Origin of the sequence: Actinoplanes sp. NPDC049118, from assembly GCF_040648555.1 — a bacterium.
Taxonomy (GTDB): Bacteria; Actinomycetota; Actinomycetes; order Mycobacteriales; family Micromonosporaceae; genus Actinoplanes.
Genome location: NZ_JBEZDY010000006.1, coordinates 1 through 57671 on the forward strand (window position 1 = coordinate 1; position 57671 = coordinate 57671).

The window sequence follows — 57671 nt, forward strand, 5'->3', positions numbered from 1 at the left end:
GGATATCTCATCCCTCCGGCGTACAAATCCCATCGATCATTGTCACGCCGACACGCCGGGGAGGCATCGATCAACCCGACCATTCAAGATCTGTAATCGCGATCCCGCGGAATCGCGCGCGTCCGACGCCGCTCCCGATAGAGAAGATATCTGTTCCAGAACACCACCTTGTCGTGCGATTCCTGCGGAATGACGATGTGCACGACACCCACGAGGGTCGTGCAGAGAATGCCCATCATCGTGGCGGTCACCAGAGCCCACCACGGGGCGCCGATCGCATTGGCCAGAATGTTCACCAGACCGGTCAGGCCGAGCCCGCCGGCAACGGTTGCGCCTCGCACCCCCCGACCTCCGTCCCCTTCTCCAGGCTCGGCCGACGTCAGGAACCGTCGTACTCGCCGTCTTCGCCCGAGCTAAGGAACGAACCCTCCGCGTCGTCGAGATATGAGTTCCACATGGCGTTGTCCCAGATCTCCACTCGCGAGCTGGCGCCGATGACGACGAGATCGCGGGTCAGCCCTGCATACCGGCGCAGGTGGTGCGGGACGGTGATGCGGCCTTGCCGGTCGGGAAGCTCATCGTGGGCGCTGGCGAAGAAGACCCGGCCGTACGCCCGGGCCGCCTTGCTGGTCACCGGCGCCGACCTCAGTTCCTCCGCGATTTTCTCAAACTCGGTCATCGGAAACACATAAAGGCAGCGCTCCTGCCCTTTGGTGATGACCACTCCACCTGCCAAACCACCACGAAACTTGGCCGGAAGGATCAGGCGCCCCTTGTCATCGAGCCGCAGAATGTGCGTCCCGAGGAACATGCCTTCCCCCAACCGCCTCTTGTGAGAATTCTTCAGATCAAGCCCGCGTTTCCAACCCTTATGACAAGGCTCGACGCATCGCGCACGTTTCGCAAGGTCCCGCGCGTGGTGACAAGTGGGGGGAAGTGGGGGCGGCGAATTCGATCTTTCTTTCGATCTTCCGAACCGCCATTGCTCGAAGACCATCGGGGCGCGGGCGCCGCTGTTCGTCGGGTGTGGGCACGCCGGTCGAGGGCCTGACGGGTGATCGGACGGTGCCGTTGGCCATATCGAGACGCCATCGACCTGGTCGTCCGGGATCCGCAGCTCACCGGCGATCCCGGCGACGTGGAGGCGGAGTCCACACCGCCCGCGGTGGAGATCACGGTGCACAACCGGGGTTCCCGGCGTTCGGTGATCACCCGGATCGCCGCCACGGTCGAGGACTCGGCGGTGATCGAGCGGTGCGACGCGCAGGGTGGCGCGGTCCCGGTGTCCGCCACGTACGACTTCACGCTGCCGCCGCGGCCCGCCAACGGCAGCGTGCTGCAGGTGCCGGTCAGCCAGCAGCAGGGCCCGGACGAGGCGGACCGCGTCGCGTTGCGTCTCGGCACCGACAAGCGGGAGTCCCGCACCTCCGTACACCTGTACCGGCTCCGGTTCGAGTTGGTGGCCGACGGCCAGGAGGTCCGGCCGGTACGGCCGTGGTGACGATTCCGTCGACCCCGGTCGAGGGCGACGGCTACTTCTGGAGCGAGGTCTACGACAGCGGTCGAGTCGACCTCAGTGACTTCCCGAACGCGGCCAGTGCCACCGCGTGCATGAAGAAGAACAGCGCTGTCCTGAAAGGACTCCTGTCCGACGACGCCGAGCTGTTACCCGAACTGGCCCGGTCCAAGACCGTGCTGCGGCTCTGAACTCCGGCCGTATCCGATCTCGACAGCGGTGGTCTACATATGTAGATTATTGCTTCATGCCACGTGATCCGAACACGTCACCCCAGACTCTCGCCGTCCTGAGGTCGCTCCTCGCGGACGTGCGGCAGTTCAGGTACGGCTACGACCTCGCCAAGGAGCTCGGCCTGAAATCCGGGACGCTCTATCCGATCCTTGCCCGGCTCGCCGAGCAGGGCCACCTCGAACGGCATTGGGAGACCGACGCGCCGTCGGGCAGACCGCCTCGGCAGATGTACCGGCTCACCCCCGCGGGACAGGAGTTCGCCGCACGCGTGGAGGCCGCACGCCGCAAGAGTCCGACGGCTCGCCGAGCCGTCTCACCACGCTGGGAGGGTGCCGCATGAGACGGGACGACGACGGCCGGCTCGTTCGCATCACCATCGAACTGCTGGGTCATGCCGCGGAGGGTTCCGCGGACGCCGACTGGGCGAGGGCGATCAGCTCGGAGCTGCCCGGCATTCCGGCCGGACGCCGCGCCAGGTGGGCACTCGGCGGACTCTGGTTCCTCCTACTGCGCCGGCCCGCCACGTGGCCGATACGGCTCTTCGCGACGTTGGGCATCCTGTGGCAAGGGCTCTGGCTCGGAACCTCGATCAGCACGCTCGCCGATGACGCACCCGATCTCGCGTCGCCGTACAGCGCCTGGATGGTGGCGACCCAGTCGGCGGTCGTGCTGCTGTTCCTGCTGGCGTACGCGCGGCCGTGGCTCAGCGTGCTGCTCGCCGTTCCCGTGATTCCGGCGTACGCAGCGGTGTTGTGGCAGAGCGCCGGCATCGAAGGCATTCCCGTCCTCGCGGTACCGCTCTTCGCCGGGCCGCCGGCGTTGCTCCTGGTGGCGATCGCCGCGACCACCGTCTTCTGGCCGCTGGCGGTCTCGGCGATGAGACGCCGGTGATCTCCTCGGTCGACGCGATCGACGCGACCGCACGGCTGGCTGCCGGATCTCGACCCGGCATGTGATCATGGCGGCGTGCCCGACTGGACCTATCATCCGCTGCGTGGGTTCGCGGCGCGCATGTTCGGTCGGCGCCGCTCTCAGCGGGCGGCGCTGCGCGCATTCGCGACGCTGACGTCGCTGCCCGGCGGTGCGCAGGTGGTGGCGGCCGTTTCCGGCCTTCCCCGTACGCCACCCGAGTCGGCGCGCCGGCTGGGCGCCGTGGTGCCCGTTCGCCACGCGGGCGACGCGGTGCGTGCGTTGCCCCTGCTCGGCGCCGGGGTGATGGAGATCGGCCCGGTGACCGCGGGCGACGTCCCCGCCGTACGGGATGCCGTGGCGAGGCGGCGGTGCCCGGTCCTCGTCCGGACCACGGACCCGGTGGTCGCGGCTGCCCTGGAGCCACACGTCGACCGAGTGATCGTCGGGGTGTCGCCGGGGATCGTGCACCTCACCGAGCCCGGGATCGAGGCGGCCCGGCGGGCGCTGGCGGAGCCGGACGCGATCGTGCTGGCCACCACCGGCGTGCTCGTCGCCGCGGGCCCGGGCTGGTTCCAGCGCGTCATCGAGGCCGCAACGCCGACCGAGGCCGCGCCCGGACTGCGGCAGGTCGGCCGCGATCCGCGCCGTTGGCCGGGATGGCTCTGGGGGCTGCTCGTCGCCGCCGGGATGATCGGCGGCGGCCTCGGCGCGGCGGTCATCACGTTGGCACCGGTCCTGCTCTGGTACGACAACGACTACCTCGGCATGCACCGCGAGCACCTGGCGGCGCTCAACGGTCACCTGGTGTCGTTCCTGCAGCACGACCGCATCACCATGGCCGGCACCATGGTGGCCATCGGGATCCTGTACGCGGGGCTGGCCTGGGGCGGCATCCGCCGCGGGTGGCCCTGGTCCCGCACGTCGTACCTGCTGTCGGGGGCGTTCGGCTTCCCCACCGTGTTGTACTTCCTGTTCTCGGGCTTCCTGGAGCCCCTGCACGCGGCCGTGACGGTCCTGCTGTTCCCGATGTTCGTCCTGGCCGTGGCCCGCCGCCCGGACGTGCCGAGGTGGTCGCCGGTCACCGACGGTCCGGAGCGGCTTCGCGTACGGGCCCTCACCGGGCAGCTGCTCATGATCATCACCGGTGCCGGCCTGTTCGCGGGTGGCCTTGTGGTGTCGGTGGTAGGCCTGACCGATGTGTTCGTCCCCACGGACCTGAGCTTTCTGGGCGCGCACGCCGCGGAGCTGCGGCAGGCGAATCCCCGCCTCCTGCCGTTCATCGCACACGACCGCGCCGGATTCGGCGGCGCCCTCGCCTCGGCCGCGCTGGCGATCGTCACGCTCAGCGCGTGGGGATGGCGGCGCGGCAGCGGTTGGGTGTGGTGGACCCTGGCCGGGGCCGCCACGGCGGGATTCCTGCCCGCGATCGTGGTCCACATGGTGATCGGGTACACCGACGGTGAGCATCTGGCGCCCGTGTACTTCGGCGTGGTGTCCACTGCCGTGGCCCTCGCGCTGTCCCACTCGTACCTCTGCGCACCCGCGCCGGCCGAGGCCGAGCTCGGCCGGCGCACGACAGCGGGTGCTGTCGCCGCGGACGACCCGCCCGCGGGCGGCCACCGACGGGGAGGCGTGGACCCCAACGGGTGACCCGCCGAAACCAACCGGCCGCTGCCGCTCTCGAATCAGGTGAGAACAAGCCCGATTTCGGCGGCAAGAAGAGCGGCAGAGGAGATCAGTCATGAGTCACGCGATCCAGGCGTCCCGGGCAGCCAAACGACTCAACAAGGTCATGAGTGAGGCACAGTCGCCGGCCGAGGGATTCGGCGGCTTGGTCGGCGCCACGCTCGGCTTCATCGGCGGCGGAATGGGAACCGCGACCGCCGCGGCCGCCGCCACCGCGGCGTGCCCGCCGGCCGCGATCCTCGGAGTTCACGCGACCATCGCCGGCGCCGGAGGGGGAGCGGCGGCAGGGGCGGCGCTCGGCATCCGCATCGCACGGCGCCTCAGCGGCAGGTAGCGTCCGCAGGAGCGCCCAGGCGGCCGGGCCGGTCGGCGGTCTCCGGCCACGCCGGCACCGGCCGCCGCTCCGGCCGCACGTTGTCCTCGCGGGTTCGGCGGGACCCGTTCGGGCTCGTCAGCCGGGCCTTCAGGACGCCCGAAGGATCACCCCTCGCGGATGATGCCGACGTGGCGGGGAGGGACGAAGCTGGCCACATGATCGGAGCTTTGTTACTCGGCTTCGTCGCCGGCGTCATCGCAAGGGTGCTCATGCCGGGCGACGTCTTCCGCAAGATGAGTGGACCGGTGTCGTGGCTGGTCTCGGTGGGGCTCGGCCTGCTCGGCGCCATGGTCGGGTACGTCATCTTCACCCTCGGGATGGGCATCGGCGACGACGACATCTTCGACTGGGGCGGGATCCTGAGCGCGATCATCGGTACGTTGATCGTGATTCCGATCGCCGGCTGGCTGCTGCGCCGGTCGGGTCGCGCCTCATAGGGCGGCGGCACGAGCGCCTGGCGCAGACGTCACCTGTCGACCCGCCGGAACCATCGCGTCCACTCTGGACTCATTGTCCGATGCTCGGCAAGGGAAGAGCCGACCTGCCGCTCGTACCGGATGACCAGCCAGGCGTTCAGCCGCGGATTGTCGGCCCAGTCGCTCATGCCCGGCCGGCGATCGCCCCTCATGGGCTGACGTGACGGGCGGCAGCGGACGGCCGAGCTGCGGCGAGTCGCCGTTCCACGCGGTTGACGGCTGCGCGGAGCAGCGGTTCCCGCCGGGGGTGTACAGCGGCGTTGGGTGAGTCGGGTCCGTGCCGGTGCAGCATGTCGGTCAGGCGGTGCTGGAAGGTCATGGGTTGTCCACCGGGGCTGATCGTCTGATCGGCGTAGGTCAGGGCGTCGGTTACGGCGGACTGTTCGCGCGGGTAGGTGGCGAGTTCTTCCGCGAGGCCGCGGACCTCGGCGATGAGGAACGCCTCGCAGTGGTGGGCCACGAGCGCGGCAAGCCGTAGCGGGCATCCGTGTGCGGTCAGATAGCGGGCGCCGTCGAGCGGATGGAAGCCGGACGTCCGCAACATTTTCGCGTAGCCGATGTCGTGCAACCAGGCCACCGCGACGAGCAGGTCCGCGTCGGCTGCCGGGACGGTCGGGATCACCTGTTCTGCCTGGCCGGCAACGCCGATGGTGTGCTGCCACCGCTCGGGCATCTGAGCCAGAAGAATTCGGGCGAGGTGCCGCGCCTCGTGGACAAGTCCGGCCGAAGTATAGACGGCTCTCATATCGTCACGATAGCCACGATGCCGCGTTTCACGGGTGAACGCGATGTAACACCCTAATTTCCGCGGCGACCATGCCGAGCGGGCGATCAGCGCGGAGCGTTCAGGCACCCGCGGGCGGTACGTCGTGTTCGGCGTGGACCTACCGCGGGCCCTGGCCGGGCGCCGGGATGGAGTCGGTGGCGAGGACGGTCAGTGCGCGCTGCGCTTCGCGCTCGACGAGCAGGGGCACGAAGTCGCGTACCGGTGCGGCGTTGAATCGGCGGTGGATGTCGGTGACGTAGCCGGTCACCGTGGAGTCCGCCAGGCCGGGGAAGCGTTGCCGCATCGTGGTGACGACCTGGCGAACTGCCTCGTGCTCCGCGTCCGGCGTCTGGCCTTCGACTTCATCCTCTTCGGTCACGCCTTCGATCCAACCCGCGCCGAGGACGGTAGACAACACGTACCCACCCGTTCGAGGTCATCCGAACAGGGACGCTCGCCGGGATCGTCGGATGGGTTGTCAGATGGAGCCGATGATCCCATCGACTCGGGCGTTGGGGCGGCCGTACCGTTGTCTCGGAGCTGAACAAAGGGTGGCGAAGGGTGAACCGAATGGATGCGCCCGCGATCGAAGTGCGCACGGAACCCGACGGCACGGTCGTCATTCGACCGCGTGGCGTCATCGATGCCGTCGACGCGGTGCAACTCCAGCGGGTCCTGGTCCACGCGGTACGCAAGGTCCGGCCGTCCCGGCTCATCCTCGACCTGTCGGCCGTGTCCCACCTCGACCCGATCAGCGCCGGCACCGTGTCCGCGGCGTGCGAACTCGGCGACGACCACCGGGTCGCCATGTGCGTTCACAACTCCTCCAGCGGCATCTCCGATCAGCTCACCAAGGCCGGCGTGCCCCCTCACCGCCTGCACCGGACCGACGTCGTGGCCTGACCGCCACCCGTCTCGCGCAGTCGAGCGACCAGGGGGAGAGCGCGTTGTTCAGTCGCTCTTGCCGGTGACCAGGGCGACGACGTGGTGGCCGACGTTGACGGCGTTGTCGGCGTAGCGCTCGTAGTATCGGCCCAGCAGTGCGCCGTCGATCGCCGCCTCGACGCCCATCGGCCAGTCCGGGCTGAGCAGGACAGCGAACAGTCGCTGGTGCAGGCGGTCCATGGCGTCGTCGTCGCGGTCGAGCTGAGCGGCCAGGACCGCATCGTGGTCGGACAACGCCGATACGATCTTGGCGGCGAGGCCGTCGGCGACCGTGCTCATCTCCCGGAAGAGCTCGGCCAGCTCGGGAACGACCGCGAGAGCCGGGTGACGGCGCAGCACAGAGCGGGCCACGTGGACAGCGAGGCCGCTCATGCGCTTGAGGTCGGCGGCCACCTGTATCGAGGTCACGGCCTTGCGCAGGTCGCCGGCGACCGGCTGCTGGCTGGCGACCAGGTCGTAGGCCCGGTCTTCGGCGACGCGGTAGAGCACGTCGATCTCGGCGTCGCGGGCGGTCACCTGCCGGGCCAGGGTGTGATCGGGGATGAGCAGGGCGTTGCTGGCCTGCCGCATAGTTTCCCGCACCGCCAGCGCCATCGTCACCAGGGTGCTGCTGACCCGGTCGAGCTCGGCCTGGAAGTCCTCGCGCATTGCACTCTCCCTTGCTTGCCGTGTGCCGGTGGCCACGACCGGATCGCTGGGGGCGGGTCTCATGTCGAATCCTGTCAGACGACATCGGCAGGCTCGCGGAAGAATCACACACGTTTCGCCGGCCTCGGCGCGGACCGCCGGCGAGAGCAGCGGTGCGGGCGGCCCGCGCCATGGACGGAACTGCGGCTATCGACGGAACGGGCCGGTGACGCAATAGGTGATGCCGCCGGAGGACGAGCCCGACGTGCCGCGTTGCGAAGAGAAGTACAGCCGGTCGCCGGCGGGTGTGAAGGCCGGTCCGGTGATCTCGGAACCGCTCTGACCGGTGATCCGCAGGAACGCCGACACCTTGTCGTCGCGGGTGATCATGCAGATCTCCATGCTTCCGCCGTCCTCGGCGACGTACAGGTCCCCGGCCGTGGAGCCGGTGATGTTGTCGACGCCGGTCAGCGGTGCGGTACCCGGGTTGACCAGGTTGTCGTCGTAGGCGAGCTCGTAGGTGCCGCTGAGAAGGTTTACCTGCCAGACCCGGTTGTCGCCCTTGGTGGTGAACCAGACGGTGTCGTCGGCGTAGTGGCAGCCCTCGCCGCCGTTGAACGCCTTCGCCCCGGACACCTGCCGGCGGGTGGCGGTCGGCGAACCGTCCGGGTCGGGGACGTCGGCCCAGGTGAACGATCCGGAGGTCGCGCTGCCCGCGCGCAGCACCTGCAGGGTTCCCGAGGACAGGTCGCCCCAGGTGGTGGGCAGGAAACGGTAGAACCTCCCGTCCGTCTCGTCCTCGGTCAGGTAGATGACCTGCCGTACCGGATCAGCGGCGGCCGCCTCGTGTTTGAACCGGCCCATCGCCGGACGCGCAACCGCCGTACCTCCCAGGGGGTAGGTCTCGAACACCCGGCCCAGCGTGACCTCCTCACACGACAGCCAGGTGTTCCACGGGGTCTTGCCGCCGGCACAGTTGGTGTTGGTACCGGACAGGATCCGGGAGGCACCGACCACGGCCCCGGTGGAGGAGAAGAGGATGCGTGATGCGCCGCCGCCGGCGGCGGCGCTCACCTCGGAGTTCGACACGTAGATCCAACCGGTGCCGTTCGGGATCACCGCACCACCGTCGGGGGCGTCGTGCCACACGTACGACGTCCCGGGCACCGCCTGCCGGGAACGGGCGACGATCGAACTGGTGAAGCCGGCGGGCAGCTGAATGCCGTTGGCGTCGGCCGGCTGCAGCGGACCATAGGGCCCTGCCGCGTTCTGCGCCGGCGCCCCGTACGCCGCGGACCAGGCGGTGAACGGCAAGGCCAGCGTTCCCGCGCCGACGACAGTGGCACGCAACATCATTCGCCGATCCATAAAACCTCCTCGGTGGGTTCCCCGGATCTGAACTCGTGCAGCTTGACGGCGGCCGTGCATGAGATGAACGCCGATGGATCGTTCCAAGGGCATCCGGCGTCGCCCGCGGCGCCGGCCGGGGCGGGGTGCGGATCATGTTCCGCGGGGGAACGGTCGCTGAACGTCGGATGAAACTCGAGGCTCGCCCACCGGGCCAAACGTGCCCCACGGCTACCGTTTGTGCCATGAGGCTCGGTGTGCTGGATGTCGGCTCGAACACCGTGCATCTTCTCGTCGTCGACGCGCACCGCGGCGGCCACCCCAATCCCATGCACTCGGAGAAGACCCAGCTGCGGCTCGCCGAGCACGTCGAGGCGGGACGGCTGACCGAAGCCGGAGCCGACGGACTGGTACGTGCCGTGGCGCGGGCGAAGACGGCAGCGATGAACGCGGGTTGCGAGGAACTGCTCGCCTTCGCGACGTCGGCGCTGCGCGACGCGGAAAACTCGGCCGCGGTTCTGTCCCGGGTCCGGGCCGAGACCGGCATCGCCCTGCAGGTGCTGTCCGGCGAGGACGAGGCCCGCTACACCTTCCTCGCCGTCCGCCGCTGGTACGGCTGGTCGGCGGGGCGGCTACTCGTGCTCGACATCGGCGGCGGATCTCTCGAGCTCGCCGCAGGCCTCGACGAAGACCCCGAGGTGGCACTGTCCCTGCCGCTCGGTGCCGGACGGCTCACCCGGCAGCGGCTGACCGATGACCCACCCACCCGCGCCGACCTCGACCAGCTCGCGGCGGACCTGGACGCCGTGCTCGCCCCGATCGCGCGACAGCTACGGCGGGGCGGGCCACACGATCTCGCCGTCGGTACCTCGAAGACGTTCCGCTCGTTGGCCCAACTCGCCGGGGCGGCCCCGCCCAGCGCCGGACTGCGAGCGCCGCGCATGCTGACCGACGTCGGACTGCACCAGCTGTTCGGATTCATCAGCAGGATGGCCTCGGCCGACCTGGCGGGCCTGGACGGAGTCAGCCCCGGCCGCGCCCACCAACTCGTCGCGGGCGCGCTGGTGGCCGGCGGCGCGATGCGGGCGCTGAGAGTCAGCGAGCTGCACATCTGTCCCTGGGCGCTGCGCGAGGGGGCGATTCTGCACCGGCTGGACACCCTCGGCGTACCCACCCCGTCCCAGCGGCCGTGGCCACTCAACGACCGGCATCCCGCGACACGCAATCGCGGCACCGGCGTGACGGAACCGACCGTGAACGTTCGCTGAACCCCTCGGGACTCTCGGCCGCGCGGAGGCGATCATCGAACCGCTGGACTGCGCGGCCGGCCGGCTCACGGTGACCGGCTCCACCGTCTTCGAGCCGGCGAACCCCAGCTCTGCCGCCCCGCCTGACGGGAGCTGCCATATCGTGGGTGCAGACTGTACGCACACGGCACGCGCGCTGCCGACGATCAGCTGAGGCGGTACCGGTGCCGGCAACCACGGTCGTCAACCTGAAAGGCCACCGCGACGATCCCGCGTACGCCGACGTGGTCTATGTCGGGCGTGCCATGCATCGCGGCGGCTGGCACCTGCCCGCCTCCCCGCTGGCCAGCCCGTATCGACCCGGCCCCGACGGCACCCGCGAGGAGGTCCTGGAGACGTACCGTGCGTACCTGCTCGCCCGGCCGGACCTGTTCGCCCTCCTGCCGGATCTGCGCGGACGTCGGCTGGGCTGCTGGTGCCTACCCGAGCCCTGCCACGCCCAGGTGATCGCCGAGCTCACCGACCGCTGAGCTCGGTCGGACCCCGGCGTCTGTCACCAGCCGCCTTCGAAGAAGACCAGCAGGGCCGGGGCGGGGTCGACGGCGGTTGTCGTGTTGGCCACCGCGATCAGGCCGACGAGCAGCGGCAACAGGGCGGTGACCACGCCGAAGGACGCCAGCACCCGGCGGGTCCGCAGCTCGGTGTGTGCCGTGCCGGCGAACCGCCTCCACAGCAGCACGCTGAGGGCGGCGAGTCCGGCCGCCACGATCCCGGCGATGACCGCCATCGCCAGGTGGTAGCGGGCGAAGTCGTCGATCATCGCCTGCAGGGCGGGTGAGGCCGGGCCGCCCGAGGCTAGCTGCTGCCGGACCTGCTCGAGCGTCGCGGAGGCCTCGCCGCTGCCGGGGCCGTCCACCAGCATCGGCAGGAGTGAGGCGAACGGCGTCACCGAACCCTGGACGTTCGCCATCACCATGGCGAGCGAGAACAGCGCGAGCATCGTCACCACGACACCGGCCGACGCGAGAGCGGCCCGCCTGCCGGGTCCCGGCCGGGCGTCCCGCGCGTACGCCTTCCAGAGGCGGACCCCGAGCGCGGCGAGCACGGCGCACAGCAGCGCGGCGGTCACCGCCTTGACGAGGTGGTAGCGGAGCCAGTAGTCGACGACGCTCTCCATGCCCGTGGCGAACGCCCGGTCGCCGGACCGCCAGTACTCGGCGAACGCCGCCCGGAGCGACCCGGCGAGGTGCCCCTGATCGGCGAAGCCGCCGCCCGGCCGGATCGCCGCCAGCGGCGCGGGTGCGAGGACGAAGGCGGCGACGAGCACCGCAGCGAGGCCGGCGAGCACGCCCCCGGACACGCCCGCGATCCGGCTCCGGACCACAGCACCACGTTCGCTGATCCTCATCCGACGCACCCTAGCCGGACCGGTCCAGGGGTCACCGCGCCGAAGAGGTCATGCTCACCGGCGACCGGCCTGCTCAGAACGGCAGGAGGTCGTCTGCAAGGGGTAATGACAGGGTCCCCCTCCGGCCCCGGCGGGTCCCTAACCTGGGCTGTGTGAACAACCGCGGCTCGCGAGCTTCGATGGACGCGATGAACGGGCACCCGCGCCGTGCGGTCCTGCGGGGCGCACTGGCCGGTGTCGCCGGGACGCTGCTCGGCGCCTGCTCCGATTCCCCTGCTGCGGCCCCGTCCTCGTCCGGGGAGGGCCCGGTGCTGCTCGCCTACTTCTCCCGCGCCGGGGAGAACTACTTCAATGGGGGCCGCCGGCGCCTGAAGGTCGGCAACACTGAGGTCGTGGCGGGAATGATCGGTAGGTTGATCGGCTGCGACGTGCACCGGATAGAGGCCGCAGATCCCTATCCAGACGATTACCAGCCGACGGTCGAGCGCAACGTGCGGGAGCAGGAGGCGAACGCTCGGCCTGGTATCGCCAACCCGCTGACCTCGATCGAGAGCTACGACACCATCGTTCTGGGCAGCCCGATCTGGAACGTCCGGGCCCCGATGATCATGACGACGCTGGTCGACGGGCTTGACTTCACCGGCAGGACGATCCACCCGCTCACCACGCACGCCATGAGCGGTCTCGGCACGACAGAGCGCGACTACGCCGCATCCTGCCCCGGCGCGACCCTCGGTGAGGGCCTCGCCGTACGCGGCGAGAAGGTCGCTGGCGCCGAACCCACCGTCGAGGCCTGGCTACGCCGCATCGGCTTGCTCACCCGCTGACCCACCGGCGAACCGCGCTCGATCCGCGTGCTTCCCCGACTGAAAGGACTACTCCATGCCCAGCATCCCGCGTCTGACGCTCAACAACGGCGTCGAGCTTCCCGCTGTCGGTTTCGGTGTCTTCCAGACCCCGCCGGACGAGACCCGCGCCGCGGTCGCGGCGGCGCTGTCGGCCGGCTACCGGCATATCGACACCGCCGCCGCCTACGGCAACGAGAAGCAGGTCGGCGAGGCCATTGCCGAGTCCGGCATCGGCCGCGCCGAGGTCTTCATCGAGACCAAGATCTGGATCAGTGACTTCGGGTACGACCAGACCCTGCACGGGTTCGAGAAGAGTGCCGCCAAACTCGGCGTCGACCAGATCGACCTGCTGATCCTGCACCAGGCCCTGCCCTCGGAGTTCGACAGGACCCGCGAGGCCTACCGGGCGCTGGAGACGCTGCTGGCCGACGGAAGGGTCCGGGCCATCGGGGTCAGCAACTTCATGGTCGACCACCTGACCGCGCTACTCGACAAGGCGACGGTGGTGCCGGCGGTCAATCAGATCGAGGTACACCCGTACTTCGCCCAGCGCGACGTGCAGGCGTTCGGCGCGCAGCACGGCATCCTCGCCCAGGCGTGGTCGCCGATCGGCGGCATCACCTTCTATCGCGACAGCGGGCACGCCAGCGCACTGGAGGACGCGGTGATCGGTGGGATCGCGAAGGCGCACGGCAAGACCCCGGCGCAGGCGATGCTGCGCTGGCACGTGCAGCAGGGACGCTCGGCGATCCCGAAGAGCACGAAGCCGGCGCGTATCGCGGAGAACCTCGACGTGTTCGACTTCGATCTCACCGTCGACCAGCTCGCGGCGATCGACGCCCTGGACACCGGCAGGCGTGGCGGCCCGGAGCCGGACGCCGTCACCCTCGCCGACTTCGGCATGCCGATCCCCGAGGCCTGATCCGCCTGCCGTCCCGAACCGACCGGACGCCGAGCCGGCCGGACCGGTGCCGCGGCTCCTAGCATGGCGGCATGGGCCGAGACTGATTTGCCGACGCCGTCCTGTATGAGATCTACCCGCAGTCGTTCGCCGACTCCGACTCCGACGGCGTCGGGGATCTCCAGGGTGTCATCTCGCGCCTGGACCACATCGCGTCGCTCGGCGCGAACGTGATCTGGTTCAATCCGTGTTTCGCGTCGCCGTTCGTGGACGCGGGTTACGACGTTTCCGACTATCTCACGATCGCTCCCCGCCCCTGACCTTCCTGTTCACCTGGGGAAACGTGCCCTGCCTCTACTACGGCGACGAGATCGGCATGCGATACGTGCCGGGCATGCCGAATGTGGAGGGTGCGGTGTGCAACCCGGCGTACAACCGGGCCGGATGCCGCACCCCGATGCAGTGGGACGCCGGGCCCAACGCCGGCTTCTCGTACGCCCGCGGCGAGTCCCACCTGGTCGTGGTCAATCCCCGGCGGGAACCGGCGACGCTGGCCGCCCCCGAGGCGGTCGGCGCCACCGCGCTGCTGACGTCCGGAGTATCTGGGACCGCCGACGGCCTTGTCGTGGCCGGTTTCGGCTACGGCATCCTCGGCTACCGGGCCCCCGCGGAAGTCGCGACGTGATCGGGATGCCTGAGGGAACAAATAGTCCAGATAGGAGGATAGAGACAGAACGGCGGGCGACGGTACGGAAATTCGGATCCGGCGATCGGCGGGTCCGTTATCCTCCGACGGAGGATCATTGACGTTATCGAGGTGATTTGGGATCAGCCATGCGTGGTCGGCGGAGGCGTACACCCCGGGGCAGGCCGGTTCCACGGATGGCGGACTCGCGCGGCCTGCTGGCGGCCAAGTTCGCCCGACCGCAGGTTCCGCACGGCCTGGTCGTCCGCCAACGCCTGTTGGACCGGCTGGATGAGGCAGCTCGCGGTGAGGTCACGCTGATCGTCGCCGGGCCGGGCTACGGCAAGACTCTCCTGGTCGCGGCCTGGGCCGAAACCGGCCGTCCGCCGGGGCCCGTCGCGTGGCTGTCGTTGGACCACTACGACGACAGCCCTGCCGCCTTCTGGTCGTACTTCCTCGGTGCGTTGCGCAGCACCGGCGCCGTCCCCGACGACAACCCGCTCGCGTCGATCATTCCCGGGGTGCGCATCGACGAGGCGTTCGTCCGCCGGATCGCGCTCGGGATCGCCGAACTCCCCGACCAGGTCGTGCTCGTACTGGAGGACCTGCACGAGATCGTCAACCCGCAGGTGCTCCGGTCGCTGGCGTTCCTGCTGCGTCATCCCGTGCGGCAGCTGCTGCTGGTGGTCACCACCCGGGAGGAACATCCGACGCCGCTGCACCGGCCGCGGATCCGGCAGCGACTGGCGGAGATCCAGGCCGCGGAGCTGAGCTTCACCCTCGAAGAGGCCGCCGAGTTGCTGGCGGGCCACCGCGTGCAGCTCACCGCGGCCGAGATCAGCACGCTTCTCGGCCGGACCGAGGGCTGGGCGGCCGGCCTGGGACTGGCGGCGATGTTCCTGCGCCGGCGCGACAACCAGGCCGCGCCCGACGAGTTCACCGGCACCGAGCGAACGGTCGCCGAGTACATGGCCCATGAGGTTCTGGCCGGTCAACCCGCGCAGGTGCGACGGTTCCTGCTGCTGACCTGCGTGGTCGACCGGGTGTGCGGTGACCTGGCCGACGTGCTCACCGAGGGATCGCACGGTCAGCAGACCCTCGAACGGCTGGCCGGCGAGAATGCGCTGGTGATCCGGCTGGGCTCGCAGCGCCCCTGGTTCCGCTACCATCCGCTGCTCACCGAGATGTTGCGCCAGCAGCTGCTGGTGGAGGAGCCTGACCTGGTCCCGCGACTGCACGTGAAGGCGGCGCACTGGTTCGCCCACGAGCAGGCGAGGCTGTATGCGGTCAGCCACGCGGTGGCCGCCCGGGACTGGCCGCTGGTCGGACACCTGGTGACGGTCATGGCCGGCGCCCGGGTCGTCTCCACCGACCGCCGGCCGCTGATGAGTCTTGTGGCCCAGATCCCCGCCTCCGCGCTGTCCACCACCGCCGACCTCGCCCTGTGCGCCGCGTGGCTCGCCTTCGACCGCATGGAGTACGACGCGATCCCGGGCCACCTGGCACACGTGCGGACGCTGCTCGCCGGCGAGGATCCGTCGGCACGCCGGCCGACCGAGATCGTGGCGCGCACGTTCGACGCTGCGGCGGCGCGGGCGCAGAGCGACATGGCCGCGCTTGTCGACGCGACCTCCGACGTACTCGAACTCCTGCCGCAGGTCTCGCTCACGCAACTGCCGAGCGCCCCGGAATACCGCGCGATCGCCGTCAACAACGCCGGCGTCGGGCTGTTCTGGGTCGGGCGGCTCGGCCCGGCGGCGGCGCGGCTGCGATCGGCGATCGCGCTGGCGGAGTCGGTCGACGTGGAGCTCACCCAGCTCAACGCGATCACCTACCTGGCTCTGCTGCACGCCGAGCAGGGGTGCCTGCGCGACGCCGACGAACTCGCGCACCGCGGGCTCGACCTGGCGCGGAGGCGGGGCTGGCCGTCGGCGCTACAGCTCGTCCCTGCCTACGTCGCCCTGGCCCTGACCCACCTCGAGCGCAACGCCCTCGGAGAGGCGCATGCGGCGTTCAACAGTGGTATCGCCGCCAACCGGGCGGAGCCCGAGGCGACCCAGTATTTCGCCCTGCGGATAGTCGAGGCGCGAATCCTGCTCGCCCGTGGACAGACCGACGCGGCCCGACTGATCACCAATCAGATGGAGCAGGAGATCGGCGCCCTCAGGACGCCGCCGCCCTTACTCGTCCAATGGCTGGCGATCGCGCAGGCACAGGTGGAACTCGCGGCGAACGATCCCGGCGAGGTGATCCGCCGCTTCGGTGGAACCGAGAGTGAGAACCCGCACGCCCGGCTGCGGATCTGCGTGTCCCGGGCGCACCTCGCTCTCGGCGACCCGAAGACCGCCGAAACCCTGCTGGCGCCGCTTCATACGGCAGCGCCCGACGTCGGCTCCGCCGTCGAGGCCTGGGTCGCCACGGCACTGGTGCAGGACGCCCTGCGGCAGAACAACCGTTCGGCCGACGCCTTCGCGCGGGCGGTCGCACTGGCCGAGCCGCAAGGCATCCGCCGGCTCTTCCTCGGGGGCGAGCGCACCCGCATGCCCGATCTCATGGAACGCCACCAATGGCTCGCGCAGGAGAAGTCCGCCTTCGTCGCCGAATTGCTCGCCGACTCGACTGCGGATCCGGCCGGACCGGCCGCCAACCCGCCGGCAGAGGTCCTCACCGACCGGGAGCTGGACGTCCTGCGCTATCTCCCGACCATGCTCAAGAATCAGGACATCGCCGGCCAGCTGTACGTCTCGGTCAACACGGTGAAGGCACACCTGAGGTCTCTATATCAGAAACTCGGGGCCACCCAGCGCCGCGAAGCCGTGGAACGAGCCCGGGAACGGGGACTCCTGTGACCTGGATCCAACGCCGGGGCGCCGAACGCCCGTGAGTCCCTATTTCTGCCGCACCTGGCCGGGGTTCGCCGGCGCCTGGGCGACCAGGGCCGTCGCGACGTCGCGCAGCTTGCGATTGGTGTCCTGGGAGATCTTGCTGAGGATGCCGAACGCCTCCTCGGCCGTGCAGCGCCGGTCGGCCATGATGATGCCCTTGGCCTGCTCGATGACGGCGCGGCTGTCCATCGCGGTCCGCATGTGCTGCGCGAGGGTCGCGTTGGTGTCGCACAGGTTCGCGTTGGCCAGGGCCACCGCGGCGTATTCGGCGAACGTCCTGGCGACCGAGATCGCGTCGTCGTCGAAGGCGTTCGGCGTGGTGGCGTAGAGGTTCAGCGCGCCGGTGACGGCCTCCAGGATCGGCAGGCCGATCGCCAGGGAGCTGCGGGCGCCGCGTGCCAGCGCTCGCGGGGTCCACCGCGGCCAGCGGCACTCCGCGGCGATCTCCGGCACGGACAGCATGACCGAGTCGGCGGCCGCGTCGAGGCAGGGCCCGTGACCCGATGCGTACTGCGACTCGTCGAGGCACAGCGCCAGCTCGCCGGTGAACGCGGCGGTGTGTGCCCGGTTTTCGCGTACCAGGGTGACCGAGACCTCGGTGGCGCCCGGGACGGTCCGCTTGGCCAGGGTGGCTATCGTGGCGAGGACCCCGTCGAGGTCGGTGTCGCTCAGCTTGATCCTGCCGAGCCGCGCGAACGCCTCGGCACGGTCTATCGGGCTGTTGATACTCAAGAAGACCATGCCCTCACCGCGGGCACATCGCCGACACCGTGACGTTGCCGGGCCATGCGCAGATCACGGCGGGCACCACCGGAGGGGGAGTTCCGGGTCCACGCCGCTTCATGACGCTGGCTCGCCGACACCACAGGCACCCGCCACCGGCCTTTCACTGTATTCGCCGAAGACAGCCACGAACAGACGGCCGGGTGAAGAAGCGCACAATGGGGACAATCCACTGTCTCTTCGGGCATAGAACTACGGTGCGGGCGTCATCCGGCCGCGGAGGCGGTCTGGTAGGGCAGGCCTACGAGGGTGAGGACGTGCTGGGCCGGTGAACCGTTCGGTGCGATGAGGTCGACCTGCAGGCCGAGGACGCGTGCCTGCTCGGTGGCGCGGAAAAGCAGGTCCACTCCGGCGCTGGCCAGCAGCGTCACGCGGGAGAGGTCGACGGTGACGACGGCGGCGGCCTCGGTCAGGGCCAGGTCGAGGTGGGCCGCCGCGTCCGCGACATTCGCCGCGTCGAGGGGACCGATGAGGGTGAGTGCGGGTTGCGGGCCGTCCTGCGCCCACACGTCGAAGAGCTCGGGGTCGGGTTCGGCGTGCGGCGCGGGTCGCTCCAGCAGCCCGGCGCGCCGGCGGACGGCGTGGCGGATGCTCGCCGTCGTGCCGTGCGGGAGACGCGCGATCTCGACCTGGTCGACCAGCGCACGCACCAGCGCCAGGCCGCGCCCGCGCTGCGCGGTCACCACGGGCAGCTTCCAGCTGCCTCCGTCGATCACGTCGAGAACGACCGTGCCGTCGCGCTCCAGCCGCGCCCTGATCCGGAACGGCTGGGGTTGCGCGCCCAGGTAGGCGTGATCGACCACGTTGGCGACCAACTCCGTCGTCGCGTGCACCAGCGCGTCGACGTCGTGCGCACCGGGCTCGAGCTCGAGCAGCCAGTCCCGCAGCGCGGCGCGGGCGCGCGGGACCGCGTCGGGTGTCACGTCCAGCCGTACGTCGAGGCCCGCCGCGGCGGGCCGGCGCTGCAGCGCGAGGATCGTGATGTCGTCGCTGTACCCGCTGATCCGCGTCAGCAGCTCGATCGTCAGGGTGCAGATGCGTTCGGCGGCGCTGCGGGGCGCCCCGGCAGGCATGATCAGATTGTGCTGGGCGTTGCTCGCGGTGGTGCGCAGCTCCAGCGTCGCCGCGGCCGGGGTAGTCCCGGGACGTTCCAGAATTCCGTCGCTGTAGAGGACGATCGCCTCACCGACCTTGAGCCGGGCCCGGCCGGTGTGGAACTCGGCTCCCGTGGCCAATGGCCCAGCGCCGGTCGGCGCCAGGTATCTGGTGTCGGCCTCGTCGACGCCGAGCACGAGCGGTGGTGGGTGCCCGGCAGTGCAGTACCGGACCTCGCCGCTCTCCTCGACGCAGACGATGCAGACGGTGGTGCGGCGAGCCGCGGGAACGGTGACGGCGAAGCCGTCGAGGAACCGCATGGCCTCGCCGACACCGCTGCCGGCGCGTAGCTGGGAGAGCAGCACGCTGCGCAGTTGCCCCATCGCGACGGCGGCGGTCTGCCCGTGGCCGACGACGTCACCGACGACGAGTACGACCGAGCCGTCCGCGCGCGTCACCGCATCGAACCAGTCGCCACCGGCGGCCTGTTCGTCGGAGGCGAGCACGTAGCGGGCCGCGACGTCGAAGGAGGGCAGCACGGGCACCGAGTCCGCCAGCAGGGCACGCTGCATCGCCCGCACGCTGCCGCGGGCCGCCGCGTACCGCTCGCGCAGCTCGTCCAGCTCACGCTCGAGCGCCGCGCGCTTCAGCACGCGGTCGGTGACGTCGCGGGTCACCACGATTGTCCCGCGGGGGTGCCCGTCCGGGCCGAGACGGGGGGTGAAGTAGGTGTCCACGTACGCCTCCACCACGGACCCGTCCGGCTGGTGTAGCTGAATGCGGTGCTCGTCTCTGGTGACGGTCTCGCCCGTCAGCGTGGGGATCAGGTGCGCCTCCGGCCACCCCTGCCCCATCAACTCCCGGGGGAAGGCCTCGAGGATCGGCACATCGTGTACCAGGCGGTTACCGGTGATCGCCCGCGCCGCGGCGTTGAAGGCCACCGTCCTCAGCTCCGGACCGTCCGTTACCAGCGAGATGAACGGCGAATGCTCGAACGCCTCGGCCGCCGCGTCCACCTCACCGAAGATGTGAAGCTCACCATCGTCAGGCACTTCCGTCCTCCAGGTGCCACCCCATATCACCACTCACCCCTGCCGCTGTCTACCTCGCCACGGGCGGGTGCCGGTGGTGAGGACCATCGCAGCAAATGCTCGACCGGAAGGCTCAGGTGCCGATCAGCCACGACGCAGACGCGTCGGAAGCGCGCGTCCGGTGGTCGAGGAGGCAGACGTGAACGGCGGGGGCGGACAAAAAGCGGCGAAAGGTTCACATGGGCGATTGTCGCCGCTGAGGTGGCTTGCCGACCAGCCGGTCAGCAGGAAGTTGCTCCTGCTGGTCGGTGTGTGCTGCTCGGTCAGCGCCGCGGTGCTCGCGGTCGGCGCGGCGGGCCTCGCGCAGGTCAACGGCAGGGCCGACGAACTCTACGTCCGCAACCTTCAGCCGTCGGCGCACCTCGCCGCGATCAGCTCGGCAGCGCTCAAGAGCCAGAACGACCTCGCCAACCTGGCGCTGTCGAACGGTCCGGTCGCCGCCAAGTCGTTCTCCGACGGCATCGCCGCCGCCGATACCCGCCTCGACGAGGAGGTGAAGGCGTACCGGAGCACCGCGACGACCGCGGCTCAGCGTGCCCTGCTGGACAGGTTCGAGATCTGGTGGGGCGCCTACCGCAACGTGCGCGACCACCGGCTGATGCCGCTGATCAAGGACAAGAAGATCGCCGATTTCCAGCAGGCGTACCTCGGTGACGGGCAGATCGTCAGCGACAACGCCATGGGGGCGCTCGCCGAGCTCCAGGCCTACGAGCAGAGCAGCGGTCAGAAGGCCGCCGCGTCGGCCGCCGGCACCTACCGCAGCGCCCGCCTGCTCATGATCGCCGCGTTGGTCGCCGGCCTGGTGGTCGCATTCGTGCTCAGCCGTTTCCTGGCCGCGTCGATCGCCAAGCCGATCCAGCGCATCCGCGCCGTGCTCGCCGCCGTCGCCACCGGGGACCTCACCGCGAAGGTGACCATCGACTCCCGCGACGAGGTCGGCCAGATGGCGCGGGATCTGGCGGTCGCGAACGACCGCACCCGTGAGGCCGTCCAGACGCTCGGCGAGAACGCATCGTCGCTGGCCGCCGCCACCGAGGAGCTGACCGCCATCGGCGGGCAGATCGGCGACAGCGCCGTCGACGCCAACCGGCGCGCGGAACAGGTCGCCGGCAGTGCCGCGGAGGTCAGCTCGCACGTGGCGTCGGTCGCCGCCGGCGCCGAGGAGATGGGCATCTCGATCGTGGAGATCTCCCGCAGCTCCGCGAAGGCCGCGGCCGTCGCCGCCGAGGCCGCGACCGCCGCCGAGGCGGCGACCGCCACCATCGGCAAGCTCGGTGAATCGTCCACCGAGATCGGCGCCGTCGTCGAGGTGATCACCGCGATCGCGTCGCAGACCAACCTGCTGGCGCTCAATGCCACGATCGAGGCCGCCCGCGCCGGCGAGTACGGCAAGGGTTTCGCCGTCGTCGCCCAGGAGGTCAAGGACCTCGCCCAGGAGACCGCCAAGGCCACCGAGGACATCGGCCGGCGGGTCAAGGCGATCCAGGGCGACACCGACGCCGCGGTCACCAGCATCGAGCGGATCAGTGACGTCATCGCCCAGGTCAGCGAATTGCAGGGCACGATCGCCGCCGCGATCGAGGAGCAGTCCAGCACGACCGAGGAGATGAGCCGCAGCGTCTCCCAGGCGGCCGTCGGGTCCAGCGAGATCGCCGACACGGTCGGCGGTGTCGCCGCCGCCACCGAGACCACTCAGGAGGGCGTCGGCAGCACCGTGCACGCCGTGCAGGAACTCGCCCGGATGGCGGCCGAGATGCACGCCGTGGTCTCCCGGTTCCGGCACTGACCGCCGCGCCGACCCCCTCTACCCGGATTCGATCGAAAGTGAAGTCTTCGATGCGTGTGCTCACCAACATCGCCGTGCGCCTGACTGGCCTGGGACTGGGCGTGACCCTCGCCGTCTCCGGCTGCGGCCTGACCGGCGGCCCGGCCGCCTCAACCTCCGACACCGCGGACGGGCCGGCCGCCCGGGTCGCGTTGCTGCTGCCCGACCTGACCGCCAGCCGGTATGAGGCCGCCGACCAGCCGTATTTCGCCCAGCGTCTCAAGGAGCTGTGCCCCGGCTGCACGGTCGACTACCGCAACGCCGCCCAGGACGCGGCCAAGCAGCTCGAGCAGGCCGAGGATGCCCTCGACAAGGGTGCCAAGGTCCTGGTTCTCACCCCCGTGGACAGCGCCGCCGCCGCGAAGATCGCGACGATCGCCAAGGACCGCAACGTGCCGGTCATCTCCTACGACCGGCTCGTGCTCAACGCCGCCGTCGACTACTACATCAGCTTCGACAACGCCAAGGTAGGCGACCTGCAGGCCAAGGCGCTGCTCGACGCGCTCGGCTCCGATGCCGGATCGGGCGACATCCTGTGGATCAACGGCTCGCCCACCGACAACAACGCGACGCTGTTCAAGCAGGGTGCCCACGCCGGCCTGGACGGCAAGGTGAAGATCGCCGGCGAGTACGACACCATCGACTGGAACCCCGACAACGCCCGAGCCTGGACCGCCAAGACGCTCGGCAAGCTGAGCGGCCGCAAGATCATCGGTGTCTACGCGGCCAACGACGGCACCGCCGGCGGCGCCATCGCCGCGATGCGCGCCGCCGGGCTGCCCGACGTCCCGGTCACGGGTCAGGACGCCGAGACGGCGGCGCTGCAGCGCATCCTCGCCGGCGAGCAGTACATGACCGTCTACAAGGCGATCCGGCCCCAGGCCGAGAAGGCCGCCGAGCTCGCCAACGATCTGCTGCGCGGTCAGCGCCCGCAGGCACCGGCCGGCGTCGACAACCACGCCGGCAAGATTCCGTCGTTCCTGCTCGACCCGGTCGCCGTGACCCGCGACAACATCGCCGACACCGTCATCAAGGACGGGTTCGTCACGCCCGGATCGCTCTGCGCCGGAAACTACGCCCAAGCGTGCAAGGCCGCCGGCATCGGCGGCTGAACCATCCGGGTCACCTCTGACCCCGCCACCGGTGCAAGAGCCGGCGGCGGGGTCAGATGTCGTTCAGAAGCCCGATTGTCAATGCGAGCCGAAGGGATTCGGCTCTTCATTCCCTGCCGTCCAGAAGCAATTGACGCATGGGATTGAACAATGAAATTCATGTGATTTCTGGTGTGCGCGCATTTCGCGGTGTTCCGCCAGTCGCTAACTTGGGCCCATGCGGACTTCACACCACACCCGGCCGGGTCGGCGACTCGCCGTCGCGACGTTCGTCGCTGTCGCCGTCATCGCCCCCGGTGCGCCCGCCTATGCGACGGGCCAGCGATATCAGGTGGACAGCGCCGCCGACGTCCCCGACGGCACGCCCGGTGACGGCCGCTGTGCCAGCATCGCCGGTGCCTGCACGGTGCGCGCCGCGGTCATGGAGGCCAACGCCCACCCCGGCTCGACCATCGTCATCCCCGCGGGCCGCTACGTCCTGACCATCCCGCCGCTACTGGGCCGCGCCCTCACCGACTACACCCTCGCGGACGCCGCGCACGGCAACCTCAAGATCTTCAGGACGACCCGCGTCGAAGGGGCCGGCCGCGACCGCACCGTGGTCGACGGCGGCCACCTCGATCGGGTCTTCACCACTCTCGGGGCGACCACCATGTCGGATCTCACCATCACCGGCGGCGTGTCGGCGCCGGTGGCGTCGCTCTACAACTACTACGGCGGCGGCGCGGTGCTCAACGCGTCGGCGTTGACGATGGACCGGGTACGCATGACGGGCAACAGCGGCCGCATCGGCGGTGCCGTGCAGAACATCCCGTTCACCTCGATGACGCTGCGCGACAGCCTGGTCGACGGCAACGTGGCGGGCGAGGCGGGCGGCATCCGGTTCGACGCGCGGGGCCGGGTGGAGCGTTCGGTCATCACGGGCAACCGGGTCACGGACCCGTACGACCCGACGCGGCCCGGCGAACTGGCCGGCTACGGCGGCGGGATCGACGTCCGCGGGCCGGACACGGTCACCCTGGTGGACACCACCGTCAGCCACAATCACGCCGACCGTGGCGGTGGTGGCATCAACATCACGCTGGGGTACGTCCCCGGCCCGCCGAACACCCCGGGCCCCGGCCGGGTGGAACTGGACCACGCCATCGTCACGGACAACAGCAGCGACACCGGCCCGGCCGGCTGCCGGGCGGTCCTGGCCCGGATCGTCGATCTGGGCGGAACCGTCGACTCCGATCGGACGTGCGTGCACCGCGGCTGAGGCGTCGCCACACTGCGTGAGCTCCGGGGCACCTTGGGCGCAGATCGATACGCTGCCGATTTCGACAAGGCGTGAGCCGTGTTCCGCCTCGCCGGCCGCGGAGTAGCCCGGCAGCCTGGGGTGCATTCATCCGCCAGTGCATGACAATCGGTCAATATGGACGACGGGTGACGCGGAATTTCCGATACCCGGGCGCGTGGAAGAATCAGTTCCGATGCTGAGAAGTGGCCGGGTTGTAGGCGGCTGGACTCCACAGTAGCGTCGTCCATGGAGTGGGCCCGAGAAATCCCTCTACCGGCGCTGTCGCCGCAATGGATTCGGTCGGCACTTCCATCATCATTCCCGGTGGGTCTGGTGATGCGATATCGATGGACTGATCAGTCGAAATTGTCATTATGTGTGCGGGGAGAAACCATGTTCCGGATCGAGAATCGTTCGTCCCGGCTCGCCACGACCGCCCTGTCGGCCGCCCTGCTCGGCGCCGCCGCCGTGCTCATGCCGGCGACCGCCGCCCAGGCGCAGCCGCCCAGCTGCGCCAACCCGGCGATCACCGGCACGGCCGGGCCGGACCGCATCTTCAGCCCGCCCGGCCCGGACGTCATCGCCGCGCTCGGGGGCGACGATGTGGTCGTGGCCAACGGGGCCGACACCGTCTGCCTCGGCGCCGGCAGTGACGTCTACGTCGGAACCGACGCCGTGGACACGGTGGACGGCGGCGCGGACGGCGACACGCTCACCGGCGACGCCGGCGCCGACCAGGTCTCCGGCGACGCCGGCGCGGACACCCTCAGCGGCGGCGCCGGCGCGTCCGACCGGTGCGCCGCGACCATCGAAACGCGGACCCAGTGCGAAATCATCATCGGATGACGCCGCGTGCCCGTGCGAGTGGCCGCTCTCATGACCGCGGGAAGGCCACGACCCTTCTACGAGCGGGGGTCACCGGCACCGCTTGCCTGCAGCCATCGGTCGATGCATTGCAGGAGGTCTTCCGCGTCCACGGGTTTGGTCACATAGTCGCTTGCGCCTGAGGCGAGGCTCTTCTCACGGTCGCCGTGCATGGCCTTGGCGGTGACGGCGATGATGGGCAGCTGGGCGTATCTGGGCATGGCGCGGATGGCGGTGGTGGCGGCGTAGCCGTCCATTTCCGGCATCATGACGTCCATCAGGATGAGGTCGACATCGTCGTGCTGGGCGAGTACGTCGATGCCCTTGCGGCCGTTCTCCGCGTAGACGACCTCCATGCCGTGCAGTTCGAGGATGTTGGTGAGCGCGAAGACGTTACGCGCGTCGTCGTCGACGACCAGCACCTTGCGTCCGACGAGTTTGCCGGGTTGGTCGGCGGTACCGGCGGCTGCCGGGGTGTCGATCGTCGGCGTCCCGGTGGGCGAACCCGAATTCGTGGACAGGTGCAGGGTGATGCGCTCGCGGAGTTCGTCGAGGCTCGACAGCAGCTCCAGCGGGCGAGTCTGCGCCAGCGCCTGGAGGAGGGTGTCGTGGTTCGGCGACATCGGGTGGGTGCGGTAGGCCAGGACCGGCAGGTGCCGCAGGTTGGTCCGATCGTGCAGCGCTTTGAGGAACACCGAGCCGTTGTCGGCCGGCATCGACAGGTCGAGCACGACGGCGTGGAACGGCTGCGACGTCAGTTCGGCGATCGCGGCGTCCGGGTCGACCGCCGTGGCGACCTGTACGGTCCCGTGGGTGTCGGCGACGGTGGCGGCGGCGCTACGCGAGATCAAGGTGAGCAGTCCGTGGGAGTCGGCCTCGACCACCAGCAGCCGGAGTTGGGCATGGCGATCGGTGACGTGCTCATCGGTGCCGAGTTCCGGGATCAACACGTCGACGACCTGTCCGGCGGCTGGAAGCTCAAGGTGGCCGGCCGGTGCCTCGGCCGGCAGGTAGAGGGTGAAGGTGCTGCCCTGGCCGAGGGCGCTCTGCGCTTGGATCTCGCCCCCGAGGAGGTAGGCGATCTCCCGGCTGATGGACAGGCCCAGGCCGGTGCCGCCGTAGCGGCGGCTGGTCGTGCCGTCGGCTTGCTGGAACGCGTCGAAGATGGCGGTCAGCTGCTGCTCGGCGATCCCGATGCCGGTGTCGATCACGCGGAACGCGACGACCGTATCGTGCCCGGTAAGCGTCTCGGGCAGCTCGTCCGTGCGGCCGAGTTCGATGCTCAGCCGCACCCGGCCCGCTTCGGTGAACTTGACCGCGTTGGAGAGCAGGTTACGCAGCACCTGACGCAGTCGCTGCTCATCGGTGAACAGACCGACTGGCACGTCGGAGGTGGCGGAGACGTCGAACTCCAGGCCTCGGGAGGTGGTCAGGGGGCGGAACGTCGCCTCCACGTAGTCGACGAGGCTACGGAGTTCGAAGGCCTCCGGCGCGATGTCCATCTTGCCGGCCTCGACCTTGGACAGGTCGAGGATGTCGTTGATCAGCTGCAGCAGATCGGTGCCCGCCGAGTGGATGACGTTGGCGTACTCGACCTGTTTCGCGCTGAGATTGCGGGTGGGGTTCTGGGCGAGGAGCTGTGCCAGGATGAGCAACGAGTTCAGCGGCGTCCGCAGCTCGTGGCTCATGTTCGCGAGGAACTCCGACTTGTACTTCGACGCCAGGGCCAGCTGCTGAGCGCGGGCCTCGAGTTCCTGGCGCGCCTGCTCGATCTCGGAGTTCTTCGTCTCGATGTCCCGGTTCTGCCGGGCCAGCAGCGACGCCTTGTCCTCCAGCTCGGCGTAGGAGCGCTGCAACTCCTCCGAGCGGGCCTGCAGCTCCTCCGAGCGGGCCTGCAGCTCAGCGGCGAGGCGCTGCGACTCGGTCAGCAGCACATCGGTACGGGCGTTGGCCACCATCGTGTTGACGTTGACGCCGATGGTCTCCATCAGCTGGTCGAGGAAGGCGAGGTGCACCTCGGTGAAGGTGGCCATGCTCGCCAGCTCGATCACGCCGAGAATCTGGTCCTCGACCACGATGGGGAGCACGACGAGCTGAAGGGCGGTCGCGGAGCCGAGGCTGGACGCGACGGTGAAGTATTCGGTCGGTAGTTCGTTGACGACGATGCGCCTCTTGGCGAGCGCGGCCTGCCCGACCATCGACTCGCCGATGGCGAACCGCCGTCCGCGTCCGTTGTGACCGTAGCTGCCGACCACTCGCAGCCGCGTGCCGGCGGCGTCGTCGACCAGCAGGAACGTGCCGAGCTGCGCATTGACCAGCGGGGTCAGCTCGGTCATCACGAGCGAGGCGACCACTTCCAGGTCGCGGTGGCCCTGCATGAGCGAGGAGATGCGGGCCAGGTTGGTCTTGAGCCAGTCCTGCTCCTGGTTGGCCCGGGTGGTCTCGCGCAGCGACTCCACCATGAAGTTGATGTTGTCCTTGAGCTCGGCGACCTCGCCCGAGGCGTCCACGGTGATCGACCGGGTCAGATCGCCGGTGGCCACGGCGCTGGTCACCTCGGCGATGGCCCGCACCTGCCGGGTCAGGTTGCCGGCGAGTCCGTTGACGTTCTCGGTGAGGCGCTTCCACGTACCGGAAACGCCCTCGACCTCGGCCTGGCCGCCGAGCCGGCCCTCGCTGCCCACCTCGCGCGCCACCCGGGTGACCTCCGCGGCGAAGCTGGACAGCTGGTCCACCATCGTATTGATGGTCGTCTTGAGCTCGAGGATCTCGCCGCGTGCGTCCACGTCGATCTTCTTCGTCAGGTCACCCTGGGCGACCGCGGTGGTCACCTGGGCGATGTTGCGGACCTGACCGGTCAGGTTGTTCGCCATCGAGTTGACGTTGTCCGTCAGGTCCTTCCAGGTGCCGGCCACGTTCGGCACCGTGGCCTGGCCGCCGAGCTGGCCCTCGGTGCCCACCTCCCGGGCCACCCGGGTCACCTCGTCGGCGAACGCGCTCAGCGTGTCCACCATCGTGTTGATCGTCTGGGCCAGGACGGCGACCTCGCCCTTGGCCTCGACGGTGATCTGCCTGCTCAGGTCGCCCTGGGCCACGGCGGTCGCCACCAGGGCGATCGAGCGCACCTGGTTGGTCAGGTTGGAGGCCATCACGTTGACGTTGTCGGTCAGGTCCTTCCACGTTCCGCCCACGTTGAGTACCCGGGCCTGGCCGCCGAGGCGGCCCTCGGTGCCCACCTCCCGGGCCACCCGGGTCACCTCGTCGGCGAACGCGGAGAGCTGGTCGACCATCGTGTTGATGGTCTCCTTGAGCTCCAGGATCTCGCCGCGGGCGTCCACGCGGATCTTCTGCGTCAAATCGCCGCGCGCGACCGCGGTGGTGACCTCGGCGATGCTGCGTACCTGGGCGGTCAGATTGTCGCCCATGACGTTCACCGACTCGGTGAGGTCCTTCCACGTGCCGGAGACGCCCTTCACGTCGGCCTGGCCGCCGAGCCGGCCCTCGGTGCCCACCTCCCGGGCCACCCGGGTCACCTCGTCGGCGAAGCTGGACAGCTGATCCACCATCGTGTTGATCGTGCTCTTCAGCTCCAGGATCTCGCCGCGCGCCGCGACGGTGATCTTCTGCGACAGGTCACCGCGGGCCACCGCGGTCGCTACCTGGGCGATCGAGCGCACCTGGTTGGTCAGGTTGCCGGCCATCGAGTTCACCGAGTCGGTCAGGTCACGCCAGGTGCCCGCGACGCCGCTGACCTGCGCCTGCCCGCCGAGGCGGCCGTCGGTGCCCACCTCCCGGGCCACCCGGGTCACCTCGTCGGCGAAGCTGGACAGCTGATCCACCATCGTGTTGATCGTGCTCTTGAGCTCGAGGATCTCGCCCCGGGCGTCCACGGTGATCTTCTGCGACAGGTCGCCGCGGGCCACCGCGGTGGTCACCTGGGCGATGTTGCGGACCTGGTTGGTGAGGTTGCCGGCCATGAAGTTCACCGAGTCGGTCAGGTCCCGCCAGGTACCGGCGACCCCGGGTACCTCGGCCTGACCGCCGAGCCGGCCCTCGCTGCCCACCTCCCGGGCCACCCGGGTCACCTCGTCGGCGAACGACGACAGCTCGTCCACCATCGTGTTGACCGTGTTCTTCAGCTCGAGGATCTCACCGCGCACGTCCACGGTGATCTTCTGCGACAGGTCGCCGCGGGCCACCGCCGTGGCCACCTGGGCGATGTCGCGGACCTGGTCGGTGAGGTTGCCGGCCATCGCGTTCACCGAGTCGGTCAGGTCCTTCCACGTTCCGGAGACGCCGGGCACGTCGGCCTGGCCGCCGAGTTGTCCCTCGGTGCCCACCTCTCTGGCGACCCGGGTCACCTCCGAGGTGAACAGCGACAACTGGTCGACCATGCCGTTGAAGACGGTGGCGATCTCGCCGAGGAGACCGTCGCCGTCCTCCGGTAGCCGGGTGCGGAAGTCGCCGTCACGTACCGCCGTCAGGCCCGCCAGCAGCTGCCTGAGATCACCGTCGGCCACCGCACCCACTTCACCGGCCGCCTGCCGCGGGTGTTCCACCGTGCTCTGCCCCATCGCCCGCCCCTTGCCGACGGCCACCAGCTCAATGGCCGGGAATCCATGTCCGGGGGCAAGTATGCACACGATGCCCGCAGTAGGAATGCACACGATGTCCGCGCTCCTGACCGGGCTCAGCTCAGCAGGACGGCGATCGAGTCCGGGAACACCGCTTCTGCGGCCGGACGACCAGCAAGTGGCATCTGCGGTAGATCGTGCCCCTGTGTGCAGTGCAGACAGCAGGTTCCGGACCTGCGGTGACCGGTCGGTCTCATCGAGTTGGCGGCGGCGCCGTCGCGGTGATGCGGCGGGCCGCCTCGAGAGCTTTCACGCGTGCGGCGCGCAGCGACGAAACGGCGGCGGAGGCGGTGGCGGGTGTCCCGCGCTCGGCCGCGCGCTGTGCGGAGACAACGGCCTCCCAGATGCCGCTGTCGCACTGGCAGTCGGCGTCCGCGATGGCCGTCTCGTGCTCGAGTCGCAGGGCGGCCGCGAAGCCGGCCCGGTTCCCGCCTGCGGCGCCGGACAACGCCCGGTCGACCACAGCGCGAGCCTCGGCGGGTGCGCGGAGGTCGTGGCCCTTCCCGGCCATGCACTCCGACCAGCGGGCCACCGCGGCGGTCATCGCGGGGTCACGCCAGACCCGGGCGGCCACGGCGCTCACCGCCGCCTCCGCGGTCACCCGGAGGCGGTCCCAGTCCGTCCCGAAGAGGTCCTGGCGGGCGCGCGTCACGCAGGCGTCCGGCGCATAGGTGAACACATTGCCGTCGACCTCGATCCGAGCCTCGCGGCCCGGCGTACCCAGCAGTGCCCCGTCCCAGGCCCGGCGCTCCCGCGCGGTCATCGCCGCTCGCATCGCGGCGTTCGCGCCAACAGGCATCGCCGCCCCGCCGGACGAGGACGGTGTCGCCACCAGGCGTTCACCCATCCCGTACCCGTGCAACCGGGCCTCCCGCGGCCCGATCAGGCCGTATACCGCCGCGCCGGTCTCCTCCGGTCCGGCGGCCTCGGCCGGCGGCTGCGGCAGATATCGCAGGCCGCGGCCCCGCATGCAGTCCGCCACCAACTCCTCCTCGGCCGCGGCGAACAGTCTCCGCTCCGCGACCGGGATGTGCGCCGCCCCGCCGAACGGGTGTGGCACGTCGGGGCGCGCGTGGCCGGAGGCGTCACCGCATCCGGCCACCAGCGCGACCGACACCGCCACGACGGCAGGAAGTCCGCTGCGTGTTCTCACCTCATCAGCACCAGTGGTTCGAGGCGACGTTCTTGTAGAACGGCGGGTTCTGCGTGTTGAGGTTGCTGTAGCCCGTGCCGCGCGGCAGGTAGACGCTGGTACCGGTCCGGTTGCGCCCGTTCCAGATCGTCACGCCGCACGAGGCGCCGTTGTTGAAGATCGACACGGCATTGTCGAACGACGGGTACTGCAGCAGGTCGTTGTTGTTGCCGGCCACCCTTCCGGGCGTCGCGTTGTAGTTGGCCGCCGCGAACGCGCACAAGTACCCGGACCCGCACTCGGCCAGCGACGCGTTCGCCGGACCGGCCGCGACGCCGACCATGCCACCGGCCGCGGACGTCACGGCCGCCCCCAACGCCAGCGTCCGCACTCCTCTAAGCTTCATCACCGTCTCCCTCCCGGGCCGCGCCGCTCGGCGCGGTCTTGATGGCCCGGACGCTAGTGACGCCGGTCGCCACCCCAACCCCATCGCCACCCCGGCCACGGTGCCCGTTCGCACCACGCCCCACCTGCCCTTCCGGAGCGGCTGCGGCGGCGAGCGGCAGGACCGGCGGCAGCTTCACTCCGCGGGGTCGGGTCGCGGTTCGCCGCCCGGCCGGTAGATCGCGCACAGGCGCTTGTCCCAGTAGCGTCCGGCGTAGAAGTCATGCGCCCGCAGGACGCCCTCCACCGTGAAGAGGCGGCCCGCACCGCTGCGGACCTGGTCCCAGTTGAACCCCGGAATCTCCAGGTAGAGCTTGCGCAGCGGGAAGGTGTGGAACAGGTACCGCGCGAACAGCGCCGACGCGCCGGCCGGGAGGCCGGTGCCGGCGTGCTCGGGCGCGAAGACCGCCCCGAGCAGCGCGTGCCCGTGCGCCAGATCCGCGTCGTACGCGACGACGAGCCCCGCCGGGCGGCTGTCGGCGGCGGTGCGGGCGATCAGCTGGACCAGCACGTTGCCCCACAGGTCGGCCGCGAACCGCTCCGGCGGAGGCGGGTTGCCCCGGTACCGCCAGCGGTAGGAGACCTCGGGATGCGTCGCCAGCGTGTAGAGGAAGGGCAGATCCTCCTCCTGGATCGGGCTCAGCAGGTAGGCGGCGTCGTTGAGCACCGGCACCAGCTTGTCCTGCCGCCGGTCCGGGCGCGGCGGCGTGGTCGCCGCCGCGATCCAGCCCGTGCCGGGCGGCGCCGCGGTGACGACGACGGACAGCCCGGCGCGGTCGCCGGCACGGCCGACGAGGTCGAGGACCTGACCGACCCGGCGCAGGTTCCGGCCGTCGGCGTTCGTCACGCCGTGTGTCTGCATCCAGGTGAGCATGCTGAGCATGTCGAGGCTGTCCAGCGCCAGGTCGTCGGTGAGGTGCGCCTGGTCCGGCAGCTCCGCCGGATCCCGGTCCACGGCGGCGGCCAGTTCGCGCCGCCGTTCCTCACGGCGGCCGGGTTCCTCGTCTCGTCCAGTGGGGACAGATGTCATCGGCGTGCCTTTCCGGGCGGTGTCGATGCGGCGCCGACCGCAGCGGTGGGCAGGGTCCCGGCGAGCAGCCGGGCGCGGATCTCGTGGCGGCGCAGCTTTCCGGAGGACGTGCGGGCCAGTTCTCCTGGCGGCACGACGGCGACCTGGCGCGGGGCCAGCCCGAGGCCGGCCACGATCGCGCCGCGGACCGCCGCGCATACCGACTCCGCCTCGTCGGCGTCCGCCCAGCTCGGCGACTCGACCACCACCGCGAGCCGGTCGGCGATTCCGCCGCCGGGTACCCCGAAGGCCGCGGCGCCGCCGGCGCGCACCCGGGGCACCTCGACCGCCAGCGCCTCGACGTCCTGTGGGTGGATATTGCGGCCGGCGGCGAAGAGCAGGTCCGCCGCGCGTCCGCAGACGACCAGCTCACCCCCGGTGAGATAACCGAGGTCACCGGTCGGCAGCCAGCCATCGGATGCGGCGGCCGGCGCCCCCCAGTAGCCGCCGGTCACACCGGGCCCGGCGACCTCGATCCGGCCGACTCGACGGTCCGCCAGCACCCGTGCCTCACCGCCGGTACCGGCCGCGACGATCCGGACCCGGGTGCCGGGCACCGGCCGTCCCAGCCTGGTCAGCGCCCGGCCGGTGCCCGCCGGGACGGCGGCGCCCCGGCGCTCCAGTGCCTCCCGGTCCACCGTGTCGGTCCGCAGGCCCGCGCCCGGCCTCGACACGGTGACCGCGAGGGTCGCCTCGGCCAGCCCGTACGCGCAGACGAAGGCGCCCGGATCGAATCCGTGGGGCGTCGCCGAGGCGAGGAACCCGGCCATCGCGACCGGGTCGATCGGCTCCCCGCCGGAGGCGGCGCACCGCAGGGAGCGCAGGTCGACGGCCGGGTCGGGCGCCGGGATCGCGCGCAGCAGGCGGGCGGCCAGCGCCCAGGCGAAGTTCGGCGCGGCGGTCACGGTGGCGCCGGTCGCGGCGATCTGCTCGAGCCAGCTGCGGGGCTGGGCGGCGAACCCGGCGGTGGGTAGCAGGGTGAGGTCGCAACCGCAGGTCATTGAGGTGCAGAGGATGCCGACGAGCCCCATGTCGTGATAGAGCGGCAGCCAGCTCAACGTGCTGCCGTGTACCCGATCATGGTCGGTCGCGATGAGGATCGCGTCCAGGTTGGCGGCCAGCTGCCCGTGGGTCACCGGCACGCCGCGCGGCGAGCGGGTAGAGCCGCTCGTGTACTGCAGCACCGCCAGGTCCGCGGGGCTCACCGGCGCCGGGGCCGAGGCCGGGGCGCCGGGATCGGTCGCCGCGGCCGCCACCGCGTGCAGGTCGGCCACCGGCACGACCGGCGTGATCGCGGCGGCGCCCAGCCCGTCCGGATCGCCGGCGAGCGCGAGGCGGGGCCGGGCATCCGTGACGATCCGCCGCAGGTGATCCACATAGGCCGGTCCCTCAACGGACGGGACGGGCAGGGGCAGTACGGTGACCGCCGCGCCGGCCAGCCAGGTGGCCTGCAGCGCGACGACCAGGTCGACGTGGCTCTCGCCGAGCAGCGCCACCCGGTCGCCGGGCTGTACGCCCCGGGCCGTCAGATCGCGCGCGACCAGCCGGGCCCGGCGATGCACCTCGCCCCAGGGGACCGTGGCCCGTTCGGAGCTGCCGATCGCCAGGGTGCCCCGGCCGCCGCGCCGGCCGCTGATCGCGTCCACCACCGTACGCATGCGAGCGCTCGCCTTCTCCGACGTCAAGGGATGCCTGCACGGTAGGGGCCGCCGATGGGCGGCCGACCCCAGCGCGACCCCAGCCGTTCTGCGTGCGGACTACGCCGGGTCCGGCCGCCGCGTCCACCGCCGCTACCGGCGCGGGCGGCCACGCCATGCGGCGCGGGGCCGTCCGGTGGCGGCGGCGCGGGCGGCAGAACGGACCGGAAGATCGACCGTGACCGATATGATTGCCGGCGGACGGTCCGCCGAGGACTTCGGACGGCAATGGCACCGAGACACCATCACGCCGATACGACCGGGCGGGGGCCTGGCAGTGCGCCACAGACGTTCACCGGCCACCATCGGCGATCAGCTCCGTGGTCGCCGGCTGCGCGTTGGGCTCACCCAGCGCGAGGTCGCCGTCCGCAGCGGGATCAGTGTGCGGGCGTTGCGCGACATCGAGCACAACCGGGTCGACGCGCCCCGGCCGGCGGCCCTCGGCCGGCTCGCCGTGACGCTCGGGCTCTCCGAGGCCGAGACCGCGAGCCTGCTCGCTCAGCTCCCGGCGGCGTCGCGGCCGGGTCCCGGCGCGGCGCGGCTCTGGATCGGGGTGCTCGGCCCGCTCGGCGTCCAGCGCGGGGGCGCGGCCGTCGAGGTGCGCTCACGGATGCAGGGCGACCTGCTCAGCCTGGTGGCGGTCCAACCCGGCCTGGTCGTGTCGACCGATGAGATCGTCGACGTGCTGTGGGGCGAGAAGCCGCCGCGGTCCTGCCTGCGACTGGTGCACACGTATGTCGCGCAGGTGCGGGCGATTCTGGAGCCGGCACGGCAGCTGCGCGGTCAGGCCCGGACGTTGCGCCACGTGCGGTCCGGCTACCGCCTGGAGCTGGACGGCGACGAGCTCGACCTGACGACCTTCACCCGGCTGACCGGCGTCGCCGCGCAGGCGCGCGACGCGGGCGACGCCGAGGGCGCGGCCCGGCTGTTCGGCGACGCCCTCGACCTCTGGCGCGGCCCGGTGCTGGCGGGCGCCGGCGAACGGCTGAGCCGGCACCCGGCCACGGTGGCGGTCGCGCGGCAGCGGCTGGCCGCCGCCGTCGCGTACGGCGACCTCGCCATAGCCGCCGGCCGATACGAGGAGGCGGTCGAGCGGGTCGGCGCCGCGTTCGACGGCGAACCCCTGCACGAGGGCCTGGCCGCCCGGCTGATCCTCGCGCTGGCCGGCTCCGGCGGTCAGGCCGCGGCGCTGACCCTCTTCGCCGAGGTCCGCCGGCGGCTGACGAACGAGCTCGGCATCGAGCCGGGCGCGGAGCTGCACGAGGCCTACCTGCGGGTGCTCCGCCGCCAGGTTCCCGCATCGGCCGATCACCGGTCGGAGCCGGTCGAGGAGCCGGTCGAGGCGCCGGGCGGGACCGGGCAGCCGCCGGAAACGCCCGTGCCACCCCCGTTGCCGGTCATGCCGGCGCGCCGCGACGGCGTCACCCCGCGCCAGTTGCCGGCCGAGATCCGGCACTTCGTCGGCCGGGCGCGGGAGCTGGCGCAGCTCGACGAGCTGGCCGACGAATCCGAGTCGCGCGGGCGGGTGGTGGTTGCGGCGGTCGACGGCCCCGGCGGCATCGGGAAGACCACGCTGGTCATCCACTGGGCACACGGCGCCACGGAACGGTTCCCGGACGGTCAGCTCTTCATCGACCTGCGTGGCTTCTCGCCGGGGGGCAAACCGGTCAGCACGAGCGAGGCGGTTCGCGGCCTGCTGGACGCGCTCGGTGTCGCGCAGCAGCGGATTCCCGCGGACCTGGACGCCCAGGTCGGGCTGTTCCGCAGCATGCTGGCCGGCAAGCGGGTACTCGTCGTGCTGGACAACGCCCTCGACGCCGAGCAGGTCCGTCCGCTGATCCCCGGCAGCGGGACCTCGCTGGTCGTGGTGACCAGCCGGCGGCGCCTGACGTCGCTGGTGGCGGTCGAGGACGCGCATCCGCTGCCGCTGCGGTTGCTCACCGACCCGGAGGCCCGGGAGCTGGTCTACCGCCGGCTGGGCGCGGTCCGGACGACCGTACGGCCGGCCGCGGTGGACGACCTGGTCGATCGCTGCGCCGGCCTGCCGCTCGCGTTGAGCATCGTGTCCGCGCACGCGACGCGCCGATCGATGCTCGAGTGTCCGAGGTCCGAGCGGGTGGGCGGGCTGGAGGCGCTGTCCGGCAACGACGCCTCGACCGACGTGCGGGCGGTCTTCTCGTGGTCGTACCACGGCCTGTCCGCCGGTGCCGCCCGCCTCTTCCGGCTGCTCGGCCTCCACCCGGGCGCCGATCTCGGCACGGCGGCCGCCGCGAGCCTGCTCGGCGAGCCCGTCATGGCGGCGCGGGCGCGCCTGGCCGAGCTGGTCAACACCAGCCTGGTCAACGAGTCGGCGCAGGGGCGGTTCACCGTTCACGACCTGCTCCGGTCGTACGCTGCGGAACTCGCGCACGCTGTCGACGGCGAGGCGGACCGGACGGCCGCCCGGCGCCGGATGTTCGACCACTATCTGCACAGTGCGCACGCGGCGAACACGCTGATGATCGAGTCCCATCTGAAGCCGATCCCGCTGGACGAACCGTCGCCGGGCCTGGCCGTCGAGCGGCCGCCGGGCCGGGCGGCCGCGACCGCCTGGTTCGCGCTCGAACGACAGGTGCTGCTCTCCATCGTGGACGAGGCGGCGGCCACCGGGTTCCACCGCCATGCCTGGCAGATCGCGTGGTCGCTGATCACGTTCCTGAACCGCCGCGGTCTTTTCGCGGAGCAACTCCGCGCGCAGCGCACCGCGCTCGCGGCGGCGGAGCGGGCCGGCGATCCGGCCGGCCGGGCCCAGGCGCGGCGGGCTCTCGGCGGTGCGCAGACCCACGTCGGCCACCACAGTGCGGCGCGGGAGAACCTGCTTACGGCGCTCGGGGAGTTCGCCGATCTTGGTGACGTCAACGGCCAGACCAGCGCACACTTCGGGCTGAGCTTCCTCGGCACGCTCCGGGATGATCACCGCGCGGCACTCCGGCACAGCGGCGCCGCGCTGGAGCTGTGCCGGGCGGCGGGCAACCTTCCCGGTCAGGCGAGCGCGCTCAACTCGGTCGGCTGGCACCACGCCCACCTCGGCGAGTTCCACGAGGCGGTGGAGTGCTGCTCGGCGGCGCTGGAGATCCACCGGGCCACCGGCAACGCGCTGGGCGAGGCTCACACGCTCGACAGCCTCGGCGTGATCCACCAGAGCGGCGGGGAGCACGAGACCGCGCTGACCTTCTTCCTGCGATCGTTCGCGCTGTTCGAGGAGCACGGCGACACATACCTCATGGCCACCGTCCTGGACCACGCCGGCGACTCGCAAGAGGCGCTGGGCCGCCCGGCGGAGGCGAGGGCCACCTGGAGCCGGTCGCTGGAGCTGCTGGACGGAGCCCGCCACCCCGACGCCGACCAGGTGCGCGCCAAGCTCGCGACGTCTGGCCACCGCCCACGGCCTCATTGAAATATGTCGTTTGCTAGATGTGATCCCGCCGGGGCCGCTGCAACGATGCCCGTTGCCGCTCGAGCCGTACCCGACCGGGACCCCGCATCCGTGCAGAAGAGGATCCATGCGCCTACGTCGCGTCACCCTGGCCGCTGTCATCACCCTCATGGTCGGCGCCGCGTTCGCGCCGTCGGTCGCGAGCGCCGACCCCACGACTCCCGCCCGCATGATCGGGCTCCTGCATGGATGGTCCGCAGACGATTCAATCCCGTACACGAAGGCGATCAACAACGGGAACGTGATCGTCGGCCAGACCGGCAGCAAGGCCGTCAAGTGGGTGGACGGCCTGCCGCTGAACCTGACCGACGTTCCCGGGTATGCCGCCAGCGCCGCGACGGACATCAACGACTCGGGCGTCATCGTAGGTTGGGTCGGCCCGAAGTCCGGGTACCTGAAGCGGAAGCCGGTGCGCTGGGAGCCCGACGGCTCCTACACGCTGCTGACCGGCAACAACGAGAGTTCCTGGGCAGAGGCGATCAGCAACGACGGGCACATCGCCGGCCGCATGGCGACCTCGAACAGCGCTGCCCGGCCCGTGCGCATCCGCGGAGGCCGCAACCTGCCGATCGGGGCGGGAGCCGGCATGGTGACGGGAATCGCCACCGGCGACATCGTCACGGGCTACCTCAACGAGTGCGGGACGTGCGCGACGACCGCCTTCGTCGACGGCAGCCGGGTCGGCGGCGGTACAGGGCTGCATCTGCTGCCGGGCGGCACCGACAACCGGACCGTGGCGGGTGCGATCAGCGCCGACGGGCGCAAGATCGTCGGTGTGGCGAACGACGAGCTCGTCACCTGGACGTACGAAGCAAACCCCGCGGACGGAGTGCACTGGCGGCGTGCCCGGATCGGCCGGCCGCCGCTCGAGGGCGTGCTGACCGTCTCGGCCGTCAGTTCTGACGGAGCGCGGATCGCAGGGCACACCCGGGCGGCTTCGCTCATGCAGAAGGCGTGGATCTACGAGAACGGGGCCTTCGTGGTCCTTCCCGCCTACTCGACGTGGGTTGAAGGCGTCAACATCCACGGTACGGTCGCCGGCGGCATGACCACTGCGGCCGTTTTCTGGCGGTAGGCGAGCCTGACCAGGCCGGATAGCCACCAGGCTATCCGGCCTCGATCTTCGTGGGACCGGTGAGACCAGCGGGTCGTGCGGCGGCTCCGGAGGAACACCGCAGTCGGCGCCGAGACTCTTTCAGGTTGCCCGCGCCGCGGTCGATGAAGGGGTGAGCGGACTCGAGAGCGGGGGCGAGATGAATGGTGTGTCGCAGGCGGAACCCACCATAGTTCCGGACCCTGCCGCCCCGCGTAGCCCTGCCGCGCCGTTGGATCCCGCCGCGGCGGCCCGGATGCTCGACGAGTTCGAGGACGGGGCCGACTTCGACGTCGCCTCGACGGAACGCATCGCGGACGAGCTCGAGGCGGCCGCCGAGGCGCAGGGTGAGACCGTGCTGCTCTGGCGCACCCGGCTGCTTCGCGCCACCCTGCACGAGTACCGCGGTGACCTCGCGGCTTCGGCACGCATCCTGTCCGACGTGCTGGACTGGGCCGGGGTGCACGGATGCCGTCAGCTCCAGGCGAGCGCCCACCGGGTCATGGCCCGGATCCACCGGGCGATGGGCGACATGGGCGCGTCCCTGGACCACTGCCTCCAGTGCGTGAACGCGCTGGACGACACCACCCCGCTGTCGATCCGGATCGCCAACCTGATCAAGCTCGCCGACGCGTTCGCCCGGACCGGCTCCGCCGAGGCCGCGCGCGAACGCTACGAGGAGGCCGACCGGCTGGCGGTCGGAACCGGCAACGTGTACCGCCAGATCATGGCGCTCAACAACTACGCGTACGCGGAGTACGAGGAGGGCAACGGGGAGCGGGCCCGAGCCGTACTCGCGCGGCTGCGCGCCGTGGTGGAGGCGCACGGGATGCCGCTCGGCTACTCGGTGCTGGACACCGTGGCGCGGGTCGAGACCCTGTGTGGCGACCATGACGCCGCGGAGCGGGCCGCCCGGGCCGCGCTCGCCGCCCTGCACGGCGAGGACCTGACGCAGGACCTGGACGCCGAGACGGATCTGCTGCTCACCCTCGCCCTGGTACAACGGCGCAAGGGCGACCTGGCCGCGGCCCTGAGCACGATCGCACACGTGCAGCTGGAGAGCGAGCGGCTGGCCCTGACGTACAACGCCGCCGAAGCGCTGTCCGAGCTGTCCCAGGTCCACGCCGCCCGCGGTGACTTCGAGAACGCCTACCTCGCGCTGTGCGACTACAACGCCGCCCAGGAACGCCTCAGCTCGGCCGAGCGCGAGGTCCAGGCCCGCAACCGGCAGGTCATGTTCGAGGTCGCCGAAGCCCGCCGCCAAGCCGAATGGTTCCGCGAACAGGCCCTCCGCGACGCCCTCACCGGCCTTCGCAACCGCCGCTACGTCGACGAGCACCTGCCACCGCTGCTGCACCGCGCCGCCACCGACAGCTCCCCGGTGACCATCGCCCTGCTCGACCTCGACCACTTCAAACGCGTCAACGACACCCTGTCCCACGAAACCGGCGACCAGGTCCTCACGATCGTCGCCGGCCTGCTCGACGCCGTCGACGTCGGCATCGACGGCTTCGCCGCCCGCCTCGGCGGCGAGGAGTTCCTCCTCGTGCTGCGCGGCACCGAGGCCGACGCCGCCCTGGACCGCCTGGAGCAGGTTCGCCACGCCATCGCCGATCACCCCTGGCAACCCATCACGGGAGAACTACCCGTCACGATCAGCATCGGCGTGTCCGTGGCCACCCCCCGAAGCACGCAGAGCAGCGTACTCAGCCAGGCCGACGAAGCCCTCTACGTCGCGAAACGCACCGGCCGCAACCGGATCGAACAGGCCGCGACGCCGGCCGGGTCGACATCGCGTCGCTGGCGGGACGCCGACGCCCTGGCGTCCTAGGGGGTGTCTCGCGGCGGAGGGGCACCTTCATCGATGGCCCCGGTGTGATGGCGGTTCGCGTGGTTCGTGCAAGATCAGGTGCACGCAAACCCACCCCTTGGGAGACACATGCGACGTAAGACCATCATTCTGCTGCTGGCCGCGACCGGGCTCATCGTCGCGGCCGGTCCCGCTGACGCCGCTCCAATGGCGACGGCGACGGGGACACGGCCCGCCGGCGAGGACTGCGGCGCGGTGCGCCTCACCAGCGACCTGCCGGCACCTCCGGTGGGCAGGTCCGCCCGCCAGACCGTCACCATCGGCGCGAACTGCCAGGTCGTCCGGGGCCCGGTCGAGTTCGTGAGCACACCGGCCGTGAACGCGCTCGACGCGACGGCGACGTACCACACCTCGTCCGAGATGTACGACTGCTGCCGCATCCTGATGACCGCGCTCTACACCGACAGCACGGTCAGCACCGCGGGCGGCCTGGTCACCGGCAGCTCCACCACCATTTCGACGCGTCACAACCGCGAGCCGTGGAACGCCGGCTGGTCGGTGGCATCCACCAGCAACAAGGGCGGTTGCCCGGCCGAGTGCGCCGCCGCCTCCCACACCGGCCACGCGGAGTTCTCCTACCGGGGCATTTTCGACCCGACGGGCCACTACTACGCCAACATCCACGACACCTCGGTGGTCCTGAACGGTGACGGGTCGGCGACCTGCACCGAGACGGTGGACCTGCGCCACAGCTTCATCGGCTGGAACTGGCAGCACACCTGCGCCTGACGCGGTGCGGCGTGGCGCCCCGAGGCGTCACGCCGCGCACCCCGGTACACGCTTCGCTCAGCGGCTTCGCTGTGGTGGCAGTGCCCGCTGGGCCATCGCGATGATGAGGGACCTCGGTGGTTGCCAGACGTCGCGATCCTCGTACGGCCAGGCGTAGGTCAGGGCTCCGTCGCGGATGTGGTCCAGCAGGCCCGGCGCTTCGAGTTTGTCGGCCGACCATTCGTAGAGGTGCCGCAGCCGCGGAGTGATGATCCCGTAGTCGAGGAGCCGGCCGAAGCCGAGTTCGTTCCTCAGGTAGGAGCGTGCCGTGTCGCGGAGCGGGTACTCGTCCGGGAGCACGCGGGAGAGCTGCAGGAAGATGCCGGTCATGCCCAGTCGCGGGTCACCGAGGAGCGGGGCGAGGGGTGCCAGCCGGCCCAGCGAGATCCGGGGGGCGGCGACGAGGGCGTGTGCGTACAGGACCCGGCAGAGCACGACGTTCATGAAGAAGCGCTCGGCCTCGTTCTCCGCGTCCGCCAGGGCGCGGTGCCCGAGGTAGGCCGCCACGACGCTGCCGTTGTGGGCCTGGTACCAGGTCCGGGCGGTCGGGTTGCGGGCGAAGGACATCCAGAAGTCGACCGTCCGGGAGGAGGCCGGCCCGGGGAGATCCCCGCTCAAGGCCACCGCCTCGCAGCCGTCCCGGAGGATGCGCTCGTTGACCGCCCGCCACCATGGGCTGCCGGGGTGGTCGTCGGCAGGCGGGCGCAGCAGACCGCGGCGGAGTTGCCATCGCATGAACGACATCGCCGCTCGGCGGAACGGCAGGTGCCGCGGGGCTTTGCCGAGCGGGCCGTAGTAGCAGCGCCGCATCAGGGCGATCCGACCTGCCGGATCGTCGCGGACTGAGGCGACCTGCTGCTCGGCCCAAGCGGCGGCGGTGCCGATAGGCCTCACGTCAGGCGGCCGGCTGCCTCGACTTCATCCCGACATCGTCGCACGGGACGATCGAGTCCGGTGCCATCACGAGTACCCCGGTGGGGAAGGCTAATCTCCGGAGAACCCCCAGAAGTAGATCTCCTCGGGCTTCCCTGCGGTGTTGTGCAGTACCGCGCACCTACCGAACCATCGCTCCTCCGCCAGTGGCTCCAAAGCCTTGACGTGTGCCCGGCCAGGTTAGACGCGACAATCGATTCTGGCCATGCCGTCTGCCGATGGCCAGATGCGATCGCACCCCCGCGCCGACTGGCGTGCGCCGGGCATGATGGGGATTTTTCGCATCCGTCTACTGGGGAGCAGCGGGGCATGGACTATCAGAGCGCGGTGGCATCGCTGTTTCAGCCGGAGGGGCGCCTCGATCCGTACCCCGCCTATGACGTGATCCGGGCACATGCGCCGATCTTCCAGGCGCTCGACGGCCGCTGGTTCGTCACCACCCACGCTCTCACCGACAGCCTGCTGCGTCACCCGGGCCTGCGCGTCGCGGACCCTGCCGACTACGACGGGTTCTGGCCGGGCTGGCGGCAGAACCGCGGCGTCGCCTCGATCGTGCTGTCCATGCTGAAGAACAACCCGCCGGACCATTCCCGGGTTCGCCGGGCGGCCGCGGCCACCTTCACCGCGCGACGGGTCACCGCGATGCGGGACCTCATCGCGGGCCAGGTCGAGGATCTGATCAAAGCCATGCCCGCGAGTGCGGACTTCATGAGCGTGTTCGCGTACCCGCTGCCGATCGGCGTGATCTGCGCCCTGCTCGGCGTGCCGGAGGCGGACCGGCCGTGGTTCCGGCAACGTGCCGCGGACCTGACCGTGGTGCTGGAGCCGGTCAGCACCGGCGAGGAGATGAGGCTCGCCGACGTGGCCGCCCGTGAGCTCGAAGCGTACTTCGCAGGGTTGATCGAGGAGCGCCGGCGCGCCCCGGAGGAGGACCTGACCAGCGCGCTCGTCGGCGCGCACGACGACGAGACCGGTCCCGGGCTGAGCGGCGAGGAACTGCTCGCGAACCTGGTGCTGCTGTTGGTCGCCGGCTTCGAGACCACCACCAACCTGCTCGGTACCGGCCTGCAGATCCTGCTGGAGCACCCGGAGCAGGCGGACCGGCTGCGGGCCGACCCGGACCTCGCCCCCGCGTTCGTGGAGGAGATCCTCCGGTACGACTCCCCGGTGCAGCTCACCTCCCGATACACGGCCGGCCCGCTGGAGCTCGACGACGGGCCGCGGCTCGGCGGCGGCGTGGAGCTGACCCTCCTGCTCGGCTGCGCCAACCGGGACCCGGCACGCTACCGCGACCCGCACCGGTTCGACCCGGACCGTCCGAACATCCAGCCGGTCTCCTTCGGCGGCGGGGCCCACTACTGCCTCGGCGCGCCGCTGGCCAGGCTGGAGGCGCAGGTCGCGTTCCCGCTACTGCTGACCATGCTGCCGCGGCTGAGCCTGGCCGGCACACCCGAACGCCGCGATCGGCTGGTCCTGCGCGGCCACGCCACGCTGCCGATCACCACCGGCTGAGCGCACCGCGTCAGCAGTCCGCGGGCCCCCGCCCCCGTTGATGCCCGACTCGCCACCGGCGCGGGCGTGTGGCGGGGAGGCCGCGGCCGGCTTACATGCCGGAGACGTCGATGTCGGCCTCGTCGACGTCGACGCCGACGTACGTCTCACGGGCTGTGCCGCCGTACTGCGCGGGCTCGCCCTTGCCGACGACGCCTGCGATGACGAAGAGGATCAGCAGGACACCACCCGCGATCGCGAGCCCGAGCCCGACCTCGGGGCGGGCGCCGGCCGGGATCAATTCCCACAGGTCCACCACGACCATGCGATACGGCTTCAACGCCTGCCAGATGATGGCGGCGACGGCGGCCCAGAAGGCCACGATGCCGAGGGCGATGACCCCGGTCAACGCGCCACCAAGAAACTTCGATCCTCGTACTTGGAGTCCCTGCCGCATCGTTCACCGCCGGCTCGTCGGCGCTACCCAGTCGTGGATTCACGATATCGGACCCTCACCACCCCGGCGGGCGGCGTGAAATTCACCGAGCACGCCATTCAGCACAGCTCCCGACCGGGAGCAATCCACCTAATACGCTCGCCGCCTGTGTAGGGTCACGGTGCGGGCGCGTGGGGGCTCGCCCGTTGCAACACCGGGAAGGACTTGTCACCAGATGCCGATCGAGCGCCACGGTCTGCGGACCGGACTCGCCGCCGCCGTCATCGCGGGCAGCGCACTCGTCAGCGGCGCCGCGCACGCCACCCCGCCGGGCCCCGGTGTGTCCGGCAGGATCATCTGGCAGCGAACCGTCGGCGACACCGACTACATCATGCGAGAGATCACCCTGCCGGCCGGGCAGAGCACCGGATGGCATCACCACAACGGCACCCTCTACGGCCGGGTCAAGCAGGGCACGCTGAACCACTTCGGCGCCACCTGCGAGTCCGACGGCGTCTATCCGGCCGGATCCTCCATCGTGGAGCCACCGGGTCCGGCGAACATTCACATCGGCCGCAACCTCGGCACCACCCCGCTGGTGCTCGACGTGCTCTACGTCCTACCGACCGGCAGCCCCTTGTCGGTGGACGACCCCAACCCCGGCTGCGACTTCCAGTGAACGGCCTATCCGGCGAGCATCCACCGTCCGTGCCCGAGGCGCTTGGCCTTGTACATCGCCTCGTCGGCCGAGCGCAGGACGAGCGCGGGGGAGACGTCCGGGCCGGCATCGTGCGCGGCGATGCCGATGCTGACGCTCACCGTCAATAGCGTGTCACCGAACGGTATCGGGGCGTCGACGTCACGCAGGATGCGCTCGGCCAGCACCACGCTGTCGTCGATGGTGGCGCCGGGGCAGGCCACGACGAACTCGTCCCCGCCGAGGCGGGCGACCACATCGTCGGCGCGCACCGCCCGGGTGAGCCGGTCGGCCACCGCCTTCAGCACCGCGTCTCCCGCGTCGTGGCCCTGCGTGTCGTTGACTTCCTTGAAGCCGTCCAGATCCAGGTAGAGCAGCACCGAGGGTCCGTCCCGGTGCAGGTGCTCGCTCAGCAGGGCGCGGTTGGCCAGGCCGGTCAGCGGGTCGTGCGACACCTGGAAGGCGAGCTGCGCCTGCGCGCGCTCCTGTTCCCGTACGGCGTTCATGAACCTGGCCACGACCAGCCCCGCGCAGACCGCGGTGGCTATCAGCGCGACGAGCCAGGCCCGGGACTCCAGGTTGGAGTGCAGGACGGCCATCATCGGCGCGGTCATCAGTGCCACGCCCAGGAAGACCCCGCGGGCCGGATGCAGTTTGGTCGACTGCTTGCCGGGCGTGGTCAGCTCGTCGCGGTCGGGGTGCAGGATCACGGCGGTGATGACGACGTTGGCGAGCAGCGGCAGTGCGGCAAGCCGGTCCGCCAGCCCGTAGTCGTTCACGTAGAGCATCAGGCTGTAGCCGACGTTGACGAACAGGCCCATGCCGGCGGACAGCAGCAGCAGCCGGGTGGGGCCGCCGCGCCGCCCGGGGGACAGCACCAGCATCAGTACGCAGGCCAGCAGGGCCACGTCGCCGAGGGGGTAGGCGGCCGGGACCAGGGTCTCGGCGACCGTCAGCCCGCCCTGCGCGAACAGCGGTTCGACGAAGAAGAGGTACGACGCGAGCGCGGCGGCGGTGGTCAGCGTCAGCGCGTCGAGAGCGGCGGCGCGGAACTGACCGGCCGCGCGGCGGCGTGTCATCAGGAGCAGCGCGACGACCTGCAGCGGGTAGGTGCCGAGCCACAGGACGTCGGACGCACCCGCGAGAGGGGCACCACCGTGGTAGTGCTGCCAGGTCTGAACGATGTCGCCGGAGACAGACATGCTCAAGATGAGCGCGAGAAGCGCCCAGACGTGCCGAACTCCGTCCGCACGCCGGCGTAGCGCGCCCCACCACGCCAGGCCGCAGAGCGGCACCGCGGCACTCAGATACAGCACGTCGCCGGCCGGCTTACCGCTCAAGATCATTTCCGCGACGGTTGCGACCGCGCCCGAGACGACGAGCAGCCGTACACCGCGCTTGGTCATGCCGCCGGAGATCGGCCGCGTGCCTCGATGAATGAGTGGTTATGCGCCGAATCACAGCAGGTGTGACCGGTGTCTCCGAGACCGGCGGCGGCTCAGGTGGTGGTCTACCTGTCCGAAAGGGCAGGTCGTGAGACGCGAGAGGCTTTGGTGGGGGTGGCTGGCGGCAGCTTGTCTGCTCACGGTCGGCTACTACCTGCTGCCCAAGGGCGTGGCCACCAACGTCGTATACAACATCATCGGGGTGGTCTCCGCCGCCCTGATCCTCGTCGGGGTTCGCCTGCACCGCGCCCGGCGGCCCGTGATGTGGTACTGGTTCGCCGCCGGGTTGGTCGCCTGGGTCATCGGTGACCTGGTGTGGCAGTACTACAAGTACGTCCTGCACCAGGAGCCCTATCCGTCACCGGCCGACTACTTCTACCTCAGCGCGTACCCGCTGATCCTGGCCGGGATGCTCATGCTGATGCGTGACAGGCGCCGGGGCGTCCGCGACGTGGCGGCGTTGATCGACGCGGCCGTCGTCGCCGTCGGTCTGGGACTCGTCTTCTGGGTGTTCGTGATGCACCCGATCGCCTCCGACGCGAGCGCCTCGACGTCCGAGCGGGTCTTCGGCGTGGCGTACCCGGCCGTCGATGTGCTTCTGCTCGCCATTCTGGCGCGCTTCTACACCGGCGTCGGCCGTCGGTCCACGAGCATCCGCCTGCTCGGCGGCGCCGCGCTGCTGCTGCTCATCGCCGACGTCGGATACTCGCTGCTGTCGCTGTACTCCGACGTCGACGACGAGTTGCTGGACGGCGCCTTCCTGCTGTCGTACGCATGCTGGGCGGCCTCCGCGCTGCACCCGTCGATGCGGACCGCGGGTGCCGTCGCGAAGCAGCCCGGCGACGCCCGGGTCGGCCGCGCCCGACTGCTGCTGCTGGCCGTCTGTACCCTGCTCGCACCCGCCCTGCTGCTCATTCCCGGCATCGGGGGTGACCCCGTCGACCGGTTCGTCATCGCCATCGGCGCGGGCCTGCTGTTCCTGTTGGTCGTGGTCCGCATGTCGGGCTTCGTCGGCCAGGTCCAGGAGCAGGCGGACCAGCTACAGGGCCTGGCCATGGCCGACGAGCTCACCGGCCTGGCGAACCGCCGCCGCTTCGAGCAGGAGCTGCGTTCCGCGCTCCACGCGGGGCCCATCCAGGTGGCGCTGCTCGACCTCAACGACTTCAAGGGCGTCAACGACCGGCTGGGTCACGGCGTCGGAGACCAACTGCTCACCGTGGTCGCGCAGCGGCTGCGTGCCACGCTGCGCCCCGACGTCCTGGTCGCCCGCATGGGTGGCGACGAATTCGCCGTCCTGGTGCCGGGCGCGACGGACGCCCAGGCCGACGCGATCGTGCGGCGGCTCGCCGACGCGCTGCGGGCACCGGTCGCCGCCGGCGGCCACGAACTACTCATCGGCGCCAGCATCGGCGTCGCCGACGGGGGCGGCACCGGCGATCCGTACGAGGTGCTGCGCCGCGCCGACGTCGCCATGTACGCGGCCAAGGCCAGCCACGACCGGCCCCGCCGCTACACGCCGGAGCTCGACAAGCGCACCGACGAGCAGGCCTGGCTCGGCGCCGAGATGCGCCTCGCCCTGGACGCCGGCCAGTTCCGGCTCGTGTACCAGCCGATCGTCGCGCTGCCGTCCGGGCGGATGGAGGCGGTCGAGGCCCTGGTGCGCTGGGAGCACCCGGTTCGCGGAATGATCGCGCCGGATCAGTTCATCCCCGCCGCGGAACGCAACGGGCTGATCGTCGAGCTGGGCGAGTGGATCCTGTACACCGCCTGCGCCCAGGCGGTGCAATGGCGGAACCGGTACGGCGAACTGGCGCCGGAACGCATGAGCGTCAACGTGTCGGCCCGCCAGCTCGCCGAGCCGGGCTTCGCCTCGGTGGTCGCGGCGGTCCTGAGCGACACCGGTCTGCCCGCCGCCTGGCTGACCGTCGAGGTGACCGAGACCGCGGTGTTCGGCGGCGGGCGATCGGTACAGGCCGTTCAGGATCTTCACGATCTCGGCGTACGCATCGCGCTCGACGACTTCGGCACCGGCCACTCGTCGCTGGGGCTGCTGCGGACCGTGCCCGTGGACGTGCTCAAGGTCGACAAGTCCTTCGTCGACTCGATCACCACGGCCGGCGAGGACGCCGTCATCGCCACCGCCCTCATCCAGGTCAGCAACGGCCTCGGCCTGACCGCCGTGGCCGAGGGCGTCGAGACCGCGGAGCAGGCGGCAGAGCTGCACCGGCTCGGCTACCGCTACGCACAGGGCTACCACTTCGGCCGGCCGACGGCGGAGCCGTCGTTCCAGGACGTGCGCGTCGACGATATGTCGTTCGCCCTATACCGGTCATAGGTTGCCGTCGCTACCTTTCTCGCTGACGTCGTTCGGTTGTCTCGAGGAGTGGTGCACGTGCCGAGCCCATTCCGCTCGCAGCCCGCGCTGACCCGCCGTGCGGTGATCGCCGGCGGGACTCTCGCCGCGGTCGGCTGGGCCGGCGGCTGCTCCACACCCCGTGCGGGCCGTCCCCGGGCCGAGTTGCTGAGTTCTCCGCCCCGGCCGCACACGGTCCTGGTCGCCCTGGATCTCCAGGACTCCGGACGCCGGCCTGTGGCGGGCGCCCTGCGCCGCCTCGCGGAGCGGGCCGAGTCGGCCGCGGCCGGCGTGGAGGTCGCCGTGGCGCTCGGTGCGTCGGTCTTCGACCGGGCCGGTCTCGCCGCACGCCGGCCCCGGCAGCTGGCGGTCATGCCGGCGTTCTCCGGCGACGTGCTGGACCCGCGGCGCTGCCACGGGGACGTGCTCGTCCAGATGGGCGCCGACACCGTCGAGGAGGCCGACCGCGAGGCGGGAGCGATCGTTGATGATCTTCCGGTCCGGTGGCGGATGTCCGGGTTCAGGGAGGGCGCGCGCATCGACGCCGGGCGGCCCGTCGCCACGAATCTGTTCGGCTTCGTCGAGGGGCACGGCAACCCGGAGCCGGCATCCGGCGCCGACCTGGTGCGCGTGGATGACCGGCACGGCGATCCGGCCTGGGCCGTCGGCGGCAGCTACCTCGTGATACGGGTGATCCAGTTCGCCACGGAGTTGTGGAACCGCGATCCCGTGGCCGAGCAGGAGCGCATCATCGGGCGCAGACGCGACGGCAGCTGGCCCGACGGCAGGCCCGCGGACGCGGAGCCGGCCTACGCCGCCGACCCGCACGGGCGGCACACGCCGCTGGACTCACACGTGCGCCGCGCGAATCCGCGTGACGGTGCCGCGCCGCCGATGACGCGGCGGGGCTACTCGTTCCGGGGCCGTGACAGCGCGGGCCGCGACGAGGAGGGCCTGCTCTTCACCGCGTACCAGAGTGATCTTGCGGCCGGGTTCGAGGCGGTGCAGCGGCGCCTGGCCGGGGAGCGGCTGGGCCGCTACACCCTGACCGTTGGCGGTGGCTATTTCTTCGTGCCACCCCGGGCGGGCACGACCCGGTGGGTCGATCCGCTTCTCGACCTCTAGCGTCAGGCGCCGGTGCTGCGCCACAGCACCGGCGCGTCCTTGCTGCTGCCGTCCGGACGGAGGGTGCCGGTGGTGATCGCGGCCGGGACGGAGGATCTGGGCACGATCATGAGGCTGGCAACGGCGCCGCCGCCGGAGAATAGAGCAAACACCATATTCAAAGGCGTCCCTGTCTGCCGCAGAATCCGTTGTCGTCATCTGCCGTCGAACGGGGAGTCCATCGTGCGCATGCGTCGCCGCGCTCTCGCGCTTGTGCTGACCGGCACACTCGTCGCAACACTGTCACCCGCGCAAGCCGTCGCGGCCACGCGACCACTACGCGGCGGGGAACCGGCGAAGGCCGTTCCCGCGGCGGCTGCCGGCGGCCCGGCACGCTCCACCGGTCCGGTGCGCCAGGCGCGGCTCGCCCCGCCCGGTCCGGCCCGCTATGCCTACGACGCCGCCGGGCGTCTGGTGGGGGTGACCCAGCCCAGCGGCGAGACCGCGCGGTACGCCTACGATGCCGCCGGCAACACCGTCGGCGTCGACAGGTTCCCGTCGAGCCGGCTCTCCGTTCTCAGCGTGGTGCCGGCCGCGGCGCCGCCCGGTGCGAGCGTCACCATCACCGGCACCGGCTTCGCGTCCACCGCGGCCGGCAACACGGTGACCTTCGGCGGCAATGCGGCGGCGCGGGTCGCGTCCGCCTCACCGACGTCGCTGACTGTCGAGGTGCCGGCATCCGCGGCCACCGGCGCGATCCGGGTCGCCGCCGATGGTTCCACAACCGACAGTGCGTCGTTCAGTGTGCTTCCGGGAGGGCCGGAGATCACGGCTATGACGCCGGCGAGTGGCCAGGCGGGGACCGAGGTGACGCTGACCGGCCGCAACTTCGACCAGACCTTGGGCAACGACGTGGTGACCCTCGGAGGACAGGCCGTCAACCTCGTCTCGGCGACTGCGACCACTCTGCGGTTCAGGGTGCCAGACGGTGCGACCGGGGGACGGGTTCAGGTGGCGAGCCCGCGGGGCACCGCCACCAGCGCCGTGGACTTCTTCGTCCCACCCGCCACGGTGGATCCCGCGTTGGTCGAGTCGTACGCCCGCGCCGAAATCGGCGGGACCTCGGCCGTACGGATCGGCGCCGCCGGCAAGGTGGCCGTGCTGCTCTTCGACGCGCCGGTCGGGCAGAACCTGTCCATCGGCGTCAGCGACATCGCGGCCACCTTCGCGGGCGCGATCAGTGCCCGCGTCATCTCGCCGGACGGACTCGACGTGCCGGGCGGCTCCGACGCCCACACCACGGCGTTCGATCTCGACCTGCGAGGGCTGCGCGCCGGACAGACGTACGCGCTGGTCATCGACCCGCGAAGCGATACCGGCACCGGCAGCCTCTCGGTCAGCTTCAGCGAGCCCCTCGGCGGCGAGCTCACCGCTACGGGTGACGCCGTCACGAAGGCGACGAGCCTGCCCGGGCAGGACATTCAGCTCAGCTTCGACGCCGATCAGGGCGACGCGGTCAGCCTCGGCTTCACCGGCAACAGCCTGCCGAACTCGGCCGACGTCTACGTGGCCGGTCCGACCGGTGAGCCGGTCGGCGCGCGGTGGGTGCTCAGTGCTCGCAGCACCAAGAGTCTGGACATCGCGGCGTTGCCGATGAACGGCGCCTACCGGGTGGTGATCGACGAGGACAGCGCCGCAACCGGTTCGATCACGGTCACTCTCTCGCGATGGGCCAGCGCCGGTGAGGTGACGCGCGGTGGTGCGGCGCGCACCGCCACCATCACGCGGGCGGGCCAGAACGCGGAGGCCTACTTCGACGGTACCGCCGGACAGACGGCCGGGCTCGGCCTCACCGGCAACACGCTGAGCGCGGGCGCCGACGTCACCCTTCTCGGCCCGGACAACGCGCCGGTCAACGGCCCGGACGGACGACCCCTGAAGGAGCGGCTGACCGCCGGGGAGAGCGGGGCGTTGCAGCTGCAGCAGCTGCCCGCCACCGGCCGGTATCGCGTGGTCGTAGCGCCGGACGCGGTGGGTACCGGCGCGATCACGGTCACGCACTCGGCGCAGATCGACGGGGGCACCGTGACCCACGACGGCGATGCCGTCGCGGTCACCGTGCAACGAGCGGGTCAGGACGCGGCGGTCGGCTTCCAGGCCACGAACGGCGAGCGTCCCAGCGTTCTGATCGACAACGCCTTCGCGGCGTCCGTCTATGCATACGTGTACGGGCCGGACGGCCGGCAGGTCGGCGACCGGCTCTCGGTGAGCCGGAACGCCGTGCGGGATCTGGACCTGCCGCCACTCGGGCCCGGCCGGCACCGGATCGTCATCGCACCGACCAACGCGGCGGTCGGCACCGCCCGGGTGTCACTCAGCACGGAGCTGGACGGCGGCACCCTGGACGTCGGCGGCGCCGCCCGGACGGTGGCGTTCGCACGGCGCGGCCAGAACGCCCGGCTCAGCTTCAGCCCCACCAGCGCTCAGCGGCAGCTGCGGCTCAACGTCTCCGCCAACGGACTCCCGTCATACACCTCGGCCACGCTCTACGACCCGGCCGGCACCAACCTGGGCAGGGTCGATCTGCGCAACCTCACCGGCGCCGACCTGCCCGACCTGCCGGGCACCGCCGTCGGCACCTACCAGCTGGTGCTGAACCCGAACACGGCCGGCACCGGAGCGCTGACCCTCGCACTGGCCACGCGGTCGGCGGGTTCCGGCGGCGGGGCCATGATGCCCGCGGCCGCGCCGGCTGCGCCGGCCGTGCTCCCTGCCGCGCCGGACACGCCCACCGGTTCCGACCCGACCACCTGGACGCCGGACGCGATCAACCTGACCGGCGCCGACTGGCTGGCCCGCCGGCAAAGCCACGAGGCGCCCGATCCGCTGCGCGCCCCGGCCAGAACCACCGCCGTCTCGGGACACATGCTCAAGCTGGACGGCACCCCGCTGGTCGGTGCGAGCGCCTCGATCGCAGGCGTGCGGACCACCACCGACCGGCACGGCCGCTTCCTGCTCGCCGGCGTGCGCCCCGGTGACGCCACCCTGGTGGTGGACGGCACCCCGGCCGGCACCGGCGCCGACCGTTACGGCGTCTTCGAGATCAAGGTGACCGCGCGGGCCGGGCGGACGACGGTGCTGCCGTACACGGTCTGGATGCAGCGCCTCGACACCGAACACATGGTGCGGATCGATGCGCCGATCGCCAAGGACCTCGTGCTCACCACCCCGAAGATCCCGGGCCTCGAGGTGCGCATCCCCGCCGGATCGGTGATCCGCGACCGGGCCGGCAAGGTGGTGCACGAGCTCGGCATCACGCCGATCCCGTTGGACCGTGCCCCGTTCCCGCTGCCGACGAACGGCATCGTGCCGACCTACTTCACCGTGCAGCCCGGCGGCGCCTCCGTGTTCCCGAGCGGCGCGCAGATCATCTACCCCAACTACACCAAGCTGGCCCCGTACACCCGGGTCGACTTCTGGGGCTACGACCCCGAGGGCAAGGGCTGGCACGTGTACGGCCGCGGCGAGGTCAGCGCGGACGGCCGCCAGGTCGTACCGGATCCGAAGACGCGCGTCTGGTCCTTCACCGGCGCCATGTTCAACTCGGCGAGCCGGCCCGGCTGGCTGGAGTCGATCTTCACCGACGCTATGGACTGGCTCGACGGCGACCCGGTCGACCTGTCCACCGGACGGCTCACCGACTCACACACCGACCTCGCCGTGAGCGACACGTTCCCGATCGCGGTCACCCGCAACTACTGGCAGGCCGACGACGACCGGCGTGACTTCGGCGTGGGCTGGCTGAGCCAGTACGGAATGTTCTTCCACTCCGAAGACCAGTACGACGAGGTCGATCTCTATCTGCCCGGCGGCCGCAAGGTCCACTTCGTCCGGACCTCCGAGGCGACGGGGTTCGACAAGGTCGTGCTGGAAGCGGTCGACACGACCGGCGAGTGGCGTGGCGCCCGGGTCAAGTACGCCAAGGACCCGGCGTTCGGCGACAACAGGGGCTGGGTGCTCACCCGGCGTGACGGCATGGTCTTCACCATCCCGCTCTACGGCGCCCTGGCCGCGGTCCGTGACCGCAACGGCAACCAGATCAGCCTCAGCTACGACGGAAACCGGCTCACGCAGGTCACCTCGCCGAACGGCCGGTGGATCCGCTTCACCCACGACAACCGGAACCGGATCACCAGCGCCACCGACAACGTCGGGCGCGCCGTCGCCTACACGTACAACGGCCAGGGGTTGCTGGAGACGGTCACCGACCCGGCCGGCAAGGTCAGCCGGTACACCTACGACGCCGAGAAGCGGCTCAAGACCGCCACCGACGCGCGCAACGTCACCTACCTGGTCAACGAGTACGACGCCAACGGCCGCGTACAGAAGCAGACCCTGCCCGGCAACGTCGTCTACCAGTTCGCGTACGAGCTGAGCGCCGCCGGGAAGGTCACCGCCACCCGGGTCACCCAACCCGACGGCACCGTGCGCCGGGTCGAGTTCAACGCCGCCGGCGCCGCGGTGAGCGACACCGCCGCGTACGGCACCGCGGCGCAGGCCACCACCCGATACGAGCGGTCCGCGCACCAGCAGATCACGGCGGTGGTGGACCCGCTGAACCGGCGTACCCGCTACGACTACGACGCCGAGGGCCGGCTCGAGGACGTCTTCCAACTGGAGGGTGAGGACGGCAGGCGGCGCGTCGCGCACTACGTCTACGGCGGACCCTACGACCAGCCGCTGTTCGTCCACGGCCTCGGCGACCAGAAGACCGGCTACACCTACGAGCAGGACGGGGACCTGCAGACCGTCACCGACCCGATGAACCGGACCACCCGGTTCACCTACACCGGCGCCGGCCAGGTGCGCACGGTGACCGACCCGGCGGACAAGGTCACCACGCTGGACTATCGCGGGGGAGACCTGGCCTCGGTCACCGATCCGCTGCGGCGGGTGGTACGGCAGTTCACCGACGCCGCCGGCCGGCCGATCGCCGTCACCGACGCCGCCGGCGCCGAGACCCGGCTGCGGTACGACTCACTGAACCAGGTCAAGCAGGTGAGCGACGCGCTGGGCGCCACCACCGCGCTGGACTACGACGAGAACGGCAACCTGACCGGCATCACTGACGCCCGCAACAACCGGACCTCCTGGCAGTACGGGCCGTCCGACCAGGTCAGTGTGGCCACCGATCCGCTGACCAAGGCGGACACGTGGCAGTACGACAATGCCGGGCGCGTGCAGCAGTTCGAGTCCCGGGGCCGGCATGTCACCGGCATCGTTCCCGACCCGCTGCGGCGGATCACCGAGGTCACCTACGGCAAGGGCACGCCCGACGCCTCGGCCGTCACGCACGGCTACGACGCGGTGGGCCGGCCGGTCAGCATCACGGAGGGGCTCAACGAGGTCACCTCGATCGGATGGGACCGGCTCGATCGCCTCACCCGGATCCAGTCGTCGCGCTCGAGCGTCGACTACGGCTACGACCCGGTAGACCGCCGCGAGAACCTGAAGATCGACGGCCGGGTCGTGACCCGGTACGCCTACGACGACGACAACACGCTGCGCCGCATCGAGCAGGGCGACGACGTGGTCGAGGTCGAGCAGCGCGACGCCACCGGCCGTCCGACGACGGTACGGCTGCCCGGCGGCTGGAGCCGCACGACCAGCTACGACGACGCCGGGCAGGTGCTGGGCCTGGCCTACCGGCACGGCGGCGCGGACAAGGGCACGCTGACCTACGCCTACGACCCGGCCGGGCGGGTCGCGTCGGTCGAGGGCAGCCTGGCCCGCATCGACCTGCCCGCGGCGCGGACCGGACTGCAGTACGACGCCGCGAACCGGTTGACGTCCGCCGGCGGGCACTCGCTCACCTATGACGCCGACGGAAACCTGCTGGGCTACGGGAACACCGCGTACTACTGGAACAATCGCGGCCAGCTCACCGGCACGGGCCGCCCCGAGTCCTCCGAGGCGTACCGGTACGACGCGTTCGGCCGCCGGACGGACCGCAGCGCCGGGACCGACGGGACCGCAACCGTCAGCGACGGAACCGACCCGGTTCAGGAACGCTCCGGCCCGCGCACCACGGATCTGATGGCCGGTGGCACCGACGAATGGTTCTCGCGGCGGGACTCCGGCGGGCAGCGGACGTACCTCACCGACCTGACCGGCTCCACCGTGGCGCTCGGCGACTCGGCCGGCGCGCTGCGCGCCGAGTACGCGTACGACCCGCACGGCGTGCAGACCCGCACCGGCGAGGCGACGAGCAACCGGTTCAGCTGGACCGGCCGGGAGCGCGACGATTCCGGCCTGTCCTATCACCGGGCCCGCTACTACGACCCCCAGCTGCAGCGGTTCATCAGCGAGGACCCGATCGGCCCGGCCGGCGGCCTGAACCAGTACGCCTACGCGGGTAACTCCCCGACGAACGCCACCGACCCGTCCGGCAACAGCCCGCTGCTGGTCGGCTGCCTCGTCGGCGGATTCACCGACGGCGCACTCGACTACGTCGGGCAGCGACTGTCCGGCCGGAAGGTCGACTGGGGCTGGGGCGGCGTCGGCGGCTCGGCGGCGCTGGGCTGCGCCTCCGGTCTGGCCGGGGCGGTCTTCGCCCGGCTCGGCAAGGGTGCCAAGGCCGCCGGCTGCATGGCCAACAGCTTCGCCCCGGACACCCTGGTGCTGATGGCGGACGGCAGCCGCAAGCGGATCGCCGACGTCCGGCCCGGTGACCGCGTCCTGGCCGCCCCGGAGAACGACCCGGACGCCACCCCGGTAGCGGCCACCGTCACCACGTCGATCACCGGGACCGGTGACAAGGACCTCGTCGACATCTCGGTGGCCGGCGGCGAACCGATCACGGCGACGGCCGGGCATCCGTTCTGGCTGCCGCGGGAACACCGCTGGGTGGAGGCGGGCGATCTGGCCGCCGGCTCGCTGCTGCGCACCTCGTCCGGGACCTACGTCCAGGTCACCGCGGTCTCGGACCGCAGCAGCCGTACGACGGTGCACAACCTCACCGTCGCCGGGGAGCACACGTTCTATGTCGTCGCGAACGGCGCCGCGGTCCTCGTTCACAACATCAACACGCCGATCGGGTGCTCCCTCGGCGGCCGGCAGCCCTTCTACGAGATACCGGCCGGATCGGCAGGCGGGAGGGGCGCCGGCCAGCGCATCACGGGCGGCATGCTCGGGGACTACAACATCGGCGTCAACGCCAGAGGCGGTCCCGCGCCGCTGTGTTCCTACTGCCGGACGAATTCGGCCACCAGCCTCGACCACGTGACCGCGAGGGTGCGCGGCGGTGACCTGACGGATGCCAACATCACGCCGGCCTGCACCTTCTGCAACAGTTCGAAGGGTGCCCGGGGCGGGCCGGTCAATCTGCCGCCGAACGTCGTGGAGCCGTTCATCCCACCGTGGTTCGTGAAACTCGGGCCGTAGCCTGCGGGGTGCGATCCTGATCGGCGGGAAGGCGAGGAGGAGATGGTGGGTGTGAACGGGCTGGCAGTGGGTCTTCGTGGGTGGTTCGGCGATCTGGGTGATCCCGCCTGGCGCCGGGCGGCGTCCGCGGTCCAGCTTGTCGGGGCGCTGTTCCTGATCGTCGTCGGCATTCGCTGGCTGCTGCCCGGTATGACCGTCTACTCCGGGGTGGACCTGCTGGAGTTCGCCCGGCCGGCCGTCTGGGCGGTCGTGTTCGCCCTGGCGCTGGCCGGTCTGCGCCGCCTCGCCGCCGGCGCCGCGGTGGCCGGTGCCTTTGTCGAGATCGCGCACGTCGCACAGTGGTACGACTACTCACCGAGCCAGGTCCTGCGATCGGGTTGGCTGGTGACGGTGGCGCTGCTGGTCGCGGTCAGCTCGGCGTGGCTCGCGGGCGGGGAGCGGGTCGCCGCGCCGCGCGGCCTCTGGTGGTTCGGCGCGGCGCTGGCGCTCGCGGGCGCCGGCAGCGTCACCGACTGGCGCCAGGGCATGTTCCACGGCTTCACCTACGCGGTCACCATGAACGGTCAGTTCCTGTTCCGGTTCGCCGTGCCGCTCTACCTGGCGGCCGCCGCGCTCGCCGTGTGGGCGTGGTGGCGACAGGGCAGCCTGGTCCGCCGCCGGATCCTGGCGCTGGCCG

Annotated in this window: 46 protein-coding genes (1 of these 46 running past the window's edge); 29 read left to right on the forward strand and 17 right to left on the reverse strand. The window is 70.9% G+C overall.

The annotated features are described in order from the left end of the window. Nucleotides 1-83: 83 nt before the first annotated feature. Together AB0B58_RS10675 and mraZ are read right to left on the reverse strand one after the other, a co-directional pair. Entirely contained in the window at nucleotides 84-341 is a 258-nt protein-coding gene (locus AB0B58_RS10675; RefSeq protein ID WP_360220963.1) for a hypothetical protein, read from the reverse strand. 38 nt (nucleotides 342-379) lie between these two features. After that, entirely contained in the window at nucleotides 380-811 is a 432-nt protein-coding gene (gene mraZ, locus AB0B58_RS10680; protein WP_360220966.1) for a division/cell wall cluster transcriptional repressor MraZ, read from the reverse strand. Nucleotides 812-1054: 243 nt separating this feature from the next. Between mraZ and AB0B58_RS10685 the strand changes: the two genes are divergently transcribed. The 7 genes from AB0B58_RS10685 (at nucleotide 1055) to AB0B58_RS10715 (ending at nucleotide 5161) form a co-directional block, all read left to right on the forward strand. Further along, entirely contained in the window at nucleotides 1055-1501 is a 447-nt protein-coding gene (locus AB0B58_RS10685) for a hypothetical protein (RefSeq protein WP_360220969.1), read from the forward strand. Beyond that, the gene (locus tag AB0B58_RS10690) at nucleotides 1495-1707 is read left to right on the forward strand and encodes a hypothetical protein (protein WP_360220972.1); all 213 of its coding nucleotides are present in this window, start codon (nucleotides 1495-1497) and stop codon (nucleotides 1705-1707) included. Before AB0B58_RS10685 ends, AB0B58_RS10690 begins: the two co-directional genes overlap by 7 nt. Before the next feature lie 56 nt (nucleotides 1708-1763). Then, complete coding sequence (locus AB0B58_RS10695) at nucleotides 1764-2090, forward strand: PadR family transcriptional regulator (protein ID WP_360220975.1); 327 nt, start codon at nucleotides 1764-1766, stop codon at nucleotides 2088-2090. Next, the gene (locus AB0B58_RS10700; RefSeq protein ID WP_360220978.1) at nucleotides 2087-2641 is read left to right on the forward strand and encodes a hypothetical protein; all 555 of its coding nucleotides are present in this window, start codon (nucleotides 2087-2089) and stop codon (nucleotides 2639-2641) included. Before AB0B58_RS10695 ends, AB0B58_RS10700 begins: the two co-directional genes overlap by 4 nt. 75 nt (nucleotides 2642-2716) lie before the next feature. Next, nucleotides 2717-4312 (forward strand): hypothetical protein, encoded by a 1596-nt coding sequence (locus AB0B58_RS10705; protein WP_360220981.1) that lies wholly within the window; start codon nucleotides 2717-2719, stop codon nucleotides 4310-4312. Between the two features lie 91 nt (nucleotides 4313-4403). Beyond that, the gene (locus AB0B58_RS10710) at nucleotides 4404-4682 is read left to right on the forward strand and encodes a hypothetical protein (protein WP_360220984.1); all 279 of its coding nucleotides are present in this window, start codon (nucleotides 4404-4406) and stop codon (nucleotides 4680-4682) included. Between the two features lie 197 nt (nucleotides 4683-4879). Continuing rightward, nucleotides 4880-5161, forward strand: a complete 282-nt coding sequence (locus AB0B58_RS10715) for a GlsB/YeaQ/YmgE family stress response membrane protein (protein ID WP_360220987.1) — start codon at nucleotides 4880-4882, stop codon at nucleotides 5159-5161. Nucleotides 5162-5348: 187 nt separating this feature from the next. Here AB0B58_RS10715 and AB0B58_RS10720 read toward each other — a convergent pair whose 3' ends face one another. Both AB0B58_RS10720 and AB0B58_RS10725 read right to left on the reverse strand, forming a co-directional pair. Then, nucleotides 5349-6053: an HD domain-containing protein gene (locus AB0B58_RS10720; protein ID WP_360220990.1), complete on the reverse strand. Its 705-nt coding sequence runs from the start codon at nucleotides 6051-6053 to the stop codon at nucleotides 5349-5351. Between the two features lie 31 nt (nucleotides 6054-6084). Further along, nucleotides 6085-6345, reverse strand: coding sequence for a three-helix bundle dimerization domain-containing protein (locus tag AB0B58_RS10725; protein WP_360220993.1), 261 nt, complete (start codon nucleotides 6343-6345; stop codon nucleotides 6085-6087). 191 nt (nucleotides 6346-6536) lie between these two features. Here AB0B58_RS10725 and AB0B58_RS10730 point away from each other — a divergent pair, with 191 nt between their 5' ends. Continuing rightward, a complete protein-coding gene (locus tag AB0B58_RS10730; RefSeq protein WP_360220996.1) occupies nucleotides 6537-6869 on the forward strand; it encodes an STAS domain-containing protein in 333 nt (110 codons plus the stop codon). A 48-nt stretch (nucleotides 6870-6917) separates the two neighbouring features. On the opposite strand, the gene phoU is transcribed toward AB0B58_RS10730, so the two are convergent. Continuing rightward, nucleotides 6918-7559 (reverse strand): phosphate signaling complex protein PhoU, encoded by a 642-nt coding sequence (gene phoU / locus AB0B58_RS10735; protein WP_360220999.1) that lies wholly within the window; start codon nucleotides 7557-7559, stop codon nucleotides 6918-6920. A 186-nt stretch (nucleotides 7560-7745) separates the two neighbouring features. Then, nucleotides 7746-8906: an alkaline phosphatase PhoX gene (locus AB0B58_RS10740; RefSeq protein ID WP_360221002.1), complete on the reverse strand. Its 1161-nt coding sequence runs from the start codon at nucleotides 8904-8906 to the stop codon at nucleotides 7746-7748. A 224-nt stretch (nucleotides 8907-9130) separates the two neighbouring features. Here AB0B58_RS10740 and AB0B58_RS10745 point away from each other — a divergent pair, with 224 nt between their 5' ends. Both AB0B58_RS10745 and AB0B58_RS10750 read left to right on the forward strand, forming a co-directional pair. Beyond that, entirely contained in the window at nucleotides 9131-10153 is a 1023-nt protein-coding gene (locus tag AB0B58_RS10745) for a Ppx/GppA phosphatase family protein (protein WP_360221005.1), read from the forward strand. 203 nt (nucleotides 10154-10356) lie between these two features. Next, complete coding sequence (locus AB0B58_RS10750) at nucleotides 10357-10662, forward strand: DUF4326 domain-containing protein (protein WP_360221008.1); 306 nt, start codon at nucleotides 10357-10359, stop codon at nucleotides 10660-10662. 23 nt (nucleotides 10663-10685) lie between these two features. Here the strand turns inward: AB0B58_RS10750 and AB0B58_RS10755 are convergent, their stop codons facing one another. Then, nucleotides 10686-11540, reverse strand: coding sequence for a hypothetical protein (locus tag AB0B58_RS10755; protein WP_360221011.1), 855 nt, complete (start codon nucleotides 11538-11540; stop codon nucleotides 10686-10688). 188 nt (nucleotides 11541-11728) lie between these two features. On the opposite strand from AB0B58_RS10755, the gene AB0B58_RS10760 reads away from it, so the two are divergent. From AB0B58_RS10760 to AB0B58_RS10780, 5 genes are all read left to right on the forward strand, one after another. Then, on the forward strand, nucleotides 11729-12367 hold the full coding sequence (locus AB0B58_RS10760) for a flavodoxin (protein ID WP_360221014.1): 639 nt from the start codon (nucleotides 11729-11731) through the stop codon (nucleotides 12365-12367). A 55-nt stretch (nucleotides 12368-12422) separates the two neighbouring features. Continuing rightward, nucleotides 12423-13310: an aldo/keto reductase gene (locus AB0B58_RS10765; RefSeq protein ID WP_360221017.1), complete on the forward strand. Its 888-nt coding sequence runs from the start codon at nucleotides 12423-12425 to the stop codon at nucleotides 13308-13310. Nucleotides 13311-13420: 110 nt separating this feature from the next. Next, nucleotides 13421-13609, forward strand: coding sequence for an alpha-amylase family glycosyl hydrolase (locus AB0B58_RS10770; protein WP_360221809.1), 189 nt, complete (start codon nucleotides 13421-13423; stop codon nucleotides 13607-13609). A gap of 23 nt (nucleotides 13610-13632) precedes the next feature. Beyond that, nucleotides 13633-13974: a hypothetical protein gene (locus AB0B58_RS10775; RefSeq protein WP_360221019.1), complete on the forward strand. Its 342-nt coding sequence runs from the start codon at nucleotides 13633-13635 to the stop codon at nucleotides 13972-13974. A 197-nt stretch (nucleotides 13975-14171) separates the two neighbouring features. Further along, entirely contained in the window at nucleotides 14172-16823 is a 2652-nt protein-coding gene (locus tag AB0B58_RS10780; RefSeq protein ID WP_360221022.1) for a LuxR C-terminal-related transcriptional regulator, read from the forward strand. Nucleotides 16824-16862: 39 nt separating this feature from the next. On the opposite strand, the gene AB0B58_RS10785 is transcribed toward AB0B58_RS10780, so the two are convergent. Next, complete coding sequence (locus AB0B58_RS10785) at nucleotides 16863-17600, reverse strand: GAF and ANTAR domain-containing protein (RefSeq protein WP_360221025.1); 738 nt, start codon at nucleotides 17598-17600, stop codon at nucleotides 16863-16865. A 248-nt stretch (nucleotides 17601-17848) separates the two neighbouring features. Beyond that, the gene (locus AB0B58_RS10790; RefSeq protein WP_360221028.1) at nucleotides 17849-19789 is read right to left on the reverse strand and encodes a SpoIIE family protein phosphatase; all 1941 of its coding nucleotides are present in this window, start codon (nucleotides 19787-19789) and stop codon (nucleotides 17849-17851) included. A gap of 226 nt (nucleotides 19790-20015) precedes the next feature. On the opposite strand from AB0B58_RS10790, the gene AB0B58_RS10795 reads away from it, so the two are divergent. The 4 genes from AB0B58_RS10795 to AB0B58_RS10810 all read left to right on the forward strand — a co-directional run bounded on the left by AB0B58_RS10795 (nucleotide 20016) and on the right by AB0B58_RS10810 (nucleotide 24893). Beyond that, nucleotides 20016-21614, forward strand: coding sequence for a methyl-accepting chemotaxis protein (locus AB0B58_RS10795; RefSeq protein WP_360221031.1), 1599 nt, complete (start codon nucleotides 20016-20018; stop codon nucleotides 21612-21614). A gap of 50 nt (nucleotides 21615-21664) precedes the next feature. Then, on the forward strand, nucleotides 21665-22765 hold the full coding sequence (locus tag AB0B58_RS10800) for a substrate-binding domain-containing protein (protein ID WP_360221034.1): 1101 nt from the start codon (nucleotides 21665-21667) through the stop codon (nucleotides 22763-22765). 217 nt (nucleotides 22766-22982) lie between these two features. Further along, on the forward strand, nucleotides 22983-24026 hold the full coding sequence (locus AB0B58_RS10805) for a hypothetical protein (protein ID WP_360221037.1): 1044 nt from the start codon (nucleotides 22983-22985) through the stop codon (nucleotides 24024-24026). 414 nt (nucleotides 24027-24440) lie between these two features. Continuing rightward, nucleotides 24441-24893 carry a calcium-binding protein gene (locus AB0B58_RS10810; protein ID WP_360221040.1) on the forward strand — a complete coding sequence of 151 codons (453 nt, stop codon included), beginning with the start codon at nucleotides 24441-24443 and terminating at the stop codon, nucleotides 24891-24893. Between the two features lie 56 nt (nucleotides 24894-24949). On the opposite strand, the gene AB0B58_RS10815 is transcribed toward AB0B58_RS10810, so the two are convergent. The 5 genes from AB0B58_RS10815 to AB0B58_RS10835 form a co-directional block, all read right to left on the reverse strand. Further along, nucleotides 24950-29485, reverse strand: coding sequence for a HAMP domain-containing protein (locus AB0B58_RS10815; RefSeq protein ID WP_360221043.1), 4536 nt, complete (start codon nucleotides 29483-29485; stop codon nucleotides 24950-24952). A 253-nt stretch (nucleotides 29486-29738) separates the two neighbouring features. Next, complete coding sequence (locus AB0B58_RS10820) at nucleotides 29739-30698, reverse strand: hypothetical protein (protein WP_360221046.1); 960 nt, start codon at nucleotides 30696-30698, stop codon at nucleotides 29739-29741. Nucleotides 30699-30702: 4 nt separating this feature from the next. Further along, complete coding sequence (locus AB0B58_RS10825) at nucleotides 30703-31083, reverse strand: peptidase inhibitor family I36 protein (protein ID WP_360221049.1); 381 nt, start codon at nucleotides 31081-31083, stop codon at nucleotides 30703-30705. A 174-nt stretch (nucleotides 31084-31257) separates the two neighbouring features. Continuing rightward, nucleotides 31258-32151, reverse strand: coding sequence for a GNAT family protein (locus AB0B58_RS10830; RefSeq protein WP_360221052.1), 894 nt, complete (start codon nucleotides 32149-32151; stop codon nucleotides 31258-31260). Continuing rightward, nucleotides 32148-33848: an AMP-binding protein gene (locus tag AB0B58_RS10835; RefSeq protein ID WP_360221055.1), complete on the reverse strand. Its 1701-nt coding sequence runs from the start codon at nucleotides 33846-33848 to the stop codon at nucleotides 32148-32150. The genes AB0B58_RS10830 and AB0B58_RS10835 overlap by 4 nt, the downstream gene beginning before the upstream one ends. A gap of 316 nt (nucleotides 33849-34164) precedes the next feature. On the opposite strand from AB0B58_RS10835, the gene AB0B58_RS10840 reads away from it, so the two are divergent. From AB0B58_RS10840 to AB0B58_RS10855, 4 genes are all read left to right on the forward strand, one after another. Continuing rightward, nucleotides 34165-37323 carry a BTAD domain-containing putative transcriptional regulator gene (locus AB0B58_RS10840; RefSeq protein ID WP_360221058.1) on the forward strand — a complete coding sequence of 1053 codons (3159 nt, stop codon included), beginning with the start codon at nucleotides 34165-34167 and terminating at the stop codon, nucleotides 37321-37323. 106 nt (nucleotides 37324-37429) lie between these two features. Further along, nucleotides 37430-38437: a hypothetical protein gene (locus AB0B58_RS10845; protein ID WP_360221061.1), complete on the forward strand. Its 1008-nt coding sequence runs from the start codon at nucleotides 37430-37432 to the stop codon at nucleotides 38435-38437. A gap of 250 nt (nucleotides 38438-38687) precedes the next feature. Then, the gene (locus AB0B58_RS10850; RefSeq protein WP_360221064.1) at nucleotides 38688-40286 is read left to right on the forward strand and encodes a GGDEF domain-containing protein; all 1599 of its coding nucleotides are present in this window, start codon (nucleotides 38688-38690) and stop codon (nucleotides 40284-40286) included. 108 nt (nucleotides 40287-40394) lie between these two features. Next, complete coding sequence (locus AB0B58_RS10855) at nucleotides 40395-41054, forward strand: hypothetical protein (protein ID WP_360221067.1); 660 nt, start codon at nucleotides 40395-40397, stop codon at nucleotides 41052-41054. Between the two features lie 57 nt (nucleotides 41055-41111). Here the strand turns inward: AB0B58_RS10855 and AB0B58_RS10860 are convergent, their stop codons facing one another. Continuing rightward, nucleotides 41112-41987 (reverse strand): hypothetical protein, encoded by an 876-nt coding sequence (locus tag AB0B58_RS10860; protein WP_360221070.1) that lies wholly within the window; start codon nucleotides 41985-41987, stop codon nucleotides 41112-41114. Between the two features lie 348 nt (nucleotides 41988-42335). Here AB0B58_RS10860 and AB0B58_RS10865 point away from each other — a divergent pair, with 348 nt between their 5' ends. Then, nucleotides 42336-43538 (forward strand): cytochrome P450, encoded by a 1203-nt coding sequence (locus AB0B58_RS10865; protein WP_360221073.1) that lies wholly within the window; start codon nucleotides 42336-42338, stop codon nucleotides 43536-43538. 91 nt (nucleotides 43539-43629) lie between these two features. On the opposite strand, the gene AB0B58_RS10870 is transcribed toward AB0B58_RS10865, so the two are convergent. Beyond that, on the reverse strand, nucleotides 43630-43926 hold the full coding sequence (locus tag AB0B58_RS10870) for a hypothetical protein (protein ID WP_360221076.1): 297 nt from the start codon (nucleotides 43924-43926) through the stop codon (nucleotides 43630-43632). A 262-nt stretch (nucleotides 43927-44188) separates the two neighbouring features. On the opposite strand from AB0B58_RS10870, the gene AB0B58_RS10875 reads away from it, so the two are divergent. Continuing rightward, nucleotides 44189-44632 carry a cupin domain-containing protein gene (locus tag AB0B58_RS10875; RefSeq protein WP_360221079.1) on the forward strand — a complete coding sequence of 148 codons (444 nt, stop codon included), beginning with the start codon at nucleotides 44189-44191 and terminating at the stop codon, nucleotides 44630-44632. Nucleotides 44633-44637: 5 nt separating this feature from the next. Here the strand turns inward: AB0B58_RS10875 and AB0B58_RS10880 are convergent, their stop codons facing one another. Then, nucleotides 44638-46056: a GGDEF domain-containing protein gene (locus tag AB0B58_RS10880; protein WP_360221082.1), complete on the reverse strand. Its 1419-nt coding sequence runs from the start codon at nucleotides 46054-46056 to the stop codon at nucleotides 44638-44640. Nucleotides 46057-46183: 127 nt separating this feature from the next. On the opposite strand from AB0B58_RS10880, the gene AB0B58_RS10885 reads away from it, so the two are divergent. The 4 genes from AB0B58_RS10885 to AB0B58_RS10900 all read left to right on the forward strand — a co-directional run. Further along, complete coding sequence (locus AB0B58_RS10885; RefSeq protein ID WP_360221085.1) at nucleotides 46184-48430, forward strand: EAL domain-containing protein; 2247 nt, start codon at nucleotides 46184-46186, stop codon at nucleotides 48428-48430. 57 nt (nucleotides 48431-48487) lie between these two features. Then, on the forward strand, nucleotides 48488-49573 hold the full coding sequence (locus AB0B58_RS10890; RefSeq protein WP_360221088.1) for a Dyp-type peroxidase: 1086 nt from the start codon (nucleotides 48488-48490) through the stop codon (nucleotides 49571-49573). A gap of 228 nt (nucleotides 49574-49801) precedes the next feature. Further along, nucleotides 49802-56995: an RHS repeat-associated core domain-containing protein gene (locus tag AB0B58_RS10895; RefSeq protein WP_360221812.1), complete on the forward strand. Its 7194-nt coding sequence runs from the start codon at nucleotides 49802-49804 to the stop codon at nucleotides 56993-56995. 51 nt (nucleotides 56996-57046) lie between these two features. After that, on the forward strand, nucleotides 57047-57671 hold the 5' portion of the coding sequence (locus AB0B58_RS10900; RefSeq protein ID WP_360221091.1) for a hypothetical protein. The gene runs 218 nt beyond the window's last position; 625 of the gene's 843 nt are visible here — the first part of the coding sequence; its start codon is at nucleotides 57047-57049; its stop codon lies off the right edge, out of view.

Coding starts and splice junctions, on each gene's coding strand:
- mraZ (WP_360220966.1), bottom strand. CDS start 811: ATGTTCCTCGGGACGCACATTCTGCGGCTCGATGACAAGGGGCGCCTG.
- AB0B58_RS10695 (WP_360220975.1), top strand. CDS start 1,764: ATGCCACGTGATCCGAACACGTCACCCCAGACTCTCGCCGTCCTGAGG.
- AB0B58_RS10700 (WP_360220978.1), top strand. CDS start 2,087: ATGAGACGGGACGACGACGGCCGGCTCGTTCGCATCACCATCGAACTG.
- AB0B58_RS10710 (WP_360220984.1), top strand. CDS start 4,404: ATGAGTCACGCGATCCAGGCGTCCCGGGCAGCCAAACGACTCAACAAG.
- AB0B58_RS10715 (WP_360220987.1), top strand. CDS start 4,880: ATGATCGGAGCTTTGTTACTCGGCTTCGTCGCCGGCGTCATCGCAAGG.
- AB0B58_RS10730 (WP_360220996.1), top strand. CDS start 6,537: ATGGATGCGCCCGCGATCGAAGTGCGCACGGAACCCGACGGCACGGTC.
- phoU (WP_360220999.1), bottom strand. CDS start 7,559: ATGCGCGAGGACTTCCAGGCCGAGCTCGACCGGGTCAGCAGCACCCTG.
- AB0B58_RS10740 (WP_360221002.1), bottom strand. CDS start 8,906: ATGGATCGGCGAATGATGTTGCGTGCCACTGTCGTCGGCGCGGGAACG.
- AB0B58_RS10745 (WP_360221005.1), top strand. CDS start 9,131: ATGAGGCTCGGTGTGCTGGATGTCGGCTCGAACACCGTGCATCTTCTC.
- AB0B58_RS10755 (WP_360221011.1), bottom strand. CDS start 11,540: ATGAGGATCAGCGAACGTGGTGCTGTGGTCCGGAGCCGGATCGCGGGC.
- AB0B58_RS10760 (WP_360221014.1), top strand. CDS start 11,729: ATGAACGGGCACCCGCGCCGTGCGGTCCTGCGGGGCGCACTGGCCGGT.
- AB0B58_RS10765 (WP_360221017.1), top strand. CDS start 12,423: ATGCCCAGCATCCCGCGTCTGACGCTCAACAACGGCGTCGAGCTTCCC.
- AB0B58_RS10780 (WP_360221022.1), top strand. CDS start 14,172: ATGGCGGACTCGCGCGGCCTGCTGGCGGCCAAGTTCGCCCGACCGCAG.
- AB0B58_RS10785 (WP_360221025.1), bottom strand. CDS start 17,600: ATGGTCTTCTTGAGTATCAACAGCCCGATAGACCGTGCCGAGGCGTTC.
- AB0B58_RS10800 (WP_360221034.1), top strand. CDS start 21,665: ATGCGTGTGCTCACCAACATCGCCGTGCGCCTGACTGGCCTGGGACTG.
- AB0B58_RS10805 (WP_360221037.1), top strand. CDS start 22,983: ATGCGGACTTCACACCACACCCGGCCGGGTCGGCGACTCGCCGTCGCG.
- AB0B58_RS10810 (WP_360221040.1), top strand. CDS start 24,441: ATGTTCCGGATCGAGAATCGTTCGTCCCGGCTCGCCACGACCGCCCTG.
- AB0B58_RS10815 (WP_360221043.1), bottom strand. CDS start 29,485: ATGGGGCAGAGCACGGTGGAACACCCGCGGCAGGCGGCCGGTGAAGTG.
- AB0B58_RS10825 (WP_360221049.1), bottom strand. CDS start 31,083: ATGAAGCTTAGAGGAGTGCGGACGCTGGCGTTGGGGGCGGCCGTGACG.
- AB0B58_RS10830 (WP_360221052.1), bottom strand. CDS start 32,151: ATGACATCTGTCCCCACTGGACGAGACGAGGAACCCGGCCGCCGTGAG.
- AB0B58_RS10835 (WP_360221055.1), bottom strand. CDS start 33,848: ATGCGTACGGTGGTGGACGCGATCAGCGGCCGGCGCGGCGGCCGGGGC.
- AB0B58_RS10845 (WP_360221061.1), top strand. CDS start 37,430: ATGCGCCTACGTCGCGTCACCCTGGCCGCTGTCATCACCCTCATGGTC.
- AB0B58_RS10855 (WP_360221067.1), top strand. CDS start 40,395: ATGCGACGTAAGACCATCATTCTGCTGCTGGCCGCGACCGGGCTCATC.
- AB0B58_RS10865 (WP_360221073.1), top strand. CDS start 42,336: ATGGACTATCAGAGCGCGGTGGCATCGCTGTTTCAGCCGGAGGGGCGC.
- AB0B58_RS10875 (WP_360221079.1), top strand. CDS start 44,189: ATGCCGATCGAGCGCCACGGTCTGCGGACCGGACTCGCCGCCGCCGTC.
- AB0B58_RS10880 (WP_360221082.1), bottom strand. CDS start 46,056: ATGACCAAGCGCGGTGTACGGCTGCTCGTCGTCTCGGGCGCGGTCGCA.
- AB0B58_RS10895 (WP_360221812.1), top strand. CDS start 49,802: ATGCGTCGCCGCGCTCTCGCGCTTGTGCTGACCGGCACACTCGTCGCA.